This is a genomic window from Streptomyces sp. NPDC046122 (assembly GCF_056429965.1).
In genome coordinates this window covers 898,146-955,816 of record NZ_JBWKLQ010000002.1, presented here as the reverse complement: position 1 = coordinate 955,816, position 57,671 = coordinate 898,146, and the positions used below count along the sequence as shown (strand labels likewise).

Sequence of the window (57,671 nt, the reverse complement as noted above, 5' to 3'; positions counted from 1 at the left end):
GAGGAAGAGCTCGGGTGCTTCGACCGACGACGAGAGATCAGCCTGGTCGAGGAGTGTCGCAACGCGCATCAGGGGCCTCCTGAAGGTGAGTTGAGCAGGACGGAAGTCGAGCTGTGGCACGAGAGGCTTGGTGGAGCGAGGCAAAACAATACTAGCTAGTTGGTTTTTTACGAGAGGTGTGAGCAAAATTGGTGAGCGAGCGGTCGCGGTGCCCCACAAGGGGGGCGAGGCGGTGGGGCGCCGGCGGTCGCCGCACAGGATCAGGAGGTTGTTCATGGCCAGGCAGGAACGGGCAGAGGTGACACGGAGCGCCATCATCGACGGCGCGGCGCGGGCCTTCGACCACGCGGGCTTCTCCGGTACGAGTCTCAGTGACATCGTCAAGGAGGCCGGCGTCACGAAGGGCGCCCTGTACTTCCACTTCGCCTCGAAGGAAGAACTCGCCCAGGCCGTGATCGACGAGCAGTTCTCCATCTGGGAGACGATGCGGGACATCGACCGCCCCGGGGTCCAGACGGTGATCGACCTGGTCCACGGGATGGCGCGGCAGCTTCAGGAGAGCGTCCGGGTCCGGGCCGGCATCCGGCTGGTGATCGAGCAGAGCAACGTGTCGGGCGTCAGCGCCGAGCCGTACGTGAAGTGGATCGAACTCATCCGCAACTGCCTGTCCCAGGCGCAGGGCCGGGGCGACGTCAGGCCGGAGGTCGACGTCGACCACGCCGCGAACCTGATCGTCGGCTGCTGGACGGGACTCCAGCTCAGTTCCCAAGTGCTCGCCGGGCGCCGCGACCTGACCGAGCGCACGACCCAGATGTGGCAGATGCTGCTGCCCGGTCTCGTGCCGGTGCGCCGTCTGGGCCGCTTCGACGTGGCGGGCGGCGCGGACCCCGTGATGGACGAGCGCGCCGTCCCGATGAGCGCGTAACCCCACCCGGCCGGACCCCGCTTCCCGGTCCCCGGAAGCCAGGTCCGGCCGCGCGCGTGGGCACGTGCCAGCGGTGACGCCGCGCCGGGAGGGCGGCGCCGGGCCCGCGAAAAAGCCCTCCACAGGGGAGGGCTGGGTGGTGGCGCCCCCGGCAGGACTCGAACCTGCGGCCAAGCGCTTAGAAGGCGCCTGCTCTATCCACTGAGCTACGGGGGCCGGATCATGGCCTCGGCCGGCCTGGGCCCGGGGCTGGGCGGGTCCCGGACCTTGCCGGGGACAAGGATAGGGCTCCGATCGCCTAGGGCCGGTTGCTTCACCTGCGTGGCACGATGTGGAGGTTCGGTGAAGCGAACCCGATAATCGCAGGCGAGTGCGAATCGCGCACCGCTTTTGGCGTCTCCCGCCCCGGGCGTTGTGCACTCGTTATGCCTGCGCCCCGCTCGTACCGCCCGCCTGCCCGCCGCCAATCGGCGCGCAGATGCGCGCAGAGGTGCCTTTAGGCTTCTAAAAGACTCCAAAATTGGGCATTCTTCGCATGTGGTGACCTTGGACGCACGGCCTCAGCTGATCGACGCACTCTCCGCCCTGCGCGACCGTGTCGCCGCCGTGCGCCTCCCGCTCCCCCTACCAGGGGCTCCGCGCGCCCGGCAGACACGGATCGAGTTGCTGGCGCAGCTCGACGACTACCTGCTGCCCCGGCTGAAACAGCCCGAAGCGCCCGTGCTCGCCGTCATCGGCGGCTCCACCGGAGCCGGCAAGTCGACCCTCGTCAACTCACTCGTCGGCCGGCGGGTGAGCGAGTCCGGCGTCCTGCGGCCCACGACGCGCACGCCCGTGCTGGTCTGCCACCCGGACGATCACCACTGGTTCGCGAACCTCCGCGTACTGCCGCAGCTCACACGCGTATGGCTGCCCCGCCAGGAGGGCGAGGAGGACGCCGGGCCGCCGGACGGCGAGAAGGGCGGCGGGGACACGCTCAGGGTCGAGACCGTGGGGACGCTGCCGCGTGGCCTCGCCCTGCTCGACGCGCCCGACATCGACTCGCTCGTCGCCCGGAACCGGGTGCTCGCCGCCGAGCTGATCTGCGCCGCCGACGTCTGGGTGATGGTGACGACCGCCTCCCGGTACGCCGACGCCGTGCCCTGGCACCTGCTGCGTACCGCGAAGGAGTACGACGCCACCCTTGTCACCGTCCTCGACCGGGTTCCCCACCAGGTCATCGGCGAGGTGTCGCGGCAGTACGCCGCACTGCTCACCAAGGCCGGGCTCGGCGACGTGCCCCGGTTCACCATCCCCGAGCTCCCCGAATCGGCCGGCGGCGGAAACGGACTGCTGCCGTCCACCGCTGTCGAGCCGCTGCGGGCCTGGCTGGCACACCGGGTGCACGACCCGGCGGCCCGCCAGCAGGCCGTCGGCCGCACGGCCACCGGCGTCATCGAGTCGCTGAACGCCCGGATGCCCGAGCTCGCCGGGGCCGTCGCCGCGCAGTACGCCGCCTCCGTGCGGCTGACGGCGGACGTCGAGGAGGCGTACGAGAAGGAGGGCGCGCGGGTGCGCCGCCGGCTCCAGCGCGGCGCGGTCCTGTCCGGCGACGCGCTCACCCGCTGGCGCGGATATCCGCTGGACAGTTCGGCGGGTGAGCTTCTCGACTCGCTCGTCGCGAGCCTGACGGCGCTGCTCCAGTGCGCCGTCGCCGCCGCCGACGAGCACGTGCACGAGGCGTGGCGGCGCGAGCCCGCCGCCGACGCGGTGGTCTTCGGGATCCCCGACCGGGAGGCGGGCGAGCGCATCGGGATGGCCGCGCGGCGGTGGCGCAGGGTTCTCGAGGAACTCGCCGAGGAAGAGGTACGGGACCTCGAACGCCCGCCCGCGCCCGACGCCGAGACCGTCGCCGCCCTGCTGGCCGCCGCGCTGCTGGGCGGCCGCCGGGCCAGAACCGCCGGGGAGCGGCTGGCCGAGCGGATCGGCGCGATCGCCGCGACCCGGCTGCGCGACAAGGGCGGGGAACTGCTCACCACGTACATCGACCGCGTACTCAGCACCGAACGGGACCAGCGGCTCGCGCCGCTCGACGCCCTAGGGGTGACCCCGGAGCCGCAGGCAGAGCTCATCGCCGCGCTCTCCCTGCTGCAGAAGGAGAAGTGATCGCAAACGTGACTGCTGTGACGGACGACACGGAGGGCGTCGACGGTGTGAAGAGCGTCAGCGGACCGCAGGACCTCGGGGGACCGGACGACCCCGGCGTACGGGAGGAACTCGGCAGTACGGGGAGCGAGGCCGGCGGTGTGGCGGCGGGCGCCCCCGGCGCGGCGGCCGTCGGCGGCGCCCGGACCGGGAACGGCGCCGAGGCCGTCGGCGGCGCCCGGACCGGGAACGGCGCCGAGGCCGTCGGCGGCGCCCGGATCGCCCAGGACGCCGAGACCGTGAGCAGCGCGGGGACCGCACCGGGCACGGAGGCCGTCAACGGCGCGGGCGCGCCGGAAAGCGGGGTCGAGGGCCGGTGGGACGACGGGCTGATCGCCCGGCGCGCCGCCGAGCGCGCGGCGGTCCGGGGTGAGCGCGCCACCCGGACCCCCCGGCCCGTGCCGCCGTCGTCCGACGGCCCGCGGAACTCCGGCGACGACGCGTACGACGGCCTGTCGCCCGGCGGCGCCTACAGCGGCCGGTTGCGCGGCCGCCTCGACGCCCTGCGCGAGCTGGTCGGCCTCTCCCGCACCCGCCTCGACGGCGCCACCCTCGCCGAGGCCGGCCGCGTACTCGACGAGGCCGCCGCCCGCCAGCGGCTCTCCGCCCGCCACACGGTCGTCGCCGTCGCGGGCGCCACCGGCAGCGGCAAGTCGACGCTGTTCAACACACTCGCCGGCGTCCAGATCTCCGACACGGGACTGCGCAGGCCGACCACCTCGGCGCCGATCGCGTGCAGCTGGACCGACGGCGCCGCCGGGCTGCTGGACCGGCTCGGCATCCCCGGACGGCTGCGCCGCAGGCCGGCGCCGCTCGGCTTCCGCGACGAGGCGCTGAACGGACTGGTGCTCATCGACCTGCCCGACCACGACTCGGCCGCCACCGCCCACCGCGACCAGGTGGACCGGGTCCTCACGCTGGTGGACGCGGTGATCTGGGTCGTCGACCCGGAGAAGTACGCCGACGCCGTGCTGCACGAGCGCTACCTGCGGCCGCTCGCCGGCCACGCGGAGGTGACCTTCGTGGTGCTCAACCAGGTGGACCGGCTGCCGGGCGACGCCGCCGACCTGGTCCTCGACGATCTGCGCAGGCTGCTCGACGAGGACGGCATGGCGCTCGGCGAGCACGGCGAACCCGGCGCGACGGTCCTGGCCCTGTCCGCGCTCACCGGCGAGGGCGTGGGCGAACTGCGCGAGATGCTGGGCCAGTTCGTACAGGAGAGGGGAGCCCCCGCCCGCCGCCTGTCCGCCGACGTGGACGCCGCCGCGGCCCGGCTGCGTCCCGTCTACGTCGCCGACGGGCGGCGGCCGCCGGAACTGGGCGAACGGGCCCGCGCCCAGTTCACCGACCGGCTCGCGGAGGCGGTGGGCGCGGCGGCCGTGGGCGAGGCGGCCGAGCGGGAATGGCGCAGGAACGCGGGCAAGTCGTGCGGGACGCCGTGGCTGAGGCTGTGGCGCTGGTACGAGCAGAGCCGCGCGCTGGGGGCCGGCATCGACCCGATCTCCGGGCGGACGCCGACCGAGGGCGAGGAGGAGGAGATCACCGCCCGCCAGCGCGTGGAGCAGGCCGTGCGCACGGTCGCCGACGAGGCCGCCGCCGGCCTGCCCGCCCCCTGGGCGCAGGCGGTGCGGGAGTCGGCGGTGCGCGGCGCGGCCGGGCTGCCCGAGGAACTGGACGTACTGGCGGTACGGGCCGGCCTGCCCCGGGGAAGGCCGCCCAGGCCCGCGTGGTGGCCGGCGGCGGTGCTGACCCAGGCCGCCATGACGCTGCTCCAGATCTTCGGCGGGCTGTGGCTGGTGGGCCAGATCGTGGGCGTCCTGGAGCCGCGGTTGCTGCCGCCCGTCCTGGTGATGCTCGCCGGCATCCTCGGCGGCCCGCTGGTCGAGTGGGCGTGCGCGGTGGCGGCCAGGGGACCGGCGCGGCGTTACGGGCAGGACGCCGAGCGGCGCCTGCGGGAGGCGGCCGCCGGCTGCGGCCGGGCACGGGTGCTGGACCCGGTGTCGGCCGAGCTGATGCGGTACTGGGAGGTGCGGGAGCAGTACGTGGCGGTGACGGGCCTGTCCACAACCGGCCGGTAGTCCACAGGCCCCGGTGGGCCCGCCGCGACCGGTCCAGCATGGAACCGGGTCGCGCAGGGCGGACCGGAACGGTGAGGGCAGCGGGGGAGCCGGAATGAGCGAGACATGGGTGACGCTGGTGGGCAACGCCGCCACGGGGGTGGACTACCGGGACTCGGCGACGGGCGCGGTGGCGCGCTTCCGGCTGGCGGTGACGGTCCGGTACTGGGACCGGCAGAACGAGAGCTGGGCGGACGGGCACTCCAGTTTCTACACGGTGTGGGCGCGGCGGTCGCTGGCGGCGAATCTGGCCGGTTCGGTGTCCGTCGGGGAGCCGCTGCTGGTGCACGGGCGGTTGCGGGTGCGGGACGAGGAGAAGGACGGCCGGCGGAGATTCTCCGCCGACATCGAGGCGCTGGCGGTCGGACACGACATGACGCGCGGCACGTCCGCCTTCAGGCGGGTGGTGAAGGGAGATCCGCTGCTGACCCGGCGTCCGGCGGCCGACGTACGCAACTCGGCCGAACCGCACGGCGATTTGTCGACAGAGCAGGTGCGTCCAGGTGCTGGGCGATAACGATTCCGATTCGGAATGGCTATCTGACGGTATGACAGGGGGCTGTCGTTGCCCGCCTCTCTAGGATTTCCGGATACTCACGGGGCACTTGAGGCCGGCGAGGCGCTCCCCCACTGTCGCACCCGAGCGAAAGGGCCTCGCCCGAAGGGGAATTCTGTGTTGTCTGCTTTCTCTGCGTTGTTCGTACGGGGGCGGAGCTCCGCCCGCCCGGCCGCCGTGACCCTGGCGGCGGGACTGGTGGCCGCGGGGGCGCTGGCCGTGGCGGGACCGGCCGCCGCCGATGAGGCGCCGCAGCACCAGGGCGGTGCGGCGGCCACGCTCGACGGGCTGAAGACGTACGACAGGGCCGTCCTGCGCACGGAGGCCGGCGACCAGCAGATGCCCGCCGGGCTGTTCGAGATGACCGTCGAAGGCGGCGGCACCCTCAAGACGTACTGCGTCGACGTCCACCGCCCGACGCAGGAGCAGGCCAAGTACCTGGAGACCTCCTGGGACCAGACCTCGCTCGGCGCCAACCGGGACGCCGGCAAGATCCGCTGGATCCTGGAGCACTCGTACCCGCAGGTCAACAACCTGAGCGCGCTGGCCAAGCGGGCCGGGGTCGACTCGCTGACCGAGCAGACGGCGGCCGCCGGCACCCAGGTCGCGATCTGGCGGTACTCCGACCACGTCAGGGTCGACGCGCTCGACCCGAAGGCGGAGAAGCTCGCGGACTTCCTGGAGAAGAACGCGCGCGCCGCCGCCGAACCGAGGGCCTCCCTGACGCTGGAGCCGAACGCCGTCTCCGGCAGGGCGGGCGGAAGGCTCGGCCCCGTCACCGTCCGCACCAACGCCGACCGCGTCACCGTGGCCCCGCCCGCCGACGCCGCCAACGGCGTCCGGATCGTCGGCAAGGACGGCAAGCCCGTCACCACCGCCGTCGACGGCGGCCGGCTGTACTTCGACGTGCCCGCCGACGCGGCCGACGGCTCGTCCTCCCTGACCGTCCAGGCCACCACCTCGGTGCCGGTCGGCCGGGCCTTCACCGGGACCACGCAGAGCCAGACCCAGATCCTGGCCGGCTCCAGCGAGTCGACCGTCTCCGCCGACGCGACCGCCACCTGGGCGAAGAAGGGCCCCGCCCCGGCGCTGTGGGCCCGGAAGAACTGCGCGAAGGGCGGCGTGGACATCACCGCCGCCAACCGGGGCGACGAGCCGTTCACCTTCGAGCTCATGGGCTCCGAGCACACCGTCGCCCCCGGCCGGTCGCTGACCGTCACGGTCCCGGTACGGGAGGACCAGGCGTACGACTTCACCATCGAGGGCCCCGGCGGTCTGGAGAAGAACTTCACGGGCATCCTCGACTGCGAGACCTCCGTCGCCACCGGCGCGGGCACCGGCACCATGGACCAGCCGGGCAGCGGGCCCAGCCCCGCGACGGCCGGTGAGGCCCCGCTCGCCGAGGACGGCCTGGACCTGGCGGAGACGGGCAGCTCCAACGCCACTCCCATGATCCTCGGCATCGCGGTCGTCTTCGTCGTCCTGGGCATCGCCGCGGTCCTGTTCGTCCGCAAGAAGCAGCCCGCCTCCGACGACGAGTAGAGGCCGCGCACCTGCGGCCGGAAACGGCGACACCCGGTCACCGACCGGTCACAACGGCCCCTTCGCGCCTTGCCGCGAAGGGGCCGTCGCCGCACGAGTCGCCCTACCCGTTTCCGTCCCGGGGTGGACGTCAGGCAAGATGGGGTGTATCTGCCCACACATCGATTGCCGGACGGTTTCTCTTGGCTGAGTACATCTACACGATGCGCAAGACGCGCAAGGCGCACGGCGACAAGGTGATCCTTGACGACGTCACGCTGAGCTTCCTGCCGGGAGCGAAGATCGGTGTGGTGGGTCCCAACGGTGCCGGTAAGTCCACGGTGCTGAAGATCATGGCCGGACTGGAGCAGCCGTCCAACGGTGACGCGTTCCTGTCGCCCGGCTTCAGCGTCGGCATCCTCATGCAGGAGCCGAAGCTCGACGAGTCCAAGACCGTGCTGGAGAACGTCCAGGACGGCGCCGCCGAGATCATGGGCAAGCTCACGCGCTTCAACGAGGTCGCCGAGCTCATGGCGACCGACTACTCCGACGCGCTGCTCGAAGAGATGGGCAAGCTCCAGGAGGACCTCGACCACGCCAACGCCTGGGACCTCGACGCCCAGCTCGAGCAGGCCATGGACGCGCTCGGCTGCCCGCCCGGCGACTGGCCCGTCACCAACCTCTCCGGTGGCGAGAAGCGCCGCGTCGCGCTGTGCAAGCTGCTGATCGAGGCGCCCGACCTGCTCCTCCTCGACGAGCCCACCAACCACCTCGACGCCGAGTCGGTGAACTGGCTGGAGCAGCACCTCTCGAAGTACGCGGGCGCCGTCGTCGCCGTCACTCACGACCGGTACTTCCTGAACAACGTCGCCGAGTGGATCCTCGAGCTCGACCGCGGCCGCGCGATCCCCTACGAGGGCAACTACTCGACGTACCTCGACAAGAAGGCCGCCCGCCTCAAGGTCGAGGGCCGCAAGGACGAGAAGCGCGCCAAGCGGCTCAAGGAAGAGCTCGAGTGGGTCCGCTCCAACGCCAAGGGCCGCCAGACCAAGTCGAAGGCGCGTCTCGCCCGGTACGAGGAGATGGCCGCCGAGGCGGACAAGATGCGGAAGCTGGACTTCGAGGAGATCCAGATCCCGCCGGGCCCGCGTCTGGGTTCCATCGTGGTCGAGGTCAACAACCTCTCCAAGGCGTTCGGTGACAAGGTCCTGATCGACGACCTGTCGTTCACGCTGCCGCGCAACGGCATCGTCGGCGTCATCGGCCCGAACGGCGCCGGCAAGACCACGCTGTTCAAGATGCTCCAGGGTCTGGAGACCCCGGACTCCGGCGCGATCAAGGTCGGCGAGACCGTCAAGATCTCGTACGTCGACCAGAGCCGCGCCAACATCGACCCCAAGAAGACCCTCTGGGCGGTCGTGTCGGACGAGCTCGACTACATCAACGTCGGCCAGGTCGAGATGCCTTCGCGGGCGTACGTCTCCGCGTTCGGCTTCAAGGGCCCGGACCAGCAGAAGCCGGCCGGCGTCCTGTCCGGCGGTGAGCGCAACCGCCTCAACCTGGCCCTGACGCTCAAGGAGGGCGGCAACCTGCTGCTCCTCGACGAGCCGACGAACGACCTGGACGTCGAGACCCTGTCGTCGCTGGAGAACGCGCTGCTCGAGTTCCCGGGCGCGGCCGTGGTCATCTCCCACGACCGCTGGTTCCTGGACCGGGTCGCGACGCACATCCTCGCGTACGAGGGCGAGTCGAAGTGGTACTGGTTCGAGGGCAACTTCGAGTCGTACGAGAAGAACAAGGTCGAGCGGCTCGGCGCGGACGCGACGCGTCCGCACCGCGCCACGTACAAGAAGCTGACGCGGGGCTGATCTTGTCGCGTCACATTTACCGCTGTCCTCTGCGCTGGTCGGACATGGACGCCTTCGGGCACGTCAACAACGTCGTCTTCCTCCGGTATCTGGAGGAAGCGCGCATCGACTTCATGTTCCGGCTGGCGCCGGGGGACGGCTCGCCGTCGTTCGCGGGCGGGTCCGTCGTGGCCCGGCACGAGATCGACTACAAGCTGCCGCTGGTCCACCGGCACGAGCCGGTGACCATCGAGTCGTGGGTCACGAAGATAGGCGCGGCGTCGCTGACGATCGCGTACGAGGTCAAGGACACGGACCCCGACGGCTCCGAGCGCGTGTACGTGCGCGCCTCGACGGTCGTCGTGCCGTACGACCTCGAAGCGGCGCGGCCGCGCCGGATCTCGGCGGAGGAGAAGTCGTTCCTCCTGGAGTACCTGGACGACGGCGACGGCGGCCGGGCCGGCCGGCGTTCCCCGCAGGGGGCTGTCGCAGCATGACGGCGCACGGGCGGCGGCTGGTGCTCGCCGACGCGGGGGAGGCGGCCGATCTCGCCGCCTTCCTCGGCCGGCTGATCCACTACGACCGGGCCGCGGCGGTGCGCCTCCAGGCGGGCGGCGGGGCGGTGGCCGTTTTCGGGCGGCCGCCGTCGTTCGAGGTGCTGGCCGTCCGCACGTCCCGCCTCGCGGTCGCCGTCGCGGCCGGCGGTGGCGCGGGCCCCGGCGTCGGCCCGGACGACCCGGCCGGGCTGGACGTCACCGTCTCGGCCGGTGAACTGCTCGAAGGCATCGACGAGGGCGCCGGGGTGGTCGTGGTGCCGAAAGCCGTGACCGGGCCGCCGTGGGCCGGTGTGCTGCCGCCCCGCGGCGGGTGGCGGCAGGTTCCCGGGCTGCCGGGACCCGACGCCATGCGCGCGGTGGTCGCCGCCGCGATCGCGGAGTTCCGGGCCCGGGACGAGTCGCTGGCGCCGGACGACCGGACCCGGGCCGCCCGGGACCGTATCGGCCGGGAGATCTGGTCCCGCACGCTGGGCGAGACGGAGCTGCCGCTGCGGGCCGTGCACGCCGCCCACTCGCTCGGCTTCCTGCGTCCCGGCGCGGACCCGGCCGCGGTGGCGCTGCTGTCCGCCGCGGGCTGGCTGCGGCTGCGCACCCCGTACGGCTCGGTGGCGGTACGCCGCGCGGGGCTCGGGGTGCTCTCGGTGGCCCCGGTGTAGGTACGGCCGGCCGGGTCCCGGGCGACTCTGCCGCCCGGAAGGCCGGAGTCCCGAATTCCCGCAATGTTCGGCCGCCCGGAAGCGGGCGGCTGCCTCATGACGGCTCAACCGCCCGGCGGCCCGACGAGGCAACCGCCCGCGCGTCCGCGGCCGGTGCGCGGCGAGTGGCGCAGCCCCGCGTCGCCGACCGGGGCGGAGAAGGCGTCGAGGGTCGCGGGCACCGGTCCGGCGCCGGGCGTGTCAGCCGTCGGTGTTGAGCATCGACGCGGCGGCGTACGTGAGGTAGTTCCACAACTGCCGCTCGTGCTCCTCGGACAGCCCGATGTCGTCGACGGCGACGCGCATGTGCTTGAGCCAGGCGTCGTGCGCGGCCTTGTCGACGGTGAAGGGCGCGTGCCGCATCCGCAGGCGCGGATGGCCGCGGTTGTCGCTGTACGTACGGGGTCCGCCCCAGTACTGCATCAGGAAGAGGGCCAGCCGCTCCTCGGCGGGGCCCAGATCCTCCTCCGGGTACATGGGTTTGAGCAGCGGGTCCTCCGCGACTCCCTGGTAGAACCGGTGCACCAGGCGCCGAAAGGTCTCCTCGCCGCCGACCTGCTCGTAGAAGGTCTGCTCCTGAAGCGTGCCGCGCGGAATCTCGTTCACGCGTCCATCGTCTCAGACGGACCGGCCGACGACCTAAGGACCAGGACCGGCCCCGGCCGTTCCCGGCCACGACGGCCGCCGCCCCGCCCCCAGCCACTCGCCTCACGGCCCCCGCCGCGCGACAGTGGGCCTATGGGCGCACCTCACACGGACACGTACGCCGAGGCACGCGCGGCGCTGGTACGGGAGATGGCGGCGGCCGGCGTCCTCGGCGACCCCGCCTGGCGCGCGGCCTTCGCCGAGGTCCCGCGCCACCTGTTCGTGCCGTACTACTACGTCGCCGGCCCGGGGGGTCACCAGCGGCTGTGGGGTGAGGACCCCGACCCCGAGCGCCGGGAGCGGTGGCTGCGCGGGGTGTACTCGGACACCCCGCTGGCCACACGCGTGCGCGGGAGCGAACTCGTCTCCTCCAGCAGCCAGCCGTCGCTGATGGCGGAGATGCTGGACGAACTCGACGTACGGGACGGGCACGCCGTGCTGGAGATCGGCGCGGGCACCGGGTACAACGCGGCGCTGCTCGCGCACCGCCTCGGCGACCGGCTGGTCACCACGGTGGACCTCGAACCGGAGATCACCGAGTCGGCGCGCAGGCACCTGGAGGCGGCCGGCCACCGCCCGGCGGTGGTCACCGGCGACGGCGCGCTCGGCTGTCCCGCCCGGGCCCCCTTCGACCGGATCATCGCGACCTGCGCCCTGCCGTCGGTGCCGCGCGCCTGGCTCTCGCAGTGCCGGCCGGGGGCGCGGATCCTGGCGCCGCTGATGACCGGCCTGATCGCGCTGGACGTACGGGACGCCACGCACGCCGAGGGGCGCTTCCTGCACACGCCCGCGTACTTCGTCCCGCTGCGCGGAGCGGTGGACGGGGCGGCGCCGGGGCACACGGGCGGGCTGCCCCGGCGCGCGGTGGAGAACGACTTGTTCCGCTTCATGCTCGCCCTGACCGCGGGCAGCATGGACCCGCACGAGGTACTCACGCTGTGGCACCGCGAGCACCGGCCGCCGAGGGAGCGCTTCGGCGTCACGATCACCGAGACCGGGGAATGGGCGTGGCTGGACGACCCGAGAGGCCCCTACGCGTGGCCCCTGGGCCGGCCGGCCGGGACTTCCTAACCCCTGCGGACCGTGATCGTCGTCCAGGCGCCCACGTGGACGCGGTCGCCGTCCTGGAGCGGGACCGGCACGTACGGCTGGATCGGGTCCTCGGCGCCGTTCACCGTGGTGCCGTTCGTCGAGTTCTGGTCGACGACCGCCCAGGAGCCGTCGGGCTGCTGGACCAGGACCGCGTGCTGGTGCGAGACGCCCGGGTCCTCCGGCGGCACGGACAGGTCGATGTCCGGCGCCTCGCCCGTGCTGTGGCGGCGGCGGCCGATGGTGACCTGGTTGCCCGTGAGCGGGCGCTGCTGCGCGGGCGAGTACGCGGGCAGGTTGAGGCCCGCCGCGTCGGGGCCGCTGCGCTGCATCATCGCCATGAAGTACTCGCGGTCGGGGCCCACGGTCGCGGTCCAGCCGGCCGGAGCGGGCGGCTGCCCCTGGAACTGCTGCTGCGGGGGCTGAGCCTGCTGGGGCGCCTGCTGCTGGTGAGGCTGCTGCTGGTGCTGCGGCTGCTGCTGAAGGTGGTGCTGCTGGTGCTGCGGACGCTGCTGCTGCGACGGCGGGGGCAGCATCCAGTCGTCCTCGCCGTTGCGCTCCCGCTGCGGGGGAGCCGGCGGCTGCTGGTGCTGCGGCGGCGCGTGCGGTGCCTGCTGCTGGAACGACGGCGGCGGACCCGGCTGCTGCTGCTGGAACGGCGGCTGCTGGAAGCCGGGCGGCGGCCCCTGGCGGCCCGACGGCTCGGGCGCGAGCGGCTCGGCCGGCCGGTTCACCTGTGACGGGCGCGAGCCCTGGTACTCGTACGCGGGCGGCGGGCCCTGCGGCGGCCGGCCCTGCGGCCGGGCCTGGAAGCCGGGCGGCAGGTTGAGGTCGGAAGCGGGGCCGGAGTTCTGCGGGGCCACGGGTGTGTAGGAGGTCGCCGTGTTGGTGAGGTAGTTCCAGCGGCACTCCTCACAGAACGGGGCCATCGCCTCGCGCGGCGTGCGGCACTGCGGGCAGATCTCCGCCTGCGCGGTCGCGTCCGGCCCGGGGGGCGGGAAGCCGTAACCCGATCCGGGACCGGGAGCGGACCCGGATCCCGGGCCCTGCGGGTAGCCGTAACCGGGGGCGGGCGGCGGCGGGGGAGGCGGCGGCACGGCGCCGGCCATGCGATGGCCGCAGACCTCGCACCAGTCGTCGGAACCCGACTGGTGTCCGTTCGGGCAGGTCGGCATGTCGGCGCTTCCCCCTCTCTCGTCCGGCCCGAAGGCCGCAAATCGGTACTTCTTGCAGCTTTATGGTTACTTCTTGACGCGAACTGTCTTGGTCGAGCGCGTTTCGAGGGTCATCTCGTCCGCTTCCGCGACCTTCGCTTTCAGTCGCACAGTACCTGTCGTCGCGTCGACGACGTCCACCACCTTCGAAAGCAGTTTCGCGGTGTCCGCGTTCCCCGAAGCGGCCGCCAACTGCACCGCGCGCCCCAGTTTCGCCGTCGCTCCGTCGAAATCGCCCGACTTGCGTGCATCCAGCCCCTGTTGGACGACCTGCGCCAGTTCGGCCTGGCCCGTGTAGTGCGCCACCTGGGGGTTGATGGAGGTGGACGCGGCCATGTCGTCCGTCCACACCGCCCGTACGAGCCCCTGGGACAGGGTCTGCGGCGTACCGCCCGCAGGGTCCGGGAGGACGAGGGAGACCCGGGCCGCGAGCATCTCCTGGCCGATGCCGGCCTCCGGGACCCGCACGCACACGTGGTAGTCGCGGGACTCGTCGCCCCAGGAGCCCGTCGGGTAGTCACCGGCGCGCGGCCCCGCCTCCGTGCGCCGCCCGGTCAGGTCCTCGACGGCGGGCGCGACCTGCTTCACGAACCGGATCTCCACGCCGACGGGCGTCCACAGCCGCAGGGCCACGTCCGCGACCTCCTTGCCCATCGCCTTCTCCGTCATCTGCGTGAAGTCCGCCGCCAGGCCCCTGGGGTCGGCGACGATCTCGGCCGTGCCGAGCAGCGCCGAGGCGATGCCGGTGACCTCCTTGACGTCCCAGTCCGTGCCGACGCCGCGCGCGTCACAGGTGAAGCGGCCCGTGCAGGCTTCCAGCGCGTTCTGCAGGTGCCTGGGCGACTCGTGCTCGTTGCGCCCGTCGGTCAGCAGGACGCCGTGCCGGATGGTCACGTCCGCCCCGGCGAGCAACTGGTCGGCCAGGCGCAGCCAGGTGCTGATCGCCGTGCCGCCGCCCGCGGTCAGGCCGTGCACGGCCTCCTTGGCCTGCGCCCTGGTCACCTGGCTCGCGGTCGCGAGGCGCCCGTTGCCCGGGTAGACCTCCGCGGCCTGGTGCGTACCGCTGACGACCGCGAAGGCGACACCGTCGCGCAAGGTGTCGACGGCGGCCGCCGTGGCCTCCCGCGCGTTGCGCATCTTGGTCGGCGGGTACTCCATCGACCCCGAGCAGTCGATCATGATCACCACCGCGGCGCCCGGCCCGCCCGGCGCCAGCCCCGCCGGTATGCACCCGGGCGAGGCCCCGGAGACCAGCCCGGAGGCTCCGCTCGTGCCGCCCCCGGTGGAGGTCACCGTCACGATCGCGTTGACCTCACGGCCGCCCTCCGGCAGGTACTCGTTCTGGTAGACGTCGACGGAGAACTGCGGCACACGCGACTTGGAGAAGTTCGCCATGGTCAATCGGCTCCTCGGGGCGGACGGAATCGCTCCACGCCCCTCCACGCGAGAGGCGGTGCGGGCGGTCGAGGCGGTGGGTGAGTGACGTGCGGTCGGAGTTCCGGGGGCCTTACGCCGTGCCGTAGGCCGATCCTGCCCCTTGCTCCGCCGTGGCGAACGGCAGCACCGCCACTGTTACGTTGTCGTGGCCCCCGGCGTCGAGCGCGTGCCCCACCAGCACCTGGGCGCAGTGCAGCGGCCGGGCGGCGGCGTCGGCCGGCGCGGCCCGCGCCATCTCGTGCGCCGCCTCCGCGTAGTTCCACAGGCCGTCGGTGCACACCACGACCACGCCCGGCCGGTCCGGCTTGAAGGAAGCGGTGTGGGGCTCCAGTTCGTACGCGTCGGCGCCCAGCCAGCCCGTGATCGCGTGGGCCCGCTCGTCGGCGTACGCCTCCGCCTCGCCCATCAGGCCGGCGGCCACCATCTGGGCCGCCCACGAGTCGTCCTCGGTGAGACGGGCGGGCGGCGCGGTGCGGTCGTCGGGCACCCAGTAGACGCGGCTGTCGCCGACCCAGCCGACCACGAGCAGACCGCTCGCCACGATCGCGCCGACCAGGGTGCAGGCGGGCGCGTTCGTGTGCCGGTGCGGATCGTGCTCCGGGCCGTCGTCCGTCTCCCCGGCCAGCAGGTTGACCGACTCGGCCGCCGCGACGATCGCGTCGTGCATCGCCTGCTGCGGATGCGTGCCGCGCGGCAGGGCGTCCAGCAGGGACTCGTTCGCGGCGGTCGCGGCGGCCGCCGACGCCTCGTCCGGCCGGGTCGCCGACGACACGCCGTCGCAGACGATCGCGACGACGGCGGGCGACCCGTCGGGCAGGGCGGCCGCCGAGACCGCGAACGCGTCCTCATTGCGGTGGTGGCGCAGGCCCCGGTCGCTGACGGCGGCCACCGCGTCCAGTTCCTGCTCCATGTGGTCGCGCTCGCGGGGCTGCGCGTGCCCGCAGTTCTCGCAGTAGCCGTCCTCGTCGATCCGGCCGGTGCGGCACGCGACGCACACCTTCACGCCCGTGCCGGACGCGGGCGCCGGCTCCGGCACGACGGAACGCGGGTCGACCGGCTGCGGCTCGGCCTCCGGCGGCGGGGGCACGGAACCGGGCGCCGCCAGGACGAAGTCGCCGGACCCGGCCGCCGCCCCGGGGGGATCGTCGTGCCGTACGGCCGCGGGCCGCTCCGCGCCCGCCGCGGGCGGCACCGTGATGGCCACCGTGGGCTGGTCCACCGGAGCCTGCGCCAGGGCGGACAGGTCGTACCCGCACGCCCCGCAGAACAGGTCCCCGGGCCCCAGCGGCTCTTCACAGCCGGGGCAGTTCGGCTCAGCAGGCAGCCGGCGCATCTGCGACATCTTTCACACCCAGGTCCGGGGGCGGAAACGGTTGGCCCGTTCCACCAGGTCGATCCTTTCCTCGCCGCGCTGCGCGAGCCGGGCGAGCACCCGGTACGAGCGTTCCAGACCGAAGCGCAGGCCGCGCTCGTCCAGTTGGCTGCCGAGCAGCGCGGTCTGCGCGGGGCGAGCCCCGTGCCCCCCGGAGAGTACCCAGTCCAGCGCGGCGCCCAGCACCTCGGTGGACAGCTGCTCCCGGCGTACGGCGTCGAGTCCGAACTGCTCCAGTGCCTCCACCTGGGCGGCCGCCGCCGTCAGGTCGTCGAGGAGCGCCTCCCGCGCGGCGCACCGGCGAAGGCGCGCGCGTACGGCGGCGACCCGGGCCGCCGTGTAGTGGATCGACGACTCGGGCACGGACTCCAGCGTGCGCACGGCGCCCTGCCTGTCGCCCGCCGCGAGCAGCACACGGGCGAGACCGAAGGCGGCGCTCACGTAACTCGGGTCGGTCGCCCATACGAGGCGGTAGTACTCGGCGGCGTTGTCGAGCTGTCCGAGGACTTCGGCGCAGACGGCCAGGGCGAGCTTGGGCGCGGCCTCGCCGGGGAACGCGTCGTAGACCGCGTCGAAGGACAGGGCGGCGTTCTCGTCGTCCCCCGAGGCGAGGGACGCGACGCCCCGGTACCAGACGACCCGCCAGTCGTCCGGGTGCTCGTGCTCCAGAGCGCGCAACGCCTGGGCGGCGGCCGCCTGTTCGTCCATCTCCAGCCGCGCCCGCAGCTCGCGCAGCCGGCGCTCGACGGAGTCCGCCGGGGCGGACCGGAGCGCGGCCACGAGCTCCGCCGGCGCGGACGCCAGCAGGCCCGCGAGGAAACCGGCGTTGGGGTCGTCCGGGTCGACCCGCGGCACCGGCAGCGCCAGCGCGGTCGCCGCCGTCCTCAGCGGCGCGAGGAACGATGTGAGCACCGGTACGCCGCCCGGCCCGACCCCGGGGGCGGCCCCCGGCGGCGCGACGGCCCCGGGCACGGTGACGGGTGCGGGCACGGCGGCCTGCGTGGCGGGGTGGGGCGCCGTGCCGGCCGCCGCCGCGCGCCGCGCCCGGCGGCCCGCCGGGACCACCCGGCCGCCCAGCAGCGACACGTCCCCCGTCAGCTCGGCGAACAACTGGGTGTCGGGAACCCGCAGTTCCGGACCGAACAGCGTGGAGAGCGCCGGGCGCGGACGGCCCGTCTGGAGCGCCACGACCTCCCGCAGCACGCCCGTCAGCTGCTCCGCCATCTCCGCCGCCGAGGCGAACCGCCGCGCCGGGTCGGGGTCCGTCGCCCGTACCAGGAGCCGGTAGAAGGACTCGTACCGCCGGAAGACCTCGATGTGGCCGGGGTCGGGCAGGCTGTCCGCGAAGACGTTCGTGTAGCCCTGGAAGTCGAAGGTCAGCACGGCCAGGGTGCGCGCCACCGTGTAGAGGTCGGAGGCGACGGACGGGCCGACCCCGGCGACCTCGGGCGCCTGGTAGCCCACCGTGCCGTAGATCGCGCTCTCGTCGTCGTCCATGCGGCGGACCGCGCCCATGTCGATGAGCTTCAGCTGGTCCTGCTGCTGGATGGCGTTGTCGACCTTGAAGTCGCAGTACAGCAGGTTGCGGCTGTGCAGGTGCCCCAGCGCCTCCAGCGCCTCGATGCCGTACGCGCACGCCTGCTCGACCGGGAGCGGGTCCCGCCTGCCCGTCGGGCCGCGCCGCTCGTTGGCGATCTCCTTGAGCGACTTGCCGCCGACGTACTCCATGACGATGTACCCGTCCAGGGAGCCGGTGCGCTGGTCGAGGTGCTCGACGAAGTTGTAGATGCGGACGATGTTGGAGTGCTCGATCTCGGCGAGGAAGCGCCGCTCGGAGATCGCCGCCGCCATCGCGTCCTGGTCGCCCGTGTCCAGCAGGCCCTTGAGCACGACCCACCGGTCCGACACCGCGCGGTCCACCGCCAGGTAGACCCAGCCCAGGCCCCCGTGCGCCAGGCAGCCCAGCACCTCGTACTGGCCGTGGACGATGTCGCCCGCGCCCAGCTTCGGCACGAAGGAGTACGGATGCCCGCACTTCGTGCAGAAGCCCTCGGTACGCCCCTTCCGGTCCCCGCGCGAACGCCCCACCGGCGCCCCGCAGTCGGAGCGCGAACAGAACCGCTTGCGCTCGGGCACCTCCGGGTTCGTCATCACGGCGGACTGCGGATCCGGGCGCGGCACGTCCGGCACGGACACCAGGCCCGCGCCCAGCCGGTTGCGCCCGGACGCGCTCGACGACGCGCCGGAGCTGCGGACCGAGACCGACCGGGAAGCGGACGCGCCCGACAGGGAGCGGGAGAGGCGGCCCGAGACCGAGCGGCGCGACGTGGACGACCGCGACGAGCGGGAGGAGGACCGCGACGAGGCCGCCGAACCGCTGCGCGCGGACGAGCTGTCGCCGCCCCCGCCGCCGTGGCCGCCGGCCGCGATCCCGGTCGGCGGGGACGACAGCATGCCTTCGCCGGGTTCCCGGCCGTGCTCGGACGGGGGAGACCCCACGGAGGCGGCGACCGGCGCGAGACCGCAGGTGCCGCAGTAGAACTCGCCGCCGCCCATGTCCTCGTACGCACCCCCGCAACCGGGGCGCAGGCACTGGCTCATGAAGGGCTCCCCGTGTGGTCGCCGGGCCCGGCCGCCCGTGGAACCAGGACTTCCGCAGCGGCCTGCTGGTACCGCAGCACCGCCTGCTCGGCGACCCGCAGGTCGCACGGCGCGCTCCACAGCATGCGGCGGGCCGCGTCGTACCGCTCGATCAGCAGCGGGTCCTCGGCCATGCCGTGCCGGGCGACCTTCGCCTTGTACGCGTCCAGCCGGCCCCGCAGCTCGGCCCGCACCGCCAGCGGCGCGGTGACGGCCGTCAACGACTCGCGGGCGCGCAGCAGTTCGTCCTCCGCCTCGCGCTCCAGGGACTCCAGGAGCGGCGAGAGCCGGTGCCACTGGGCGTGCCTGCGGTAGTCGGCCGCCAGCACCAGCCGCTCCTGGAGCGCGGTGGGCGGACCCCCGACGGCCGGGACCTCCGACGCGGCGATCTTCGCCAGCACCTCGCCGCGCGCCGATCTGGCCTCGGTCAGCGTGCGGTCCGCGCGCGAGAGCACGTCCCGCAGCCGGACCAGCCGCTGCTCGGCGTCCTGCCGTACGGTCAGGACCGCGTCGATCTCGCGCCGCACGTCCTCCAGGGCGCGGGCCGCCCGGTCGTAGCGCTCGGTGTCGGGGCGGCCGCCGCCCGGAGCCGAACTGCCCAGCCCCGGACGCCAGAACGCGAGCGGGTCGGTCACCACCTGGGCCCGCAGTGCCTTCAGCTCGTGCGTGATGTCCTCCAGGTCGTCGCCGGACGGGTGCTCACCCGGGCGTACGCCGACGGAGTGCGCCAGCGAGCGGGTGCGCTGGAGCTCCGCCGCGAGGAGGTCGATCCGGGCGGGCAGCGCGGACCACACCGCGTCCGCCGTCACGACCATGTCGAGCGACCTCGCGTACAGGTCGTTCATCCGGGACACCAGGGCCGCCAGCGTGATGTGCTCGGAGAGCCTGGCCGGTCCGGTGATCGACGGCTGGACGTGGGCGGAGGGGCTGCCCGCCACGGTCACGCTCTCGCCACGCAGGATGTCGGTCAGCTCGGCCAGGTCCGTACGGCTGGGAAGGCGCCGCCGGGCCCGCAGTTCACGGGCGGCGCGCAGGGCGGCGCTGTACGTGTCGAAGTACGACCACAGCAGGGTGATGGCTGGCTCGGTGGCGTTCCAGCGTTCCAGCGTGACGCCCGTCAGCTCGGCGCCCTCCAGCAGCCTGCGGCCCGCGTGGTCCTGGAGCGCGAGGAGCGAGGTCTCGATGGCCTCGTACTCCGCGCCGAGCCGTGCCAGCGCACGGTCCACCTCGTCCCGGTCCATCACCGGCCCGGTGGCACCCGCCGCCACGCTCATCGATCACCTCTCCGCTTCATGTGTTGCGATGTGCTCCGATGTACTGCCTCGTGTCGTTCTGCCCAGCATCCAACCGGCTCAATTGTCCCGGTACTTCGGCTCCGGCGGCTTCTTGATGCCCGGCAGGTCCTCCTTCAGCCATTTGGCGTACGCCCGCATCCAGCGGCCGTCCTCCCCGCCCTCGCGGTAGCCGTCCAGGACGTGGTTCAGCCGCCGGACCAGGTCGTCGTTGCCGAGCTTCGTCGCGATGCCGTAGTACTCGCGAGTGAACGGTTCGCCTTTGAGCTCGACCGCCGGGTCCTGCGCCGCCTGGCCGGCCGCCAGGGCGTTGTCCGTCACCACGGCGTCGACCTCGCCGAGCTGGAGCCGCACCAGGCAGTCCAGCTGGTTGGACACGGTGAGCCCCTCGAACTTCGCGCCGAACGACTTCGCGGCCAGGGCGTCGTACGCCGTGGAGCCCTTCGCCGTGCAGACCCTCTTGCCGGCGAGCGACGAGTCGTAGCCGGTGACCGCCGACTTCTCGGGGGCGAGCACCTGCTGCCCCGCCTGGAAGTACGCGGTGGAGAACGCGACGTCCTTGATGCGGGCGCAGTTGACCGTCATCGTCCTGACGACGACGTCGACCCTGCCCTCCTGGAGGGCGAGGATCCGCTGGTTGGTCGGTATGGCACGGTAGACGACCTTGTCGGGGTCGCCGAGGATGTCCTCCGCGACGGCGCGCACCAGGTCGATGTCGAAGCCTTCGAGGTCGCCGTCGGCCGGGTTGCGGTAGCCCCAGCGGAAGCTGTTCTGGTCGACGCCGGCGATCAGCCTGCCCCGCGCCTTGATCTTCTCGACGGCGGGCCCGTCCGCGGCCGACGGCCGCAGACTGGCCTCGGGGTCCTCGCAGGCGTCGGCCCGCGCGGTGACCGCCCGCGCCACACCCTGTCCCGCCGCGTCCGAGCCGTGCCCGTCCCCGGCGCCGTGGGAGAGCGGCAGCAGCGTCGCGGCGGCCGTCAGCGCGCAGGCAGCGGCCATCCCGGCCACTCCGCCCCAGCCGCGCAGCCTGCCGCCCGTGCCGCCGTTCCGGCTGCCCGTCCTGGTCACCGCGCCTCCTCCCACCCGTATCACCTGTACTCCGAAAGCCTGCGCCCGATGCCGACGACGGCGGCCGCCGCGCCCAGCACCGCCAGGATCGCGGCGCCGAGCGGCAGCCCGGTGAGCGCGCCCCGGCTGCTTTCGGCCGCCCGCGTGAACTCCGCCTGCTCGTGCGCGAGGGCCTTCTCCAGCGCCGCGTCGACCCCGTTGAAGCACTCGCCGGTGGAGCCCTTGGCGCCGATGACCTTGGCCAGGGCGCCCTCGTAGTCGCCGTCGTCGTCGGTGGCGCGGGCGACGGTGTGCCGCTTCAGCCACTCGTCGGCCTTGGCGGTCGCGTCCTCGACCGGTGCGGCGCCCTGCGGGTCGTCGGCGAGCGCTCCGGCCTGGGTGAGGCGCTGCCCCAGTTCCTTCATGCCGTCGGCGTACTGTGATTCGTACAGGTCCTGCTTGCCGTCGGCGGCCAGTACGGCGCCGCGTGCTACCAGGGTGAGGTTCTCGTTGGCGCGGGCGTTGAGCGAGGTGATGCGCGCGTCGTTGAGGACTTCCAGCGACTTCTGGCCGTGGGCCATGGCGTCCTCCAGCTCGGACCGCGCCATGACGTGGCCGATGCCGAGCCACAGCAGGACGACGGCCGAGGTGACGCCGGCGGCCAGCAGGCCGTGGTTGAACACCCGGTTCGTGCGCCGGTAGTTGCGCCGCTGGGCCCAGGTCAGACCGCCCAGTGCCAGCACCCCGAGCCCGAGTCCGACGAACGGCCAGGCGCGGGCGTCCTCGTAGTCCTCGCCGAGCGTGCTCGTCTCCGCCGTGTAGAGCCGCTCGGCGGCCGGCAGCAGCTTGGTGGTCATGCGCTCGTTCGCGTACCGCAGGTAGGCGCCGCCGAGCGGAAGGCCGAGCCGGTTGTTGGCGCGGGCCCGCTCCACCAGGCCCGTGTACTGCGGAAGCTGGGTGTTGAGGGCGGCGATCTCGCGTCCGGAGGCGCTGGTGCTGTCCGTGTGGGACGCGGCCTTCGCCAGCAGGGCGGACGCGGTCGCGATGTCGTCCTCGTACCGCTCGCGCAGGTCCTTCGGCTCCTGCGCGCCGGCGAGGAACCCGCTCGCGGCGGCGGAGTCGGCGTCGGCGAGGGAGCGGTAGATGCTGGCGGCGTCGGCGCTCAGGGGCTGGCTGCGGGTCACCACGTTCCCGGCGGCGGTCGCGCGCTGGGAGACCTCCCAGGCGGTCACCGCGCCGAACGCGACGACGAGGGCGGCCACGAACGCGCCGATGACGCGCAGCCGGCCGGGCTCGGTCGTGGCGCCGGCGCGCAGCCGGTCCACGCCCTCCGCCCACGCGGTGCGCGCGGGCGGTTGCGCCTCGCGCACATGCGGCGGGTGTGCCACGTGACCTCCCCCTCGGTCATTGACGGTTCGCCGTGCCCGGCAAGCAGTATGGCCGCAGGGACCGGTATCCACACCAGGGTTGGCGCGATCTTGTGCCCGATCACGGCTTCACGCGTACTGAACTCCCCTCCCCGTACACGCGGAACGCGCCGCCGCGGTTCCCCCCCCGCGGGCCCCCTGTAGCCGGATCCCGCCCCGGTCTCCCGCCGCGGCGTCCGGCCCGCGCCCCCTACGCGTACCGTGCCCGCAGCCGTGCGTACGCGCCGGGCGGAGCGCCCGTGCGGTCCAGGCCCAGGAGGGCCGCGCCCAGCACCGGAGGGGCCGTCACTACGCGGAGCACCGCCTTCGGAGCCCGGTCCGCCATCAGCTGCGTGACGCGGGCGTCGAGCGCCGGATGGCGGGCCGCCAGGACGCTGCCGCCCAGCACCACCGGCGCCTCCTCTCCGAGCAGGTCCAGGCGGGCCAGCGCCACGGCGGCCATCGCGACGACCTCCTGTGCCTGCCGGTCGACGATCGACCGGGCGACCGGGTCCCCCGCCGCGCCGACCGCGAACAGCACGGGCGCCAGTTCGTGCCGCCGCCCCGGCGCGATGTGCCCCAGGTGCAGCGCCTCGATCAGCGCGTACATCGACCCCAGCCCGAAGTGCGCAGGCAGCGCCCGCGCCAGCTCCGTGGGCTCCCCCCGGCCGTCCTCCGCCCGCGCCGCGAACCACAGGGCCTCGTCCGCAAGCCCGCCGCCGCCGCCCCAGTCGCCGGAGAGCCGGCCGATCGCGGGAAACCGGGCGGTGCGCCCGTCCGGCAGCATGCCGACGCAGTTGATGCCGGCCCCGCAGACCACCGCCACCCCGCGCGGTTCGTCGACCCCCGCCCGCAGGATGGCGAACGTGTCGTTGCGGACCTCCGTCGTGCGCCCCCAGCCGCGCGCGTGCACGGCCGTCTGCAACTCCGCTTCCTCGACCGGCAGATCGGCGTTGGCGAGGCAGGCGGAGACGTGCCCGGCCGGGCCGTCCACGCCCGCCTCCGCCAGCGCCCGGCCCACCGTCTCCGCCAGCGCGTCGACGGCCGCCCGCACCCCGACCACCGGCGGCTGGAAGCCATCGCCGCGCGCGGTGGACAGGACCGCGCCGTCCGCCCCGACGACCGCCACGTCCGTCTTGCTGTTGCCCGCGTCGATGGCGACGACCGCCGCGCTCACGCCCACGCCAGGTGCTCCCGGTTGTGCGCGATCAGCCGGTCGGTGAGCCCGTCGGCGTACTCGAACTGCCCGATCAGGGGGTGCGCGAGCAGCGCCCGGAAGACGCGGTCGCGTCCGCCGCGCAGCGCCGCCTCCAGCGCCAGGTCCTCGTACGCCGTCACGTTGGCGACGAGTCCCGCGTAGAGCGGGTCCAGCTCGGGCACAGCCAGCGGGGTGGCGCCTGTCCGGTCCACCCGCGCCTGTACCTCGATCACCGCGTCGTCCGCGAGGAACGGCAGGGTGCCGTTGTTGTACGTGTTGACGACCTGCACCGGGCTGCCGCCGTCGCCCAGCAGGGAGGCCGCCAGGTCCACCGCCGCCTCCGAGTAGAACGCGCCTCCGCGCCGCGCGAGCAGCGCGGGCTTCTCGGCCAGCGCCGGATCGCCGTACAGGGCCAGCAGCTCCGCCTCCATCCGCGCCACCTCGGCGGCCCGCGACGGCTTCGTCCTCAGCTCCCGCACGACCTCGTCGTGCGCGTAGAAGTAGCGCAGGTAGTAGGAGGGGACGACGCCGAGGCGGTCGAGCACCGCGCGCGGCAGCCGCAGGTCGCCGGCGATCGCGTCACCGTGCTCGGCGAGCAGCCCCGGCAGCACGTCCTCGCCGTCCGGGCCGCCGAGGCGCACCCCCAGCTCCCAGCTGAGGTGGTTGAGGCCCACGTGGTTCAGGTGGACGTCGGCGGGCGCCACGTCCAGCAGCTTCGCGAACTTCCGCTGGAAGCCGATCGCGACGTTGCACAGCCCGACCGCCTTGTGGCCGGCCTGGAGCAGCGCGCGCGTCACGATGCCCACCGGGTTGGTGAAGTCGATGATCCACGCGTCCGGGTTCGCGCGGCGTACCCGCTCAGCGATGTCCAGGACGACCGGGACCGTACGCAGCGCCTTCGCGAGACCGCCCGCGCCCGTCGTCTCCTGCCCGACGCAGCCGCACTCCAGCGGCCACGTCTCGTCCCGCTCGCGCGCCGCCTGGCCGCCGACCCGGAGCTGGAGCAGCACCGCGTCGGCGTCCGCGACGCCCGCGTCCAGGTCGGAGGTGGTGGTGACGCGGCCAGGGTGGCCCTGCTTGGCGAAGATGCGGCGGGCGAGCCCGCCCACCAGGTCGAGGCGGTCGGCGGCCGGGTCGACGAGCACGAGCTCCTCGATCGGCAGGGTGTCCCGCAGACGCGCGAAGCCGTCGATCAGTTCCGGGGTGTACGTGGAACCGCCACCCACTACAGCGAGCTTCATGCCGGTCATCAGCCCTTCACTCCGGTCAGTGTGACGCCTTCGACGAACGCCTTCTGGGCGAAGAAGAAGACGACGATCACAGGGGCCATGACCAGTACGGTCGCGGCCATGGTCAGGTTCCAGTCGGTGTGGTGCGCGCCCTTGAAGGATTCGAGTCCGTACGAGAGCGTCCAGGCGGCCGGGTTCTCGGAGGCGTAGATCTGCGGTCCGAAGTAGTCGTTCCAGGCGTAGAAGAACTGGAACAGGGCGACCGCCGCGATGCCCGGCCTGGCCATCGGCAGCACGACCCGGATCAGCGTCCGCAGCTCGCCGCAGCCGTCGACCCTCGCCGCGTCCAGGTACTCGGCGGGGATGGTCAGCAGGAACTGCCGCAGCAGGAAGATCGAGAAGGCGTCACCGAACGCCATCGGGATGATCAGCGGCCACAGCGTGCCCGACAGGTCGAGCTGCTTCGCCCAGAACAGGTACATCGGGATGACGACGACCTGCGGCGGCAGCATCATCATCGAGACGACGAGCATCAGCGACAGGCGGCGGCCCCGGAAGCGGAACGTGGCGAGCGCGTACGCCACCGGTAGGGAGGACGCCACCGTCAGCACGGTGCCGAGCCCGGCGTACAGCAGGGTGTTCCGCCACCAGGTCAGAAACCCCGGCGTCTCGAACACCCGGACGTAGTTGCCCCATTCCCAGGTGTCGGGCGTCAGGTCGCGGGTCAGCGCCTGCTGGTCGTTCATCAGCGACGTGAGGACGACGAAGACGAACGGCAGCACGAAGAAGAGCGCGGCCGCGACGCCCAGCGCGTGGACGGCGATCCAGTGCAGCAGCGCCCTGCGGCGGGCGGCGCGCCCGGAAGGGGTCGCGGCGGCGCTCACCGGCGTCTTCACCGGCCGGTCGAGAAGGTGCGTCATGCGTCACTCACCTGCCTGGAGGATGCCGCCGCGCCGCCGCATCAGCAGCGCGGTGAAGGCCATGGCCAGGGCGAACAGCACGAGCGCGACCACGCACGCCGCCCCGTAGTCGAAGCGCTGGAAGCCCAGGTTGTAGACGAGCTGGGGGAGGGTCAGCGTCGACTGGTCGGGGTAGCCGGGCTCGAACTGCTGGCCCGAGCCGCCGATCACGCCGGACGCGACCTTCCCCGCCACCAGGGGCTGCGTGTAGTACTGCATGGTCTGGATCACGCCGGTGACGACCGCGAACAGCACGATCGGCGAGATGTTCGGCAGCGTGACGAAGCGGAAGCGCTGCAGCGCGGACGCGCCGTCGAGCTCCGCCGCCTCGTACTGCTCCTTCGGCACGTCGAGCAGCGCGGCCATGAAGATGACCATCAGGTCGCCGATGCCCCACACCGCCAGCGCGGTGAGCGCCGGCTTCGACCAGGACGCGTCGTTGAACCAGCCCGGGGCGGGCAGTCCGAGGTCCCCGAGGACGGCGTTGACCGGGCCCGTCCCCGGGTTCAGGAGGAAGACGAAGGCGAGGGTCGCGGCGACGGGCGGCGCCAGGAACGGCAGGTAGAAGAGGGTGCGGAAGAGGCCCGTACCCGTCTTGATCCTGGTGATCAGCAGGCCGACGCCCAGTCCGAAGACGACCCGGCAGGTGACCATGACCAGGACGAGCCACAGGGTGTTGCGCAGCGACGGCCAGAACATCGGGTAGTCGCCGAAGACCCACGTCCAGTTGTCGAGCCCGTTGAACCGGGGGACGCCGAAACCGTCGTACTGGGTGAAGGAGAAATAGACGGTCGACAGCAGCGGGTAGGCGAAGAAGACGCTGAACCCGACCAGCCACGGTGACATGAACGCCGCCGTCCGCAGCGCCGATCTGCGGCGCTTCGAGCGCAGGGTGTGCGTGCTCGTCCTCATGGGCGGACTACTTCGCCTTCGCGATGTCGGTGTCGATCTGCGCGGCGGTCTTCTCCAGGCCCGCCTTGAGGTCCTTCACCGCGCCCTTCTCGTACTGGTAGCCGAAGTCCTGGATCGTCAGGAGGTACGTCGCCCCGTTCACCGCGCCCTCCGGAGTGCTGGACTTCGGGTGCCGCGCGATGTCCATGAACGTCTTGAAGCGCGGGTCGAGTTTGAGACCCGGCGACTTCAGCGCGTCGAAGGTGGACGGCACGTTGCGGATCGCGTTGGCGAACTCCACGACGGCGTCGGTGTCCGTCGTCATGAACCTGACCAGTTCCCAGGCGGCGTTCTGCTTCCTGCTCGCCGGGGCTATGCCCATGATCGTGCCGGACAGGAAGCCCTTGCCGTAGCTGTCGGCCTCGTCGTCGGCGACGGGCATCGGGGCGACACCGACCTCGAACGGCACCTTGGCGTCCTCGGTCATGCCCAGCCGCCACTCGCCGTCCATCTGCATCGCGACCTGCCCGGTGTGGAACGGGTGCCTGGCGCCCCACTCGTCTCCGAACGTACCGCGGTACTTCTCCAGCTTCCGGTAGCCGCCGAGCTCGTCGACCAGCTTCTTCTGCTGCCGGAACATGGCGGCGAAGGCCGGGTCCTTGGCGATGTTCGACTTGCCGTCGGCGTCGAAGTACCGCTGGTCCCAACTGCCCATGTAGTGCTCGGTGGTCGTCTCGTAGCCGTGGTAGTTCGGCATGAAGCCGAGCTGCTCGTAACTGTCGCCCCTGGTCTTCGTCAGCTTCTTCGCGACCGCCGTCAGCTCCGACATGGTCTTCGGCGGCGCCTCGATGCCGGCCTTCTTGAAGGCGTCCTTGTTGTAGTAGAGGCCGTACGCGTCGGCGAGCAGCGGCATCGCGCACCGCTTGCCCTCGAACTGCGTGTACTCCAGCGTCACCTTCGGGAAGGTCTTCTCGAGGTCGAGCCCCGACTGCTCGATGAAGGGTCCGAGGTCGGCGAAGGCGCCCGACGAGCAGAACTTCCCGACGTTGGACGTGGTGAAGGACGAGACGACGTCCGGGCCCTTGGAACCGCCCGCGCGCAGCGCCTGGTTGAGCTTGTCGTCGTTGATGTTGCCGACGACGTTCACCTTGATGTTCTTGTGCCGCGCCTCGAACCGGTCGACGTTCGCCCGGATCGCCTTCACCTCGCTCGGGGCGCTCCAGCCGTGCCAGAAGGTGATCGTGGTGTTCGCCTCCGGGTCGTCGTTCGCCCCGGACGACGGCTGGCCCGTACACGCCGTGGCGAGCACGGACAGCGCGGCGACGGCGGCGGCTGAGCTGACGAGACGGCGGTTTCCGCTGATTCTGCGCATGGCGAGGCTCCCAGGGGGCGGGGGACGGGGTGGTGGGGACAGCAGGAGAACAGCGCTAGCGGGAGGTGGTGTCGAAGACCTCGTCGCGCGTGGTGGCGAGGGCGCTCTCCAGCGCCCCGCGCAGTACGGGCTCGTCCTGTACGCAGCCGATGACGAGCCGGGGCCGGGGGGCGGCGAGCTCGGCCAGCTCCGCCTGGACCAGCGCGCGCAGCGGCTCGCCGCCGGCGACGAGCACCCCGCCGGACAGCACCACCAGCTCCGGGTCGAGGACGGCGACCATGGCGGCGAGGCCGGTCGCGAGGCCGGTCGCGAACGCCTGGAGGAGCTCCCGGTACGGCCCGTCGGCGGCCCGGGACGCCTCGCCGAGCAGCGCGACCGCCTCGTCGATGTACGTCTCGCCCGGCGGCACCGCGATGCCGAGCTCACGGGCCAGCCGGGGCACCGCCTGCCCGCCCGCCAGTTCCTGGAAGCCGCCGGAGTTGGCCTTGGTCACCCGGCGCACGAGCGGCGTGCCGGGCACCGGCATGAACCCGACCTCACCGGCGCCACCGGTCCAGCCGCGGTGCAGCCGGCCGCCGATGACCAGCGCGGCCCCGAGGCCGCCGTGGTTCCACAGCAGCACGAAGTCCCGGTGGCCGCGCGCCACGCCCAGCCGCTGCTCGGCGACGGCGGCGAGGTTCACGTCGTTCTCGTACTCGACGGGCATGGGCAGAGCTGCCGCCAGGTCGTCGAGGAGGGTGGGGGAGTGCCAGCCGGGGAGGTGGGAGGCGTACCGCAGGCGTCCGGTGCCGGGGTCGAAGGCGCCCGGGGTGCCGATGACGACCCGGCGTACGTCGGCCCGTACGAGTCCGGCGGCCTTCACCGCGCCGTCGAGCGCGTCGGTCACCTGGTGCACCACGGACTCGGCGCGGCGGCCGGGGGTCGCCAGGTCGAACTCACCGGCGGTCGCGCCGGTGATGTCGGCCACGGCGGCCCGGATGCGCCGGGGCGTCACGTCGAGACCGGCGACGTACGCCGCCCGCGCGTTGACGGCGTACAGCTGGGCGTTGGGCCCCGGGCGGCCCTCGGTCGTGCCGGTGGCGACGACGAGGCCGGCGCTCTCCAGGCGGACGAGCAACTGGGACGCGGTGGGTTTGGAGAGGCCGGTGAGCTTGCCGATCCTCGTGCGGGAGAGCGGGCCGTGCTCCAGGAGGAGGTCGAGGGCGGCGCGGTCGTTCATCGCGCGCAGAACGCTCGGCGTGCCAGGCGTGCCAGGTGTCCCCGGCGTGCTCGGCGTTCCGGCCACGGCAATGCACCCACCCTTCGGCTACCCGGCCCTCAGTATCCCCGCAGACGAGGAAAGACACTGTTAGGAAAGTTTCCTGTCCAGTGAGTCGAACGTAGGACGCCCACAGGCGCCCGTCAAGGGCTCTTCCACGCACCGCGCCCCCGCGGCAACAAGCAAAGCGTTACCTGCGGGGGCGCGGGAAGGACGCGCGGACGTACCGGCCTACTTGTTGAGGTTTGTGGCGGGCGCCGGTATCGGCGACGCGGCGAGCGACTGCGGAGACGTCGGGCTGGCCAGGGCGGACGGCGCCGACATGCCCGCCGCCGGGTCGGCCGGGGCGTCCTCGTCGCCGACCGCCGCGGGGCCGCCGACGATCCGGATGCCCGCCCGGTCGAAGGCCCGCTTGATGCGCCAGCGCAGTTCCCGCTCGACCCCGAGCGCCTTGCCCGGCATCGTCTTCGCGGAGACCCGCACCACCATCGAGTCGAGCAGCACCGAGTCCAGGCCGAGCACCTCGACCGGGCCCCACAGCAGCTCGTTCCACGGCTCGTCCTTGGCGAGCTCGGCGGCGGCCTCCAGGATCACCTCGCGCACCCGGTCCAGGTCCTCCGTGGGACGCACCTGTACGTCGACTCCGGCCGTGGCCCAGCCCTGGCTGAGGTTGCCGATCCGCTTGATCTCACCGTTGCGGACGTACCAGATCTCGCCGTTGTCGCCGCGCAGCTTCGTCACGCGCAGGCCGACCTCGATGACCTCGCCGGACGCCACACCCGCGTCGATGCTGTCCCCGACGCCGTACTGGTCCTCCAGGATCATGAAGACGCCGGAGAGGAAGTCGGTGACGAGGTTGCGGGCGCCGAAACCGAGCGCGACACCGGCGACGCCCGCCGAGGCCAGGAGCGGCGCGAGGTTGATGTTGAGCGCGCCGAGCACCATCAGGGCGGCCGTGCCGAGGATCAGGAACGACGCGACGGAGCGCAGGACGGAACCGATCGCCTCCGAGCGCTGGCGCCGCCGCTCGGCGTTCACCAGCAGACCGCCGAGCGCGGTGCCCTCGACCGCCTGGGCGCTGCGGTTCATGCGGGCTATCAGCTTGGTGAGCGACCGGCGGACGACCGTGCGCAGCACGGCGGCTATCACGACGATCAGCAGGATCCGCAGGCCCACGCTCAGCCAGGTGGACCAGTTCTGCTCGACCCAGCTCGCGGCGTTGTTCGCCTGCTGCGCCGCATCGTCGAGAGTGACGGGCTCGGGCGACGGATCAACGGCCGACAGGACGGACCAGAGCACGGCGGGACCTCCAGGCGGGGCGGACGACAACAGACCAACCACACTAACGGGGCATCCCGCGTGCTCCGGCTCGCTGTGCGAGGGAGAGACAAGACTCACCAGGGCATGAAGGTGGTGTGGTCGAAAACACTTCGAGCCCGTTACCGGGACGTGGTGGCGTTTCGCCCAGGCATGAGGGGAGACTGAGAGCAGATCGTCCCGGCGCGAGCCACGCGCCGCCGGCGTAATAGGAGGCATCCGTGCCGCATGTCCTGGTCCTCAACGCGTCGTACGAGCCGCTCGGCGTCGTACCGCTCCGCCGCGCGCTCGTCCTCGTCCTGGAGAACAAGGCTCTCTGCCTCGAGGAGTCCGGCGCCTACATGCACAGCGCGACCCGCGCTGTCCCCGCACCCAGCGTCGTGCGGCTGAAACGGTTCGTACGGGTCCCCTACCGGGGGCCCGTTCCTCTCACCCGCCGTGCGCTCTTCGCCAGGGACGGCGGGCGCTGCATGTACTGCGGTGGCGTCGCAACCAGCGTCGACCACGTGGTTCCGCGCAGCCGGGGCGGGCAGCACGCGTGGGAGAACGTGGTGGCCGCCTGCCGCCGCTGCAACCACGTCAAGGCCGACCGGCACCTCATGGAGCTCGGCTGGCGGCTGCGCCATCAGCCGGCGCCGCCGTCCGGACTGGCCTGGCGGATCATCGGCACCGGCCACCGGGACCCGCGCTGGCTCCCGTACCTGCAGCCGTTCGGCGCGGACGACGCACTGGCCCGGATCGACGGCATCTCCGCCTGAATGCCCGGCGGGCTTCGCCGGCGCCGCGCCCGGAGTCCAGCCGTCCGGCGCTTGAGGTCCACGTCCGGAGCCCACCTCTGCGGCGCTGGGTGCCGTGCCCGGAAGCCGCTCCTCCGGCCGCTACTCCCGGTCTCCGGCGTCTCCCGTGGTGTCGGCTCCCGTGTCCCGCGCGTCATCCGCATCCGCCGCGTCCACCGCGTACGCCTCCACCGCGAACAGCGAGTAGCCGAACGGCAGCGCCCGCTCGTCGCACTGCACCCGCACGAAGCGCGCGTTCCCGGCGTCCATCCGGACCGCCTCGCGGCCGCCCCGCCCGTCCCTGACCGTCGCCGCCGTGCGCCACGTGCGGCCGTCCTCGGAGACCTGGACGCGGTACCTCTTCGCGTACGCCTCCTGCCAGTGCAGTACGACCTGCCCGAGCCGCACCGGTTCCGCGAGCTCCGCCTGCCACCACGCCGAGGGGCCGATCGGTGACGTCCACCGGGTCGCCGGGTCGCCGTCGCTCGCGTTCGGCGCCGTGAAGTCGGCGGTCTCGTCACCGGACGACGACACCCGCACACCCGCGGCCCGGACCAGGTCGGGCCCGCCCGTACGCGGGAAGGCGCGCACCGTGAGGACGCTGTCCTGCCCGTCGAAGGACACCGGCACCTTGTACTCGCCCGCCGGCACCGCCTCGTCCACCCGGACGTCGAGCGGCACGGCGGTGGACGCGCCGCGCGGCACCGTGGTCGCCCGGGGCGTGCGGACCTCGATGCCCTTCGGGGCCCGCGCCGTCAGCCGGCCGCGGACCTCACCGGGCCGCTGCCCGGTCAGCCGTACCGTGACGCGCTCCGGCAGGCTGCCGCCGATCACCGCGTCCGTCTCGCTCCGCTCCAGCCGCAGCCCCGCCCGCGGCTCGTCCGCGAACCAGGGCACCACCCGGTGCACGACGGGCGCACTCCCGTCACCGGCCTCGTCCCAGGTCAGGCGCACGGCGTCGACCCGCGCCCGCCGGGTGTCCGTCTGCGTCCAGCCGCTGTCCGACAGCGTGCCCACGCGCCGCCAGCCCTCGCGCGGAACATGGGCCTCCAGCGCCGCGCCCTCGCCCGTACCCGGCTCCGTCATGGCGGTCAGCGCCTCGACGGGCCGCGCCCGGTCGAACCGGACCGTGTACGCACCGGCTTCCTCCGCGACGTCGCCCGCCGCACGGTCCGCGCCGGTCCAGGCGTCCGCCGCCCTGACGACCCGCACCAGGAAGGGGTCGAGCACCCCCGCGCCGACGGTGACCCGGCTCGCCTTCAGGGAGCCGCGCAGCGCGTCCAGGCCGAGCGAGGCGCGCCAGGCGGCCGGACCGTCGCCGCGCGCCTGCGCCTGGAGCAGGTCGACGGACAGTTCGCCCGCCCTGCCGTACCGCGCCAGCTGCTCGGTCCACGGCCGTACTTCGTCGTCGAAGGCGCCGCCCGCGGAGTCCCGGAGCCGCAGCGGGGCGTCGCGCATCACCGTGAACGCGTCGCGCAGCTTCCGCGCCGCCGCGTCCCGCTCGCCCGCGTCGGCGGACGCCCGGGTCCGCCAGAAGCCCTCGATGAGCGGCCGCAGGTACGCCGACTCCTCCCCGCCCAGCACGGACGAGGCGTGGTTGCCCGCCAGCGCCCGCATCGCCGCGCGGGCCGGGGCGCCGTCGCCCGCGAGGTCGTCCATCGCGGCCTCCCAGGACTCCTGCGGCCGGTAGCCGCGGGGGTTCCAGGCGTAGTCGGCGGCGGTGAACAGCGGGATGCGGGAGGCCGAAGCCTGCTCCATGGCGTTGGCGAGGAGGGCGGCGGAGCCGGACGCCACGGCGGGGTCCCGGCCGGTGTACGGGCCGAGGAAGATACGGTCCTGCGCGTAGTCGTTGACCGGGTAGTTGTCCATGGTGACCAGCGGATGGCCGAACGCGGCGCGCGCACCGGCGAGTTCACGTCCGGTGATCGTCTTCGGGACGACGCCGACACCCGTCCACGCCACGTGCACCCCGCCGTCCAGCTCGGCGGCGAGCGCCCGCCGGTAGTCGGTGTCGCCCTCCTGGTAGAACTCCGTCGGCATCACGGACAGCGGCTCGGACCCCGGATGCCGCTCCGCGAGGTGCCGCGCCACCGCGTTGGCCACCCGAGCGTGCGCCTTCGCCGCCGCCTCCGGTCCCGACCCGAACGTGTCGGCGTCCGCGCCGCAGTGCCACTCGCTGTAGCTGACGTCCTGGAACTGGAGCTGGAAGGACCGCACGCCCAGCGCCCACATGGCGTCGAACTTGCGGTTCATCGCCCTGACGTCGTCGTCGGACGACATGCACATGGCCTGCCCGGGAGCCACGGCCCAGCCGAGCGTCACGTGGTGGGCGCGGGCCTGCTCCGCGAGCGCCCGGAAGTCCGCGCGCTGCTCCGCCGGGTACGGGTCGCGCCATCGGGCCTGCCGGTACGGGTCGTCGCCGGGGGCGTAGAGGTACCGGTTCTGCTTCGTACGGGCCATGAAGTCGATCTGCGCGGCCCGCTCTTCGCGGGTCCACGGCTGCCCGTAGAAGCCCTCGGTCATGCCGCGCACGGCCGTCCCCGGCCAGTCCCGGACGGCGACTCCCGCGATCCGCTTCCCCCGGCCGTCCGGACCGGCGGTCACCAGTTGACGCAGGGTCTGGGCCGCGTGGAACAGGCCGTCGTCCCCGACGCCGTCGAGCGCCACCGTGTCGCGCCCGCCGACGTCGCCGACGGCTATCCGGTAGCCCCCGGGCGGCAGATCGGCGCGTTCGGGTGAGCGCAGGGCGCGCAGCGCGTCGTTCGCGCCGGTGCCGCCCGCCCGTACGACCAGGCCGCGCGCGGGCAGCGCCTCGTCGGGCCGCACGGTGTAGAGCGTCTTCACACCCGCGTCGCGCAGGACGTCGCCGAGCGCTTTCAGCGCGTACGGATCCGTATCCGCCTCCGCGACGAGCACCGCTTCCCCGCCCACCGGCACCGGCTGTCCGGCGGCCCGCATCGACTGCGGCCGGGGCCAGACGGACGGCGGTGCGGCGGCGTCGTTCCCGCGGTCCGGCTTCGCGGCGGCGGGGGAGCCGGGGCCCGGGTCGGAGGGGACGGCGAACGCTCCGTGCGAACCGCCGAGCAGTCCACCGATCACAGCGACCGCGACGGCGGTCGCGCCCCTCGCGCCTCTCCTGCGCCCGAACTGCACGGCCGTCTCCTCAGTCGCGTCAGCTTCCTGTGGGCCCCGAGCCCACCACCCGTCCGGCCGACTGTCAATTTTCGTACGGCGAACCAGGTGTGACGCGGGCCACGTTGATGGAACGTATACGTCTGCGGCCGTGTCCTCTGGGTAGGGCTGCTGTGACCACTTAGCCCACCGTAGGGAGGCCCCCCTGTGGCCGCTGCACAGCTCCTTCTCTCCGCCCTGTCCAAACCCGTGCCCGCTCCCCGTACCCAGCTCGACGACGCGTTCCCCTTCGACGACGCGGCATTCGCGGAGCCGCTGCTCACCTGCGAGCCGCCGCTGACCAGCGAACCGCCCATGGCCGACGCCGCCCCGCTCACCAGCGAGCCCCCGATGGCCGACGCCGCCCCCCTGACCAGCGAACCGACAGCCCACGGCACGGCATCGGGCGTGGAGCCCCTGGGGGTCTAGATGGGCCTTGCCCGGCTGGCGGCCCTGCACGGCGTCGCCACGTCCTACCAGCCTTCGGCACACCGCACGCTCCAGGTCCCCGACGACACGGTGGTGGCCGTTCTCGCGGCCCTCGGCGTCGACGCGCGCACGCCCGAGGCGGTGCGTACGGCCCTCGAGGCGCACGAGGCCGCCGCCGCCCGCCGCCTGCTGCCCGCCACGCTGGTGTCCTGGGCGGGCCCGGCCGGCCCCCAGCCGCCGCCCGCCCTCGCCGGCCTGCCGCCGGGCACCCGCCTGCGCGTCGAGACGGAGCAGGGCCCGGCCGTGGAATGGGACGTCCCGGCCCCCGACGTGCCCGAACCCGTCGCCGACTCCGCCCCGCCGCCCGCCGCCCCGGCCGCGACGAGCGACGGCGGCCCGGCGGGCGGCGAGGGCTGGGGACAGGTGCCCCTCGGCGTGCACCGGCTGACCGTCCGCACGCCGGAGGGCCGGGAGGACGCCGCCGCACTCGTCGTCGCGCCCGCCCGCGTGCCGCAGCCCCCCGGCCGCACCTACGGGTTCATGGTGCAGCTCTACTCCCTCCTCTCCCGGCGCTCCTGGGGCATGGGGGACCTCGGCGACCTGGCCGAGCTCGCCGCCTGGTCCGGCCGTTCCCTCGGCGTCGGCTTCGTCCAGATCAACCCGCTGCACGCGGCCGTCCCGGGCACGCCCACCGACCCGTCGCCGTACCGCCCGTCCTCCCGGCGCTTCCCCGACCCCGTCCACCTGCGGGTCGAGGACGTCCCGGAGTACGCCCACGTCCCGCCGGCGGACCGCGTCCGTATCGACGAACTGCTCGACCGGGCCGCCACCCTGCGCGACGGCGTCCTCAACAAGGGCGAGCTGATCGACCGCGACGCCGTGTGGCAGCTGAAGAAGCGGGCCCTCGAAATCCTCCGCGCGGTCCCGCTCGGCCCCGGCCGCCGCGCCGCCTACTGCGACTTCCTGGCCGAACAGGGCACGGCGCTGGAGGACCACGCCACCTGGTGCGCGCTGGCCGAGGTGCACGGGCCCGACTGGCACGCCTGGCCGGCCGAGCTGCGGGACGACCCGCACTCCGCCGCCGTCGAGCGCGCCCGCTGCGAGCTGCACGACCGCGTCGACCTGCACGGCTGGCTGGCATGGCTCACCGACTGCCAGCTCGCCGCCGCGCAGGGCGCCGCCCGCGATGCGGGCATGCCCGTCGGCATCGTCCACGACCTGGCCGTCGGCGTGCACCCGGGCGGCGCCGACGCCTGGGCACAGCAGCACGCGTACGCCCGAGGCATGTCCGTCGGCGCGCCCCCCGACGCCTTCAACGCGCTCGGCCAGGACTGGGGCCTGCCCCCGTGGCGCCCCGACGTCCTGGCCGCCGCCGCGTACGCCCCCTTCCGCGGCCTGCTGCGCGGCCTCCTGCGCCACGCCGGCGCCCTGCGCATCGACCACGTGATGGGGCTGTTCCGGCTCTGGTGGATCCCGCAGGGCCGCCGCCCGACCGACGGCACGTACGTCCGCTACGACGCCCAGGCGATGCTCGCCGTACTCGCCCTGGAGGCCCACCTGGCGGGAGCGAGCGTCATAGGGGAGGACCTGGGGACGGTCGAGCCGGGGGTGCGGGACGCGCTCGCCGAGCGCGGCGTGTCCGGCACGTCGGTGATGTGGTTCGAGCGCGACTGGGCCGGCACGGGCGAACCGCTCCCCCCGGAACACTGGCGCGAGCACTGCCTCGCCACCGCCACCACCCACGACCTGCCCTCCACGGCCGCCCGCCTGACGGGCGAGCACGTCGCACTGCGCCACCGGCTCGGACTGCTCACGCGCCCGCTGGAGGAAGAACGGGCCGAGGCGGCCGTAGAGGTGGCCGACTGGCTGTCGTACCTGGCCCGGCTCGGTCTGTTGCCGGAGGGCGCGGGCGACGAGGAGGGCGAGATCCGCGCCGTCTACCGCTTCCTGCTGCGCACCCCGGCCCGCATGGTCGGCATCTGGCTGCCGGACGCGGTGGGCGATCGCCGGCCGCAGAACCTGCCGGGCACCTGGGACCAGTACCCGAACTGGCGCCTGCCGGTCGCCGACGCCGAAGGACGTCCCACAACCCTGGAGGAACTGGCCGCCTCACCCCGCCTGCACGACCTGATCGCCGCTTTCCGGACCCGTACGGCACCCCCGGGCGCGCGGCCCTCGTAGCCGTTCGCTAGGTTGGCACCGTGGACAAGAAGAACGCCCTGCGCGCCGGTGCTGTAGCGGCCGGTACGACGCTGATGATGCTGCTCATGTCGTCCCCCGCGCTCGCGCTCACGCCGGACGACGGTGACGACCCGGGATCCGGCCTGAGTGTGGCCGAGACGCTCGGCCTGTATGTCGTGGCTCCGATCGCCCTGTTCGTGGTGATCGCGGGACTCGTCATGGTGCTGGACAAGTCCAAGAAGCAGAGCTGACCCACAGGCGGAGCCGACGGGCCCGCCCCGCACACGCCTGACCTTTCGTCGAGGGCGCCTCCACCGGAGGCGCCCTCGACGCGTTCGCACGGCGGCCCGGCCCGGGCACCACGGCAGCCGGACCTCGGGGCCGCCGTCCTTCCCCCGCCTCGACCGGAGCTGGACCGGACGGGGGCGGGACTTCGACCGGACGTGGACCGGACCTCGGGTCAGACCTTGTGGACGCCGGCCAGTAGCTGGCGCAGCAGCTCCTGAAGCTGCTCCACCTGTTCCTCGCCGAACCCTTCGAGCGCCTGGTGCTGCAGTGCCAGCCCCGCCGCCACGGCTTCGTCGACGGTCGCGAGGCCGCGCTCCGACAGCGTCACCCGCAGCCCGCGCCGGTCGTGCGGGTCGGGGCTCCGGCTGAGCAGCCCGGCCCGCTCCAGCTTGTCGAGCCGGCCCGTCATCCCGCCGGTCGTGAGCATCAGCGTCGCGGAGAGCTGGCGCGGCGAGAGCGTGTACGGCTCGCCGGAGCGGCGGAGCGTCGCCAGGACGTCGAACTCGCCGCGCGAGATCCCGAACCTGTCGTACGCCTTCTCCATGCGGTCGCCCATGGCGCGCGCGACGCGGTAGACACGGCCGAAGACAGCCATCGGCGCGGTGTCGAGATCCGGGCGCACCTCGGCCCACTGGGCGGTGATGGCGTCGACGGGGTCCTTGTCGGCCTGTGTGGTCATGACGGCAGTATCCGAAGGCTCCAGCTCGGCCGCAAGAAAGGTGCTTGCAAGGAAGTTAATTCCCCTCAAGTAGCTTGCCAATAAGTAGCTTAGGTCTAAGCTATATCCCCAACCACCTACCACCCACCACCGACTCCGCCACAACGTTTCCTCGGGGGCTGAAACCCATGAACCGTGCCGGGACCATCGCGCTCACCGCGCTCGCGCCCATCTCCTGGGGCTCGACGTACGCCGTCACCACCGAATTCCTGCCGCCCGACCGCCCGCTCTTCACCGGTCTGATGCGGGCCCTGCCCGCGGGGCTCGTACTGCTGGCGGTCGCCCGGACCCTTCCGCGCGGCGCCTGGTGGGCCAAGGCGGCGACGCTCGGGGCGCTGAACATCGGGGCGTTCTTCCCGCTGCTCTTCCTCTCCGCGTACCGCCTGCCCGGCGGTATGGCCGCGGTCTTCGGCTCGCTGGGGCCGCTGTGGGTGGCCGGACTCGCGGTGCTGCTCCTGAGCGAGAAACCGACCGTACGCACCCTGCTCACCGGCATCGCCGCGGCGCTCGGCGTAAGCCTGGTGGTGCTGCGCGCCACCGCCTCGCTGGACGCGATCGGCGTGGTGGCGGCACTGGCCTCGTCCGCCTCCATGGCAGCCGGCACCGTGCTCACCAAGCGGTGGGGACGGCCCGACGGAGTGGGCCCGCTGGTCATGACCGGCTGGCAGCTGACCGCCGGCGGCCTGCTGATCGCGCCCGTCGCCTTCCTGGTGGAGGGCGCGCCCCCGGCGCTCGACGGGCGGGCCGCCGCCGGTTACCTCTACCTCGCGCTGGTGAACACGGCGGTCGCGTACTGGCTCTGGTTCCGGGGCATCGGCCGGCTCACCGCGACCTCGGTGACCTTCCTCGGCCCCCTGTCGCCGCTCACCGCGGCAGTGATCGGCTGGGCGGCGCTCGGCGAGACGCTGACGCCGGTGCAACTCCTGGGGATGGCGATCGCGCTCGGCGCGACACTGTTCGGCCAGATGACCTTCTCAAGGCCGTCGAAGCCGCCGAAGTCGCCGAAACGGCGGAAGTCGTCCGAGTCGCCGGAGTCGTCGGGGTCGTCGAAGCCGCCGAAGCTGTCGAATTCGCCGAACCCACATCCTTTCAGCTCACCTAAAAGATACGATCGAAAAGATTCGATGGACCTGATGATTGGCGTGGTGCGACGGTAGGCCGAAACCAAGGGCGGACTCGCCCACGGGACGAGAGCCGTCGGAGGGAACACCAGTGGCAGTAGGCCGGGACCGCGCCCGCATCGGCACTGAGCCGCAGGCCGTGACGGTGACGGGGGCGAGGACCGAAACGGCGGCGGCGGTGGCGGGGCTCGTGCTCGCGGCCGTCGCCACGGTCGTCTGGTCCGGCAGCTTCGTCACCTCCCGCGCCCTCCACGATTCCGTCCCTCCCGTACAGGCGGCCTTCTGGCGCTGGATCGTGGCGATCGCTGCCGTGACCCCCTTCGCGGCCCGCCAGTCATGGCGCCAACGGGCCTTACTACGAGCCCACTTGGGCTTCGTCGTCCTGGCCTCGCTCCTCGGCGTCACGGTCTACAACACCTTGGTGAACCAGGCGGGCCTCTCGACGTCGGCCGGCAACATGGGCATGATCATGGCCGCTTCGCCCGTCCTGATGGCCGTGTACGAACGCCTGGGAGGCGCCCGCATCGGCGCCCGCCGCACGTGCGGGATGCTGGTGGCCTGCGCCGGGGTGCTGCTCCTGGTCAGCAAGGGCTCGCTCGACGTGGACTTCGCCGCAGGGGACCTGTGGATGCTGGCGGCGGCGGTCTGTTTCGGCTCGTACAGTGCGTTGCTGCGCCGCAAGCCGGCGGAGATCGGAGGACTGGCGTTCCTCTTCAGCACGTTCGTGCTGGGCGCGTTGATGCTGTCGCCGGCGTACGCCGTCAGCCTGTCGCTCCAAGGCGGCTTCGAGGCGACGGCGGGAACGGTCGGCCCGCTGGTCTACGTGGGTGTCTTCTCCTCCGCCGTCGCGTTCTTCGCCTGGAACAAGGCGATCGCGCTGGTCGGCGCGGCGAGGGCGGGCGTCGTCTACTACCTCCAGCCGGTGTGCGTCGCCCTGCTGTCCTTCGCCGTGCTGGGCGAGGCGACGGGCCCGGCGCAGATCGTGTGCATGGCGCTGATCCTGGGCGGAGTGATGCTGGGCGCGGGGCGGGGGCGAGCCGGGAAGGTGACAGCTGGGGGGACGAACCGGGAAGGTGACGGCTGGGGGGACGAGCGGGAAGGTGACGGCTCGGGGACGAGGGTGACAGGTGGGGGACGAAGGTGACGGGTGGGGCTTTCGCCGTCGACCTGCACGGACGTCGGGATACATTCCGTCCCATGATCGAGTGGGACATCAAGAAGCTGCGGATTCTGCGGACCCTGCGCGACCGGGGAACCGTCACCGCGACGGCCGAGGCGCTGATGATGACGCCGTCGGCCGTCTCGCAGCAACTCTCCAACCTCGGCAAGCAGCTCGGCGTACCCCTGCTGGAGGCGCACGGACGGCGGGTGCGTCTGACGGACGCCGCCCACCTGGTGCTGCGGCACGCGGAGGCGGTCTTCGCCCAACTCGAGCAGGCGGACGCCGAGTTGACGGGCTACGTACGCGGGGAGGCGGGGGAGGTGCGGGTGGGGGCGTTCTCGACGGCCGTGCCCGCGCTGGTGGTGCCGGCGGTGCAGCGACTCCGTACGACGCATCCTGCGCTGGAGGTGCGGGTGCGGGAGGCGGAGGCGGCGGAGGCGTACGAGCTGCTGGCGAGCGGGGCGGTGGACCTGGCGCTGTCGCTGGCGGCGCACGCGCCGACCGCCCGCGACCAGCAACTGGCCCGCGTGCCGCTGCTGGCGGACCCGCTCGACGTGGCGCTCCCGGCGGGACACCCGAAGGCGGCGGCGCCGGGTCTGAGGCTCGCGGACCTCTCGGGCGAGCCGTGGATCTTCGGTGGGAGCGGGCCGTGGTCGGAGATCACGCGCCACGCGTGCGAGGCGGCGGGCTTCGTACCGGATCAGGCTCACAGTGCGGCCGGGTGGACGGCGATCCTGGCGATGGTGGAGGCGGGAATGGGCGTCGCGCTGGTGCCGCGGATGGCGGCGGCGGAGCGGCGAACGGGCGTGGTGATGCGGGTCCTGAGCGCGGATCAGCCCCAGCGCCACGTGGTGGCGGCGGTGCGCCGAGGAGCGGAAGCGGGCCCTGCGGTGGCCCGCGTCCTGTCGGCCCTCCGCGAGGTCGCCACGGCACGGCGGGGGTGAGGGGTGGGGGGCCACTCGTTCCTTCGGAGGGCTTCGTGGGTGGGGCGGGGGTACTCGGATTGTGGTGCGGGTCGGTTTGGTGGCTTGCGGGTGATGTGGGTGGGGGTGCGGACGGTTTGTGGGTGGTGCGGCCCCAGTCTCGGCGGGTGCGGCGACGGTTGTTGGTGCGACACCGCGATTCCGGACCGGCGTGAGCGCCCGGGTTGGTGGGTGGTTGGTGGGTCGGGTCGACCTGCGGGCCTTATCCGGTCCATGCGCGGGGCGTGGGGTGAACCGAACTCCACAGTGCCCTCACCGGCCGATGCGCGAGAGTGCCCACGCATCACGCATCGCGACCGTTCAGTTGCACTTAAAAGCTTGTCCAGAAACTTTCGATGGACCTGACCGTTCGGCCAATGTGACAGTCATTCCATGACGACGGCGAAGACGGCGAAGACGACGAAGAAGACGACCGAGACGACGCAGACGACGGCGGCGAACGCGACGGCGCAGGCCGCTGACCCGCACGCCAACGACGCCGCCCCCTACGGGGGAGGCGACCCGTACGCCGACTACCGGGGTGGGGACTTCGCCTTCACCGAACTCGTCGACCTGGCCGACCGGCGTCTCGGGGCCGGGGTCATCGCCGCCAACGACGAGTTCTTCGCCGAGCGCGAGAATCTCCTCGTACGCGAGCGAGCCGTCTTCGACCCGGAGCACTTCGGGCACAAGGGCAAGATCATGGACGGCTGGGAGACCCGCCGCCGACGCGGCGTCGACGCCGCGCACCCCTTCCCGGCGCCCGACGACCACGACTGGGCCATCGTCCGCCTCGGTGCCCCCGGCGTCATTCGCGGCATCGTCGTCGACACCGCGCACTTCCGTGGCAACTACCCGCAGCGGGTGAGCGTCCAGGCGGCCTCCGTGGAGGGTTCGCCGAGCCCCGAGCAGCTGCTCGCCGCCGATGTGAAGTGGGAGGAGATCGTCCCCATGACGCCCGTGCGCGGTCACGCCGCCAACGGGTTCGAGATCACCAGCGAGCGCCGCTACACGCACGTGCGGCTCTGCCAGCACCCCGACGGCGGCGTCGCCCGCCTCCGCGTGCACGGTGAGGTCGTGCCCGACCCCGAGTGGCTCGACCTGCTCGGGACCGTCGACCTGGTCTCCGTACTCAACGGGGGCGTGTACGAGGACGCTTCCGACAAGTTCTACTCCTCGCCGACGCAGATCATCCTGCCGGGGACCTCGCGCAAGATGGACGACGGGTGGGAGAACCGCCGCCGTCGCGTGCGCGACACCAACGACTGGGTGCGCTTCCGGCTCGTCGCGCAGGGCGCCATTCGCGCCGTCGAGATCGACACGGCGTACCTCAAGGGGAACTCCGCCGGCTGGATCGCCCTGAGCGGGCGCAACGGCGAGACCGGTGAGTGGTTCGAGATCATTCCGCGCACCAAGCTCCAGCCCGACACGCTGCACCGCTTCAAGCTCGCCGCCCAGGCTGTCGCCACCCACGTACGCCTCGACGCCTTCCCCGACGGCGGCGTGGCCCGGATGCGCCTGCACGGGGCGCTCACCGAGCAGGGCGCGGACGAGCTGCGGGCGCGGTACGAGGCCGTCGCCGGCCAGTAGCCCCGGCCAGTGGCCCAGTGGGTGGTCCAGGCCGGTACCCACACGGTTCGGTTTCCGGGCTGCCTCGGCCGGCAGTCCGGCTCCAAGGCCCCGCCCGGCGGACGGCAGCGGCACAGCGCCCGGCCGTCGGGCGGTTTCAACGTGAGCGGAGGGCGCCCCTGCCGGTAGGCGGGGGCGCCCTCTCGATGTGCCTGCGGGTTCGTGAGCGGGTGCACGAGCACGCGCACGGACGGGGCACGAGCACGTGCGCGAACGAGGCGCACAAACGGGGTGCACGAGCGGGTTCGTCAACGGTATCAAGGGCGGGCGGGTGAGCGGCTCGGGTGCGGTTCCCCGCCGCCCGATGTCCGCTACCCACTACCCGCTACCCGTCCCCCCTACGCCTCCTACGCCGCCTACCCCCTACGCCGCTCCCGCGTCCGCCGTCTGGGCCTTCAGGGCCCGTTCGATGCCGGCGCGGGATTCCAGGACCAGGCGGCGCAGTGCCGGGCTCGGGTCGGTCGCGGCCAGCCAGGCGTCCGTCGCGTCCAGGGTCTCCTGCGAGACCTGGACCGCCGGGTACAGGCCGACTGCGATCTGCTGGGCCATCTCGTGGCTGCGCGAGTCCCAGATGCCCTTGACCGACGCGAAGTACTTCTGCGTGTACGGCGCGAGCAGCTCACGCTGGGCCGGGTCGGTCTGGATGAAGCCGCCGATCACGGCCTCCTGCGCCGAGTTCGGCAGCGTGTCGGAGTCGATGACCGACGCCCACGCCTCCGCCTTCGCCTCGGCGGTCGGCCGCGCGGCCCGCGCCGACATCGCGTGCAGTTCGCCCGCCGACGTCTTGTCGCGCTCCAGCTCCGCCGCGATCGCCTTCTCGTCCGCGCGGCCGGTTGCCGCGAGCCGGCCGAGGAACGCCCAGCGCATCTCGGTGTCGACGGCCAGGCCGTCCAGCGTCCAGGTGCCGTCCAGCAGGCCCTGGAGAAGGTCGAGCTGTTCGTCGGTACGGGCCGTGGCGGCGAAGGCGCGCGCCCACGCCACCTGGTGGTCGCTGCCCGGCTCGGCCGCGCGCAGGTGCTCCAGCGTCGCCGCCGTCCACCGCGCCAGGCCCGTCTCGCGCCACTGCGGCGCCGCGTACAGCTCCAGTGCGAGCTTCGCCTGGCGGTGCAGGGACTGGACCACGCCGATGTCCGACTCCTTGCCGATGCCCGACAGGACCAGCGCCAGGTAGTCGCGGGTGGCGAGCTCGCCGTCGCGGGTCATGTCCCAGGCGGCCGACCAGCACAGCGCGCGCGGCAGGGACTCGGCGAAGTCACCGATGTGCGCCGTGACCATGGCCAGCGAGTCGGCGTCCAGGCGGACCTTCGCGTACGACAGGTCGTCGTCGTTGAGGAGGACCACGGCCGGGCGGGGGGTGTTCGCGGGGAAGGGGACCTCGGTCAGCTCGGCCGCGTCCACGTCCATCTCGATGCGGTTCGTACGGACCAGGCGGCCCGCGCCGTCCAGGTCGTAGCAGCCCACCGCGATGCGGTGCGGGCGGAGGATGGAGGCGCCCTTCGCGCCGGCCGGGAGCGCCGGGGCCTCCTGGCGGACGGCGAAGGAGGTGATGGTGCCGTCCGCGGCCGTCTCGATCTCCGGGCGCAGGATGTTGATGCCGGCCGTCTCGAGCCACGCCTTCGACCAGGTCTTCAGGTCGCGGCCGGAGGTCTTCTCCAGGGCGCCGAGCAGGTCGGGCAGGCGCGTGTTGCCGAAGGCGTGCGCCTTGAAGTACGCCTGCACGCCCTTGAAGAACTCGTCCTGGCCGACGTACGCGACGAGCTGCTTCAGTACGGAAGCGCCCTTCGCGTACGTGATGCCGTCGAAGTTGACCAGTACGTCGTCCAGGTCACGGATGTCCGCCATGATCGGGTGCGTGGAGGGGAGCTGGTCCTGGCGGTAGGCCCAGGTCTTCTCCGAGTTCGCGAACGTCGTCCACGCGTGCGGCCACTTCGAGCCCTCCGCGTGCGCCTGGCAGGCGACCGACGTGTACGTGGCGAACGACTCGTTCAGCCACAGGTCGTTCCACCACTCCATGGTGACCAGGTCGCCGAACCACATGTGCGCCAGCTCGTGCAGGATGGTCTCGGCGCGCCGCTCGTATGCCGCGTCCGTCGTCCGGGAGCGGAAGATGTACTGGTCGCGGATGGTCACCGCGCCCGCGTTCTCCATCGCGCCCGCGTTGAACTCCGGCACGAAGAGCTGGTCGTACTTCGCGAAGGGGTACGGGTAGTCGAACTTCTCCTGGAACCAGTCGAAGCCCTGCCGCGTGACGTCGAAGATGTCGTCCGCGTCCAGGAACTCGGCGAGCGACGGGCGGCAGTAGATGCCCAGCGGCACGCTCTGGCCGTTCGCGTTCTCGTACGAGCTGTGGACGGAGTGGTACGGGCCGGCGATCAGCGCGGTGATGTAGGTCGAGATGCGCGGCGTCGGCTCGAAGACCCAGAGGTCGTCCTTCGGCTCCGGGGTGGGGGAGTTCGAGATCACCGTCCAGCCGGACGGGGCCTTCACGGTGAACTGGAACGTCGCCTTGAGGTCCGGCTGCTCGAAGGACGCGAAGACGCGGCGGGCGTCCGGCACCTCGAACTGGGTGTAGAGGTACGCCTGCTGGTCGACCGGGTCGACGAAGCGGTGGAGGCCCTCGCCCGTGTTGGTGTACGCGCAGTCGGCGACGACCTTCAGCTCGTTCGGGCCGGCCACGAGGTGCTTCAGGGCGATCCGCGAATCGCGGAAGACCGCGGCGACGTCGAGCGACTTCCCGTTCAGCACGACCTCGTGCACCGCCGGCGCCACCAGGTCGATGAAGGTCTCGGCCCCGGCCTCGGCGGACTCGAAGCGCACGGTCGTCACGGACCTGTACGAGCCGCCCTCCTGGGCGCCGCTCAGGTCGAGCTCGATCTCGTACGCGTCAACAGTGAGCAGGCTCGCCCGCTGCTGGGCCTCTTCACGGGTCAGATTCGTGCCAGGCACCCGGTCATCTCCTCGGTATGTGTCGTTTTTCGCCATCCTTCCACGCCGCCTGCGTCATGGCTGCTGAGTTAGCTCGCAGCTGACAGGGTGCGGTGTCCGAAGACCGCCGGTGCGGGGGCGGAGCGGTGCGCAGGCTGGTCGTATGACGAGGACAGTCCACACGCCCCGCCCCATCGCGGCCGGCGCGCTGCAGCAGCTGCGGGAGACCGACGACGCCGGGCGCCCCTGCGCCCCTCACACCGACGAGGAGGGCGGCGCGCCGCTGCGCTGCTGCCTGCGCCCGAGCGGGCGCGGCGAGCGCGTCGCGCTCGTGTCGTACGCGCCGCTGCGCCGCTGGGCGGCCGAGACGTGGGCCAGGCCCGGGGCGTACGACGAGCAGGGGCCCGTCTTCATCCACGCGCAGGAGTGCGGGGGCCCGCGGCCCGCCGACGGCTACCCCTTCGCGCGCCCGGGTGCGCTGCGCACGGTCCGCCGGTACGACGCCGAGGGGCGCATCGTCGGCGGCCGACTCCTGGAGATCCCACAGGACGCCACGGCGGGTTTCGACGCCGCGTTCGCGGAGGCGTTCGCCGACGAACGGGTGGCGCTGGTGCACGTGCGAGCCGTGGAGTACGGGTGCTTCCACTTCGAGGTCCGCAGGCTGTGACCCGGTGGCGGACCGCACGCGTACGCCCGGTGGGGCGGGGCTCCGGGGAACCCCGCCCCACCGGGCGTGGCGAACGTGACGAAGAGGTCAGCCCTTGAGCTCGGCGGCGACCAGCTCCGCGAGCTGCACGGCGTTGAGCGCCGCGCCCTTGCGCAGGTTGTCGCCGGAGAGGAACAGCGCCAAGCCGTTCTCGGCGGTCTCGTCGCGGCGGATGCGGCCGACGTACGAGACGTCCTTGCCCGCGGCCTGGAGCGGCGTCGGGATCTCGGAGAGCGCGACGCCCGGGGCGCCGGCAAGCAGCTCGGTGGCGCGCTCCACGCTCAGCGGGCGCTCGAAACGCACATTGACCTGGAGGGAGTGGCCGGAGAAGACCGGGACGCGTACGCAGGTGCCGGAGACCTTCAGCTCGGGGATCTCCAGGATCTTGCGGGACTCGTTGCGGAGCTTCTGCTCCTCGTCGGTCTCGAAGGAGCCGTCGTCGACGACGGAGCCGGCCAGCGGCAGCACGTTGAAGGCGATGGGGCGCTTGTAGACGCCGGGCTCGGGGAAGTCGACGGCCTCGCCGCTGTGGGTGAGCTCGGCGGCGTGGTCCACGACCTTCTTGACCTGGCCGTCGAGCTCGGCGACACCGGCCACACCCGAGCCGGACACGGCCTGGTAGGTGGTGGCCACCATGGCGGTCAGCCCGGCCTCGACGTGCAGCGGCTTGAGGACCGGCATCGCGGCCATCGTGGTGCAGTTCGGGTTGGCGATGATGCCCTTGGGGCGGTTCGCCACGGCGTGCGGGTTGACCTCGGAGACCACCAGCGGCACATCGGGGTCGCGGCGCCAGGCGGAGGAGTTGTCGATCACGACGGCGCCCTGCGAGGCGACCTTCTCGGCCAGCGCCTTGGAGGTCGCGCCACCGGCGGAGAAGAGCACGATGTCCAGGCCGGAGTAGTCGGCCGTCGACGCGTCCTCGACGGTGACGTCCTTGCCCTGCCACTCGATCGTGGAGCCCGCGGAACGGGCGGAGGCGAAGAGGCGGAGCTCGTCCACCGGGAACTCGCGCTCGGCCAGAATCCCGCGCATGACTGTGCCGACCTGACCGGTGGCTCCGACGATTCCGACCCTCACGACGACTCCTTCGTACGTACGAACGTGTAGCAGGCGGCTGACCTGGTGCTGCCACCCATCATGCGTCTCTCCAGGGCGGCCTTGTCCAATCCATTGTCCGGCCCCTGGACGCCGTGACCGCCGTCACCTCACTTCGAAACCCCAGCGCCCGCCGGTCCTGATCTGGAGGAAGCCGCTGGGGAAGGTGTGCAGGCCGGAACCGGTGGTGATACGTCGCACAGGCTCCAGGCGAGCGTCGAGCGCCCACACCACGGGGAGGTCAAGGTCGCCGAGCGCCTCGTGCGTGAGCATCATCTCGGCCTCGGGCCCGGTGTTGCGCACGACGGCGTAGCCCTGGCCGGACACCGCGTGGCCGACCACCGGGGCGCTCTCGGCGGCCATCGGCTCGATCTGCCAGCCGGTCGACGCGACGGCGGCCACCAGGACGTAGCAGTGGCCCGCGCCCGCCACCCAGAGCGGTCCCACGACCGGACGGCGCCTACCGCGGGTGTCGCCGGAGATCACCGCCTTGCCCGTCGCCTGGACGGTGCTGGTGGTGAGCGGGGCGTCGTCGGACGTGGTGCGGCGCAGGCCCAGGAGCGCGGGCGGCCCGTCGTAGCGGAAGACCGCGCTGCCGCTGCCCTCCAGCGGGCCGGTGAGCGCCGGAGCCGCGGCCGCCGGGTGCAGGTTCAGGTTCCAGTCGACGGCGTTGTCGACCCGCAGCCGGACCTCGGGCTCTCCGTTGCGGAACAGCAGGGTGCGGCCGTGCGGGCCGTGGTCGGTGCCGCGCAGGAAGCGCTCCTCGTCGTCGTACTCGTCGAGGATCACGACGTCGTACCCGAAGAGGGAGCCGTCACTCCGGATCGCGTACTCCAGGATCGCGGGGTGGCCCGGGTTCGGGTTGGTGAGGGTGACGGTGCTGGCGCCGCGCCCGGCGCCGGTGGCCCGGGCGGTGTCCGGGTCCATGACCGGCACCGGGCGGGGCGTGAGCGACCAGGGGCCGTCCGCCTCGACCTTGATCACGAGCGGGCCCTCGGTGAGGGGAACGGTCTGCCGCAGGGGGCCGGTCTCGTTGACGAGCAGGTCGTAGTCGTCGTCGAACTTCTCGGGCCTGCGGGAGCTGGACACGCCGAAGTAGCCGCCCTCGTCCTCGTCGCCGTCGAACGTCACGCCGAGGTCGGCCACGGGGCCGTCGTAGACCAGGATCTCGGGACCGAAGCCCCGGATGCCCTGGCCGACGGCGCGCGCGACGGAGAGCGGCTGCACCATCACGGTCCACTCGTTGTCCGCCTCGATCTTCAGCCGCAGGGGGCGGTCGGTGCGGTTCTGTACGAGCGCCCGGCCGCGGAAGGCGGTGAGGGTGGTGTTGAAGAGCAGCTCGTCGTCACGGTTGCGGCGGTCGAGGGTCTCGACGCAGAAGTAGCCCTCGCCCTCGTGCCAGCCCTCGACGATCACCGGACCCGGGGGGACGGGCGCGTCGACGGTGAGGACGTCGTTGCCGTGACCGCGGCGTACGAACGGGTGGAACCCGGGGCCGAAGGAGACGGGCACGGCGTCGCGCGGCTGCACGGCGTCCTGGACGACCGGCGCGGTGTTCTGGGCCGGAGCAGGGGCGTGCGCGGGTACGCCCGCCGGTGCGGGAGGAGGGGCGTACGCGGGTGCCGGAGCAGAGGCGTACGCCGGTGCGGGCGCGGGGGCCGGTGGTGCGGGCTGCGGCGCCTCGCCCCCGTCGACCGCGATGCCGAAGTCCGTCGCGAGCCCCGCGAGCCCGGAGGCGTAACCCTGCCCGACCGCACGGAACTTCCACCCGCTGCCGCGCCGGTAGAACTCGCCGATGACGAAGGCGGTCTCGGTCGTCGCGTCGTCCACGGCGTAGAGCGCGACCGGCGCTCCGCCGCCGGTGAGGACCTGGACGTACAGGCCGGGTACGGAGCCGAAGACCCCGCCGTCGCAGGAGCCGGCTATCAGCACCCGCTGCACGGCGGGCTCGACGCGCGGCAGGTCGACCTCCAGCCACTCGGCGAGCTGCCCGTTGCCCTCGTTGGTGCCCAGGTGCCGCACGGTGCCCGACGGGTGGTGCGGCTGGTTGTAGAAGACCAGGTCGGCGTCGCCGCGCACCTTGCCGTTCGCGTCCAGCAGGAGGGCCGAGGCGTCCACGGTCGGCGCCCCGGCGACGATCCGGCGGCAGACGGCCACCCGCAGAAGGTCAGTGGGCACTGGGGTGTTGGCCCCCTTGATGAGGTGCGTCATGGGAACCATGGTGACAGTGAAGATGATGTGAAGTCGATGGGCAGTTCGATCTCCTGCGGGCGGTCCCGCGGGAACGGCCGCCGGGGAAGACGGAGGGGCGGGGGGGGGGGGGGGGGGGGCCCCCCCCCCCCCCCCCCCGCCCCTCCTCAGCAACTCACCGCTGTGCGGGTGCGGTTACGGCGTGACCTTGTCGATCTGCGCGCTGCCGGAGCCGGCGACCGTGCCGCGCGCGTTGACCAGCTGCACCTCGCCGAAGAACTTGCGTCCTTCGGGAGCCGCACCGGCCACCACGACCTCGGCCTTGACCTGCGCCGAGGCGCCGTTGGCCAGCTTCACGGTCTGTGCGTCGTCGATCTTGACCTGGCCGAGCGACGGGGAGAAGTACACGTCGCGGTAGTCGTACTCGGTGGTCCCGGCCGGGACCGAGTAACCGTCGACGACGATCCGGTAGGTGCCCGCTGCGGGCTTGACCAGGCTGACGGCCTCCTCGGAGTCGCCGTCGGCGGCCTGGCCGACCAGCGTGGTGCCGAGGTAGACCGACAGGTCCAGGTCCGCGGCGGCGTCGGAGACCTTGCCGATCGCGATGTCGAGACGCTCCACGCCCTCACCGACGGTGAGGGTGGACTCCTGCTTCTCGCCGTTCTTGATCGACGGACGGGTGTCCTTCGACGAGCCGAGCGAGCCGGCCTTCAGCTTGCCCTCCAGCGCGGCGAAACCGTTGGTGACCTTCCACTCGACCGGGGCCGGCGTGCCGACCTTGGCCTCGGGGATGGTCTGCACGGCCGGGTCGAAGGCGGCGCCGAGCACCGACACGTCCAGCTTGTACGGGTTGTCGAGCACCGGCGAGGTACGGCGCGACTCGACCTCGATCTCCCAGACGCCGGCCTGCGGGTTCGGGTACGACCGCAGGTCCGGGCGGCAGGTGTTGGCCGGGTTCGTGTAGTTCGGGTAGCAGTTGACCGTCGACGTCGGGTCCGAAGGCACACCGTACGGGTGGATGGCGACGAAGCGCGTCTGACTGCCGTCGGTGAGCCCGCCCAGGGCCACCTCCAGCGACTTCGCGCCCTCGGGGACGTTCACGAAGTACGACTTCGGCGCGTTGCGCTGCACCGAGCCGGTGGCGGAGAACGCGTAGGACGGCTTGTCCAGCGCCTCCGCGGCGACCACGGTGGTGAGGATCTGCTTGTCGATGCCCTCGGTGGCCTTGTCGGACACCTCAAGGATCGCGCTGTGGATGCCCTTGGCGCGCGGCTGGGCGGAGACCTTCACGGTGACCGGCTGGTTCAGCGGAAGCCGGACCACGTCGTCGCCGACGATCTTGAAGGTGCCGTCGTTGTTCTCGAAGTGCAGCTCGTGGCGGACGGGGCCGGCGGGGCCGGTGGTCCGGGTGAGCGTGATGTCGTAGACCTTCTTCTGGCCGGCCTTCAGGCCGCCCTCACGGTCGTACAGGCCGGTGCCGAAGCCCGGCGTCTTGAGGAACTGGTCGATCGCGGTGTCGACCGGGGCCTTCACCGTGTACTCGTGCGCCGACGCGTTGTCCTTGATCGACTCCCACGCGTCCACGATGTTGATCAGGCCGGCGCCCTCTTCGTGGGGCTGGAAGCCCTTGATGTGGTCGGCCTGGCTGACGAGCGCGGTGCGCAGCTTCGCCGGGGTCAGGTCGATCTTCTTCTGCTTCGCGGCCGACAGCAGCAGCGCGCTCGCGCCCGCCGCCTGCGGCGATGCCATCGAGGTGCCCTGGAGCATCGAGTAGCCGGCCGGGAGCTGGTAGCCGGCCTCGGCGACCGGGCCGCCGGGCGACCACGTCTGGGTGGTGTTGATGGCGGCGCCGGGCGCGGAGATGGTCGGCGCGAAGCCGCCGTCCTCACGCGGGCCGCGCGAGGAGAAGGGCATCATGGCGTACTTCTTCGACACGACCGAGCCGTAGTTGGCGGCCCAGGTCTCCTTGGAGATGGACGCGCCGACCGAGATGACCTTGTCCGCCAGCGACGGGTCGCCGATGGTGTTGGTGCCCGGGCCGCTGTTGCCGGCCGAGATGACCAGCTGCACGCCGTAGGTGTCGATGAGGCGCGTGTAGAGCTCGGCGCGCGCGTTGTTGCCGTCGTTCAGCGCGGGCAGGCCGCCGATCGACATGTTGACGATGTCGACACCGCGCTTGGTGACGAGGTCGATCATGCCCTCGGTGAGCGCGACGTTGGTGCAGCCGCCGCTCCAGGTGCAGGCGCGCGAGGAGACCAGCTTGGCGCCGGGGGCGGCGCCGTTCATCCGGCCGCCGAAGAGGCTGTTGGCGGCGGTGATGCCGGCGACGTGCGTGCCGTGCGAGCCCTCGATGATGCCGATGTTGACGTAGTCGGCCTTCGCGCCGGCCGCGTTGTAGACGACGTCCTTGCGGATCTCGGCGACGAACGGGATCTGCTCGACGACGTCGGTCGCCGGGTCGTCCTTGCCGAAGTACCGGACCTGGTGCCCGTCCTTGTACGGCTTCATCGCCTCTTCGTCGCCGAAGTCGGCGTCGTTGTCGAGGTCGACGCGGACCGTGCCGGCCGCGGCGTCGTACAGCACGCCCCAGACGTCCGTGGTGTCACCGTCGCGGTTCAGGTCTCCCGCCATGTCGCCACCCGTGGTGGCGTCCTCGCGGAAGAGGTTGAACTTGTAGCTGCCGGCGGGGGCCGACCACGTGCGGTCCGCGATCGCGAACGTCGGGCCGTCGACCGCCGCCGTCATCCGGCGCCACGTGCCGTCGCCGTCCGCGACCGGGTCGGTGGCCGTCACCCAGTCGACGATCTTGCGCTCGCCGGTGGTGGTCTTCTGGAGCGCCGGGTGGCCGAGGTCGACACCCGAGTCGAGGATGCCGATGGTGACCCCGCGGCCGTCGGCCTTCGGGTGGTCCTCCACGAAGTCCACGGCGCCCGTCTCGAAGGACGGGTTGTACGGGTTCTCCGCGGGCGTCCGCTTCCCGGGGCCGGCGTACGTGCCCTCGGCGGCGGTCTTCGCGCCCTTGCCGCGGTCCGCGGCCGGCGTCGGGTCGTCCAGCGCGATCTCCTGCTTGAGGTCGATCCCGTGGACGGAGGAGAGCTTCGCGGCGGCCTTGATGGCCTTGTCCGCCTCGCCGGTGGGCAGGGTGGCCCGTACGTAACCGAGCTTGTCGTCCGTACGGCCGACCAGGCCGCCCTGGACGGCGTCCAGCTGCCGCGCGACCTGCTCGGTCGCGCCGGGCGCGGTGGCGACCATCAGCGTGACGCTCTTCGCGCCGTCGGCCTCCGCCTCGGCGAGCAGCTGCGCGTCGGCGGAACCGAGTTTCGCCGCAGCCGACTTGGGCGCGGGCGCGGTGGAACGGGGGTCGTCGGCGCCGGCCGCCATGGCGGGCAGCGGCGCGGCCGCACACAGCGCGGCGACCAGACCGGCGGCGAGCGCGATGCGGGCCGCGGGTCTGGCGCCGGGTATGGAGCCGGATGATTCGAGGGTCATGGGCTTCCCTGTGAGTGAAAGAAGGAGTCGTCCGGGCTGTCGTCCGGAATACGGTGCCGGATGACCGCTCAGCCTTGCCTAAGTGATGGTCGTTTGGGGAGAGTTGCCAAGGGCGTAATACGGTCGTGGCGTACATCCGCCACCGCGCGGTATGCGCCACCGGGCCCGAACCGTCAGATTCCGGGCGCCGTCGCGCCGCCTGCCCGTAACCTCGGTCAATGAACCGAGAGCTCAGGGTGGCGGCCTACGCCGTGTGCGTGCGGGACGGGCAGGTGCTGCTGGCCCGCTGGGTGGCGCCCGACGGGGCGAGGCGGTGGACGCTGCCGGGCGGCGGCATGGACCACGGCGAGGATCCGTACGACACGGTGATCCGCGAGGTGGAGGAGGAGACGGGGTACGCCGTCGAACCGGTACGGCTGCTCGGCGTCGACTCCGTCACCCGCCGCTACCCGCGCCGGCTCGGCGCGTTCGCCGACTTCCAGGGCCTGCGGATCGTGTACGAGGGGGAGATCACCGGCGGCGAACTGCGCCACGAGACCGGCGGTTCCACCGACCTGGCGGCCTGGCACCCCCTGGACGAGGTGCACCGCCTCGACCACGTCGAACTGGTCGACACCGGCATGGAGATGTGGCGCACGAGGCCGCCGGCGGGACGGGTGGCGCTGCCGGGGAGGTGAGCGGAGGGACCGGACGGTGACCCCTTCGCCCCCTGCGGCGTTCCCGGGGCGGAGTTCCCGTCCGGCATGGGGCGGGCGGCGGTCAGGGCCGCACCGCGCGGACGGCCCGCGGCAGGCCGCGGACCCGCGACCGTCCCCCCGGGTGATCCCTGTTCGGTGATCGGTGTGACGCGTTGCGGAGCCGTTCACGCGCAGGCCACCCCCGGTGTCGACGATCCCGGTGGGGCAAGGGGTTCCACCGGCTCCCGCCGGCGGTCCGCCCCTGCCCGGCCGATGCGACCGCACCCCGGGGAGACCGCGCCATGTCACGCCTACGCTCCGCAGCCGAAGCCGCTTCCGACCGCCGTTCCTTCCTCGCCGCGACCACGGCGGCCGGCCTCTCCGCCGGTATCGGTCTCGCCCTGCGCCCGGACCGCGCCGCGGGGGCCGGTGCGCCGGCGGCCGCCCCCGCCGCCGTACCGCCCTGGACCGGCACGACGCTCCGCAAGGTTGCCACCCCGCGCGGCGGCGCCGCGGGCTACCGGCGCCTCGGCACCGGCCCCGGCTGGAAGCGCGTCGTGCGGACGCAGCTCGCCGCCGCCCGGGCCGGCCGCGCGGAACGGCGTACCGCCCTCGCGTCGTTCGTACAGCTCACCGACCTGCACCTCACCGACGTGCAGCACCCCGTCCGCACCGAGTACCTGCGCGCCCAGGCGGCGGGAGCCTGGCGTCCGCAGGAGGCGCTCACCGTGCACGGCGCGATCGCGCTGGTCGAGCGTGTCAACGCGCTGCGCGGCGGGCCGGTCACCGGAGCGGACCTCGGCTTCGTGATGACGACCGGCGACAACACGGACAACAACTGCAAGGCCGAACTCGACTGGTTCCTGCGGACGATGAGCGGCGGCCGCATCACCCCCAGCACCGGCGACCCCGCCCGCTACGAGGGCGTCCAGGACTGCGGGGAGCCCCTGTACTGGCACCCGGACGCCGCGCTGCGCGACGCCGACAAGCAGCGCGGCTTCCCGCGCCTGCCGGGCTACCTCGCAGCCGCCCTGCGCCCCGTGAACAGCCCCGGGCTGCGCCTGCCCTGGTACTCCACCGTCGGCAACCACGACGACCTGCACAGCGGCTGCTTCGCCTCCGGCCGGCTCGCCGACTTCGCGGTGGGTGGCCGGAAGTTGTTCTCCCTGCCGGTGTACGAGGCGCGCGCGCTCGAAGCCGTACTCCGCAAGGGCGACGACCCGCGCGGCGTCTACTTCACCGATCTGCTGCGCCGCCAGACCCGCCGCATGCGCTCCGTCACGCCCGACCCGGCGCGCGCGCCCTTCACACCGCGCGAGTACGCCGAGGCCCACCTGGACCCGGCCCGCACGGGCGCGGGCCCGGCCGGCCACGGCTACACCCGGGAGAACGCCGACACCGGGAACCTGTACTACTCCTTCCGCGTCGCCGACGGCGTACGCGGCATCAGCCTCGACACCACCGACCGGGGCGGCCACTTCGCGGGCTCGATCGGCGCGGCGCAACTGGCCTGGCTGGGGCGCACACTGCGCGCCCACCGGGACGAGCACCTCATCGTTTTCAGCCACCACAACAGCTGGACGTTCGACGACGGCGGCGGCGACGAGCTCGTCAGCCTCTTCCGGCGGAACCCCCACGTCATCGCCTGGATCAACGGACACAGCCACCGCAACGAGATCCGCGCCCACGGCAGCTTCTGGGAGATCTCCACCGCCTCGCACGTCGAGTACCCGCAACTCGCCCGGATCGTCGAGCTGACCGACAACCACGACGGCACGCTGTCCCTCTTCACCACGCTGATCGAGTCGGCCGCCCCGCACCGCACCGACTTCACGGACCTGTCGCAGACGGGGCTCGCGGCCCTCTACCGCGAGCTGTCGCTCAACGCGGCGGGCGCCCGGCAGACCCTGGCGGGTCCGCTGGACGCCCGGAACACGGAGCTGCTGCTGAAGAGGCGCTGAGGCGTCAGCGCGGCAGCACCACCACACAGGCGGGTGGCTCCCGGTCGCCCGACGCCATCAGGGCGGTCCGTACGACGGTCGCCTGCTGCTCCGCCGCCTCCCGCAGCTTCTTCGGCGTGATGTGCACGACGGTGATGCCGAGCCGCTCCAGGTGCTCACGCTTGCGGGCGTACCGCGACCATTCCCCGAGCTCCCGGCTCCGCCCGTGCGGGGGAGACCCCATGGCGTCCTCGTCCTGCCGGGGCGCGCGGGTGTCGAGCTCCACGGCCACGGCGTGCTCGGGCCAGTAGACGTCGACACCGCCGAGGTGCGGACCGCCGGGCAGCCGCAGGTCGACGTTCCACAGCGGGTCGGGCAGCCCGTGGTCGCGGACCATCCGGTAGAGCCGGTCCTCGGCGATGGCCCGCCCCTCGGCGAGCAGGGAGTCGACGGCGTCGACGACGTGCGGCCGTGAGAGCAGCCGCGCGAGGGTTAGTTCCTTCACCACGGCGGCCGGTTCGCAGTGGCCGCCGCGTACCGCCTCGGTGAGCAGGCGGCGTACGACGTCGGCGTCCCCGAGCTGCGCGACCGCGTCGGCGAGGGCGCGGGCGGCCGGCGCGACCGGCAGGCCGCCGATCTCATGGACGTGCGGCATGGCGTGCGCCCGGACCAGCCGGGCGCACCCGGTGGAACGCAGCCGCCGGGTGCGGGGCACCAGTACGTCGATCCGCTCCAGGGAGAGCAGCGGGGGAGCGGCGGAGAAGCCGTGCAGGGCGAGGGCGGCCAGCCCGGTGACCATGGCATCGCCGTACGAGCCGGCCTCGCCCTCGGTCCTGGCCTGCGCCGGGACCACCGCGCCGCCCGGGGACCCGGTGGACCGCCCCGCGTACAGCAGGGCGGCGTGCAGCCGCTCCTCGCTCGTGGGCGGGCCCGGGTGCAGGACGAAGACGCCGGGCAGGAGTTGCTGCCAGGGTCCGCCGGGCCGGCACCGCGCGGACGCCTGGGCGGCGGACACGCCGTGCGCGCGCAGCTGGGCGGCGGACAGCACGCGCCGCTGGGCGTCGGTGAGGTGGCTGAGGGGGCGGGGGGAGACCGGGGTGTTGTGGTTCATGTCCGGGGGTTTCCCGCTCACCCCCGGCTCCCTAACCGCTGTTACACAGTCGTCGACAATTCAGGACATCACCGCACTAAAGTACGGAAGTTCGAATGCCGAAACCCCGCCCCGCGTCAGCCGTTCACCCCGCAGCGCCCCGATCGCACGCCTGACCGCGCAGGGCCCGCGCCAGGTCGTCCCGGGCCTCCAGGACCAGCCGGCGCAGCGCCGGTGCCGCGTCCGCGTGGCCGTCGAGCCACGCGTCCGTCGCGTCCAGGGTGGCCGGGTCGTCCTGGAGCCCCGGGAACAGCCCCGACACCACGTCCATCCCGATCTGGATGGAACGCTCGT

At 72.8% G+C, this 57,671-nt stretch carries 44 protein-coding genes and 1 tRNA gene (2 of these 45 cut by a window edge); 20 read left to right on the top strand and 25 right to left on the bottom strand.

Features of this window, described 5'->3' with window-relative positions; translation table 11 throughout:
- Positions 1-69 carry the 5' end (the start) of a ScbA/BarX family gamma-butyrolactone biosynthesis protein gene (locus AC07FK_RS09160; RefSeq protein ID WP_479103864.1) on the bottom strand. Its footprint begins 876 nt before the window's first position, so 69 of the gene's 945 nt are visible here — the first part of the coding sequence; it begins with the start codon at positions 67-69; its stop codon lies off the left edge, out of view.
- Positions 70-274: 205 nt separating this feature from the next.
- Between AC07FK_RS09160 and AC07FK_RS09155 the strand changes: the two genes are divergently transcribed.
- The gene (locus AC07FK_RS09155) at positions 275-925 is read left to right on the top strand and encodes a ScbR family autoregulator-binding transcription factor (RefSeq protein ID WP_479103862.1); all 651 of its coding nucleotides are present in this window, start codon (positions 275-277) and stop codon (positions 923-925) included.
- Between the two features lie 140 nt (positions 926-1,065).
- Here AC07FK_RS09155 and AC07FK_RS09150 read toward each other — a convergent pair.
- Positions 1,066-1,141 (bottom strand) — tRNA-Arg (locus AC07FK_RS09150).
- 330 nt (positions 1,142-1,471) lie between these two features.
- Here AC07FK_RS09150 and AC07FK_RS09145 point away from each other — a divergent pair.
- The 7 genes from AC07FK_RS09145 to AC07FK_RS09115 all read left to right on the top strand — a co-directional run bounded on the left by AC07FK_RS09145 (position 1,472) and on the right by AC07FK_RS09115 (position 10,363).
- Positions 1,472-3,070, top strand: a complete 1,599-nt coding sequence (locus AC07FK_RS09145) for a dynamin family protein (RefSeq protein WP_479103861.1) — start codon at positions 1,472-1,474, stop codon at positions 3,068-3,070.
- Positions 3,071-3,438: 368 nt separating this feature from the next.
- Entirely contained in the window at positions 3,439-5,187 is a 1,749-nt protein-coding gene (locus tag AC07FK_RS09140; RefSeq protein ID WP_479103958.1) for a YfjP family GTPase, read from the top strand.
- A gap of 94 nt (positions 5,188-5,281) precedes the next feature.
- On the top strand, positions 5,282-5,743 hold the full coding sequence (locus tag AC07FK_RS09135) for a single-stranded DNA-binding protein (protein WP_479103860.1): 462 nt from the start codon (positions 5,282-5,284) through the stop codon (positions 5,741-5,743).
- 156 nt (positions 5,744-5,899) lie between these two features.
- On the top strand, positions 5,900-7,324 hold the full coding sequence (locus tag AC07FK_RS09130) for a Cys-Gln thioester bond-forming surface protein (RefSeq protein WP_479103859.1): 1,425 nt from the start codon (positions 5,900-5,902) through the stop codon (positions 7,322-7,324).
- 182 nt (positions 7,325-7,506) lie between these two features.
- Complete coding sequence (gene ettA, locus AC07FK_RS09125; RefSeq protein ID WP_479103858.1) at positions 7,507-9,171, top strand: energy-dependent translational throttle protein EttA; 1,665 nt, start codon at positions 7,507-7,509, stop codon at positions 9,169-9,171.
- A 2-nt stretch (positions 9,172-9,173) separates the two neighbouring features.
- Entirely contained in the window at positions 9,174-9,647 is a 474-nt protein-coding gene (locus AC07FK_RS09120) for an acyl-CoA thioesterase (protein WP_479103856.1), read from the top strand.
- A complete protein-coding gene (locus tag AC07FK_RS09115) occupies positions 9,644-10,363 on the top strand; it encodes a DUF8185 domain-containing protein (protein WP_479103855.1) in 720 nt (239 codons plus the stop codon). Before AC07FK_RS09120 ends, AC07FK_RS09115 begins: the two co-directional genes overlap by 4 nt.
- A 240-nt stretch (positions 10,364-10,603) precedes the next feature.
- Here AC07FK_RS09115 and AC07FK_RS09110 read toward each other — a convergent pair whose 3' ends face one another.
- Positions 10,604-11,008: a globin gene (locus AC07FK_RS09110; protein WP_479103853.1), complete on the bottom strand. Its 405-nt coding sequence runs from the start codon at positions 11,006-11,008 to the stop codon at positions 10,604-10,606.
- A 132-nt stretch (positions 11,009-11,140) separates the two neighbouring features.
- Here AC07FK_RS09110 and AC07FK_RS09105 point away from each other — a divergent pair, with 132 nt between their 5' ends.
- Entirely contained in the window at positions 11,141-12,118 is a 978-nt protein-coding gene (locus tag AC07FK_RS09105; protein WP_479103851.1) for a methyltransferase domain-containing protein, read from the top strand.
- On the opposite strand, the gene AC07FK_RS09100 is transcribed toward AC07FK_RS09105, so the two are convergent.
- The 14 genes from AC07FK_RS09100 to AC07FK_RS09035 all read right to left on the bottom strand — a co-directional run bounded on the left by AC07FK_RS09100 (position 12,115) and on the right by AC07FK_RS09035 (position 30,750).
- On the bottom strand, positions 12,115-13,311 hold the full coding sequence (locus tag AC07FK_RS09100) for an FHA domain-containing protein (RefSeq protein ID WP_479103850.1): 1,197 nt from the start codon (positions 13,309-13,311) through the stop codon (positions 12,115-12,117). The two genes, AC07FK_RS09105 and AC07FK_RS09100, sit on opposite strands and share 4 nt — an antisense overlap.
- Before the next feature lie 66 nt (positions 13,312-13,377).
- On the bottom strand, positions 13,378-14,745 hold the full coding sequence (locus AC07FK_RS09095; protein ID WP_479103848.1) for a vWA domain-containing protein: 1,368 nt from the start codon (positions 14,743-14,745) through the stop codon (positions 13,378-13,380).
- 112 nt (positions 14,746-14,857) lie between these two features.
- A complete protein-coding gene (locus tag AC07FK_RS09090) occupies positions 14,858-16,129 on the bottom strand; it encodes a PP2C family protein-serine/threonine phosphatase (protein WP_479103846.1) in 1,272 nt (423 codons plus the stop codon).
- 3 nt (positions 16,130-16,132) lie between these two features.
- Complete coding sequence (locus tag AC07FK_RS09085) at positions 16,133-18,760, bottom strand: serine/threonine-protein kinase (RefSeq protein WP_479103845.1); 2,628 nt, start codon at positions 18,758-18,760, stop codon at positions 16,133-16,135.
- Positions 18,757-20,040, bottom strand: a complete 1,284-nt coding sequence (locus AC07FK_RS09080) for a hypothetical protein (protein WP_479103957.1) — start codon at positions 20,038-20,040, stop codon at positions 18,757-18,759. Before AC07FK_RS09080 ends, AC07FK_RS09085 begins: the two co-directional genes overlap by 4 nt.
- 111 nt (positions 20,041-20,151) lie before the next feature.
- Positions 20,152-21,159, bottom strand: a complete 1,008-nt coding sequence (locus AC07FK_RS09075) for a glutamate ABC transporter substrate-binding protein (protein ID WP_479103844.1) — start codon at positions 21,157-21,159, stop codon at positions 20,152-20,154.
- A 20-nt stretch (positions 21,160-21,179) separates the two neighbouring features.
- The gene (locus AC07FK_RS09070; protein ID WP_479103843.1) at positions 21,180-22,526 is read right to left on the bottom strand and encodes a hypothetical protein; all 1,347 of its coding nucleotides are present in this window, start codon (positions 22,524-22,526) and stop codon (positions 21,180-21,182) included.
- Between the two features lie 229 nt (positions 22,527-22,755).
- Positions 22,756-23,727 (bottom strand): N-acetylglucosamine kinase, encoded by a 972-nt coding sequence (locus tag AC07FK_RS09065; protein ID WP_479103841.1) that lies wholly within the window; start codon positions 23,725-23,727, stop codon positions 22,756-22,758.
- A complete protein-coding gene (locus AC07FK_RS09060; protein ID WP_479103956.1) occupies positions 23,718-24,983 on the bottom strand; it encodes a 6-phospho-beta-glucosidase in 1,266 nt (421 codons plus the stop codon). Before AC07FK_RS09060 ends, AC07FK_RS09065 begins: the two co-directional genes overlap by 10 nt.
- Before the next feature lie 8 nt (positions 24,984-24,991).
- Complete coding sequence (locus tag AC07FK_RS09055; protein ID WP_479103839.1) at positions 24,992-25,891, bottom strand: carbohydrate ABC transporter permease; 900 nt, start codon at positions 25,889-25,891, stop codon at positions 24,992-24,994.
- Between the two features lie 3 nt (positions 25,892-25,894).
- Complete coding sequence (locus AC07FK_RS09050; protein ID WP_479103837.1) at positions 25,895-26,842, bottom strand: carbohydrate ABC transporter permease; 948 nt, start codon at positions 26,840-26,842, stop codon at positions 25,895-25,897.
- A gap of 7 nt (positions 26,843-26,849) precedes the next feature.
- Positions 26,850-28,193: an ABC transporter substrate-binding protein gene (locus AC07FK_RS09045; protein WP_479103836.1), complete on the bottom strand. Its 1,344-nt coding sequence runs from the start codon at positions 28,191-28,193 to the stop codon at positions 26,850-26,852.
- 55 nt (positions 28,194-28,248) lie between these two features.
- Positions 28,249-29,412, bottom strand: a complete 1,164-nt coding sequence (locus AC07FK_RS09040) for an ROK family transcriptional regulator (RefSeq protein WP_479103834.1) — start codon at positions 29,410-29,412, stop codon at positions 28,249-28,251.
- A 270-nt stretch (positions 29,413-29,682) separates the two neighbouring features.
- Entirely contained in the window at positions 29,683-30,750 is a 1,068-nt protein-coding gene (locus AC07FK_RS09035) for a mechanosensitive ion channel family protein (RefSeq protein ID WP_479103832.1), read from the bottom strand.
- A gap of 239 nt (positions 30,751-30,989) precedes the next feature.
- On the opposite strand from AC07FK_RS09035, the gene AC07FK_RS09030 reads away from it, so the two are divergent.
- Complete coding sequence (locus AC07FK_RS09030; RefSeq protein WP_453405535.1) at positions 30,990-31,526, top strand: HNH endonuclease; 537 nt, start codon at positions 30,990-30,992, stop codon at positions 31,524-31,526.
- Positions 31,527-31,646: 120 nt separating this feature from the next.
- Here the strand turns inward: AC07FK_RS09030 and AC07FK_RS09025 are convergent, their stop codons facing one another.
- Entirely contained in the window at positions 31,647-34,697 is a 3,051-nt protein-coding gene (locus AC07FK_RS09025; protein WP_479103830.1) for a beta-N-acetylglucosaminidase domain-containing protein, read from the bottom strand.
- Positions 34,698-34,883: 186 nt separating this feature from the next.
- On the opposite strand from AC07FK_RS09025, the gene AC07FK_RS09020 reads away from it, so the two are divergent.
- Genes AC07FK_RS09020 through AC07FK_RS09010 form a run of 3 tightly spaced genes read left to right on the top strand, consistent with a single transcriptional unit; the run spans position 34,884 to position 37,576 of the window.
- Positions 34,884-35,144 (top strand): hypothetical protein, encoded by a 261-nt coding sequence (locus tag AC07FK_RS09020; RefSeq protein ID WP_479103829.1) that lies wholly within the window; start codon positions 34,884-34,886, stop codon positions 35,142-35,144.
- A complete protein-coding gene (gene malQ, locus AC07FK_RS09015) occupies positions 35,145-37,325 on the top strand; it encodes a 4-alpha-glucanotransferase (RefSeq protein WP_479103827.1) in 2,181 nt (726 codons plus the stop codon).
- 20 nt (positions 37,326-37,345) lie between these two features.
- Entirely contained in the window at positions 37,346-37,576 is a 231-nt protein-coding gene (locus AC07FK_RS09010) for a hypothetical protein (protein WP_138896634.1), read from the top strand.
- Between the two features lie 209 nt (positions 37,577-37,785).
- On the opposite strand, the gene AC07FK_RS09005 is transcribed toward AC07FK_RS09010, so the two are convergent.
- A complete protein-coding gene (locus AC07FK_RS09005) occupies positions 37,786-38,292 on the bottom strand; it encodes a MarR family winged helix-turn-helix transcriptional regulator (RefSeq protein ID WP_479103825.1) in 507 nt (168 codons plus the stop codon).
- Between the two features lie 167 nt (positions 38,293-38,459).
- Between AC07FK_RS09005 and AC07FK_RS09000 the strand changes: the two genes are divergently transcribed.
- From AC07FK_RS09000 to alc, 4 genes are all read left to right on the top strand, one after another.
- On the top strand, positions 38,460-39,488 hold the full coding sequence (locus tag AC07FK_RS09000; protein WP_479103824.1) for an EamA family transporter: 1,029 nt from the start codon (positions 38,460-38,462) through the stop codon (positions 39,486-39,488).
- Between the two features lie 103 nt (positions 39,489-39,591).
- On the top strand, positions 39,592-40,596 hold the full coding sequence (locus AC07FK_RS08995) for a DMT family transporter (protein ID WP_479103954.1): 1,005 nt from the start codon (positions 39,592-39,594) through the stop codon (positions 40,594-40,596).
- Between the two features lie 53 nt (positions 40,597-40,649).
- On the top strand, positions 40,650-41,558 hold the full coding sequence (locus tag AC07FK_RS08990; RefSeq protein WP_479103823.1) for a LysR family transcriptional regulator: 909 nt from the start codon (positions 40,650-40,652) through the stop codon (positions 41,556-41,558).
- A 411-nt stretch (positions 41,559-41,969) separates the two neighbouring features.
- Positions 41,970-43,166: an allantoicase gene (gene alc / locus AC07FK_RS08985; protein ID WP_479103821.1), complete on the top strand. Its 1,197-nt coding sequence runs from the start codon at positions 41,970-41,972 to the stop codon at positions 43,164-43,166.
- Between the two features lie 402 nt (positions 43,167-43,568).
- Here alc and pepN (AC07FK_RS08980) read toward each other — a convergent pair whose 3' ends face one another.
- Entirely contained in the window at positions 43,569-46,151 is a 2,583-nt protein-coding gene (pepN, locus tag AC07FK_RS08980; protein WP_479103820.1) for an aminopeptidase N, read from the bottom strand.
- 142 nt (positions 46,152-46,293) lie between these two features.
- Here pepN (AC07FK_RS08980) and AC07FK_RS08975 point away from each other — a divergent pair, with 142 nt between their 5' ends.
- A complete protein-coding gene (locus AC07FK_RS08975) occupies positions 46,294-46,797 on the top strand; it encodes a DUF1203 domain-containing protein (RefSeq protein WP_479103818.1) in 504 nt (167 codons plus the stop codon).
- Between the two features lie 87 nt (positions 46,798-46,884).
- On the opposite strand, the gene AC07FK_RS08970 is transcribed toward AC07FK_RS08975, so the two are convergent.
- From AC07FK_RS08970 to AC07FK_RS08960, 3 genes are all read right to left on the bottom strand, one after another.
- Positions 46,885-47,913 carry an aspartate-semialdehyde dehydrogenase gene (locus AC07FK_RS08970; protein ID WP_479103816.1) on the bottom strand — a complete coding sequence of 343 codons (1,029 nt, stop codon included), beginning with the start codon at positions 47,911-47,913 and terminating at the stop codon, positions 46,885-46,887.
- A 123-nt stretch (positions 47,914-48,036) separates the two neighbouring features.
- The gene (locus AC07FK_RS08965) at positions 48,037-50,142 is read right to left on the bottom strand and encodes a TerD family protein (protein WP_479103814.1); all 2,106 of its coding nucleotides are present in this window, start codon (positions 50,140-50,142) and stop codon (positions 48,037-48,039) included.
- Between the two features lie 174 nt (positions 50,143-50,316).
- The gene (locus AC07FK_RS08960) at positions 50,317-53,610 is read right to left on the bottom strand and encodes a S8 family serine peptidase (protein ID WP_479103813.1); all 3,294 of its coding nucleotides are present in this window, start codon (positions 53,608-53,610) and stop codon (positions 50,317-50,319) included.
- A 218-nt stretch (positions 53,611-53,828) separates the two neighbouring features.
- Here AC07FK_RS08960 and AC07FK_RS08955 point away from each other — a divergent pair, with 218 nt between their 5' ends.
- Positions 53,829-54,287: an NUDIX hydrolase gene (locus AC07FK_RS08955; protein ID WP_479103812.1), complete on the top strand. Its 459-nt coding sequence runs from the start codon at positions 53,829-53,831 to the stop codon at positions 54,285-54,287.
- Positions 54,288-54,589: 302 nt separating this feature from the next.
- On the top strand, positions 54,590-56,248 hold the full coding sequence (locus AC07FK_RS08950) for a TIGR03767 family metallophosphoesterase (protein WP_479103810.1): 1,659 nt from the start codon (positions 54,590-54,592) through the stop codon (positions 56,246-56,248).
- Positions 56,249-56,252: 4 nt separating this feature from the next.
- Here the strand turns inward: AC07FK_RS08950 and AC07FK_RS08945 are convergent, their stop codons facing one another.
- Together AC07FK_RS08945 and pepN (AC07FK_RS08940) are read right to left on the bottom strand one after the other, a co-directional pair.
- Positions 56,253-57,338 (bottom strand): hypothetical protein, encoded by a 1,086-nt coding sequence (locus AC07FK_RS08945; RefSeq protein ID WP_479103953.1) that lies wholly within the window; start codon positions 57,336-57,338, stop codon positions 56,253-56,255.
- Between the two features lie 124 nt (positions 57,339-57,462).
- Positions 57,463-57,671, bottom strand: partial view of an aminopeptidase N gene (gene pepN, locus AC07FK_RS08940; protein ID WP_479103808.1) — the end only. Its footprint extends 2,386 nt past the window's final position; the window shows 209 of its 2,595 coding nt (coding positions 2,387-2,595); its start codon lies beyond the right edge, outside the window; its stop codon occupies positions 57,463-57,465.

What these genes read in the sequence shown, in the direction of transcription:
- AC07FK_RS08965 (WP_479103814.1), bottom strand. Translation starts at nt 50,142, where the DNA reads ATGACGCACCTCATCAAGGGGGCCAACACCCCAGTGCCCACTGACCTT.
- AC07FK_RS09100 (WP_479103850.1), bottom strand. Translation starts at nt 13,311, where the DNA reads ATGCCGACCTGCCCGAACGGACACCAGTCGGGTTCCGACGACTGGTGC.
- AC07FK_RS09050 (WP_479103837.1), bottom strand. Translation starts at nt 26,842, where the DNA reads ATGAGGACGAGCACGCACACCCTGCGCTCGAAGCGCCGCAGATCGGCG.
- AC07FK_RS09095 (WP_479103848.1), bottom strand. Translation starts at nt 14,745, where the DNA reads ATGGCGAACTTCTCCAAGTCGCGTGTGCCGCAGTTCTCCGTCGACGTC.
- AC07FK_RS08975 (WP_479103818.1), top strand. Translation starts at nt 46,294, where the DNA reads ATGACGAGGACAGTCCACACGCCCCGCCCCATCGCGGCCGGCGCGCTG.
- AC07FK_RS09000 (WP_479103824.1), top strand. Translation starts at nt 38,460, where the DNA reads ATGAACCGTGCCGGGACCATCGCGCTCACCGCGCTCGCGCCCATCTCC.
- AC07FK_RS09090 (WP_479103846.1), bottom strand. Translation starts at nt 16,129, where the DNA reads ATGTCGCAGATGCGCCGGCTGCCTGCTGAGCCGAACTGCCCCGGCTGT.
- AC07FK_RS08950 (WP_479103810.1), top strand. Translation starts at nt 54,590, where the DNA reads ATGTCACGCCTACGCTCCGCAGCCGAAGCCGCTTCCGACCGCCGTTCC.
- AC07FK_RS09135 (WP_479103860.1), top strand. Translation starts at nt 5,282, where the DNA reads ATGAGCGAGACATGGGTGACGCTGGTGGGCAACGCCGCCACGGGGGTG.
- AC07FK_RS09080 (WP_479103957.1), bottom strand. Translation starts at nt 20,040, where the DNA reads ATGGACCGGGACGAGGTGGACCGTGCGCTGGCACGGCTCGGCGCGGAG.
- AC07FK_RS09155 (WP_479103862.1), top strand. Translation starts at nt 275, where the DNA reads ATGGCCAGGCAGGAACGGGCAGAGGTGACACGGAGCGCCATCATCGAC.
- AC07FK_RS08990 (WP_479103823.1), top strand. Translation starts at nt 40,650, where the DNA reads ATGATCGAGTGGGACATCAAGAAGCTGCGGATTCTGCGGACCCTGCGC.
- AC07FK_RS09005 (WP_479103825.1), bottom strand. Translation starts at nt 38,292, where the DNA reads ATGACCACACAGGCCGACAAGGACCCCGTCGACGCCATCACCGCCCAG.
- AC07FK_RS08945 (WP_479103953.1), bottom strand. Translation starts at nt 57,338, where the DNA reads ATGAACCACAACACCCCGGTCTCCCCCCGCCCCCTCAGCCACCTCACC.
- AC07FK_RS09045 (WP_479103836.1), bottom strand. Translation starts at nt 28,193, where the DNA reads ATGCGCAGAATCAGCGGAAACCGCCGTCTCGTCAGCTCAGCCGCCGCC.
- AC07FK_RS09055 (WP_479103839.1), bottom strand. Translation starts at nt 25,891, where the DNA reads ATGACGCACCTTCTCGACCGGCCGGTGAAGACGCCGGTGAGCGCCGCC.
- AC07FK_RS09115 (WP_479103855.1), top strand. Translation starts at nt 9,644, where the DNA reads ATGACGGCGCACGGGCGGCGGCTGGTGCTCGCCGACGCGGGGGAGGCG.
- malQ (WP_479103827.1), top strand. Translation starts at nt 35,145, where the DNA reads ATGGGCCTTGCCCGGCTGGCGGCCCTGCACGGCGTCGCCACGTCCTAC.
- AC07FK_RS09060 (WP_479103956.1), bottom strand. Translation starts at nt 24,983, where the DNA reads ATGAAGCTCGCTGTAGTGGGTGGCGGTTCCACGTACACCCCGGAACTG.
- AC07FK_RS09040 (WP_479103834.1), bottom strand. Translation starts at nt 29,412, where the DNA reads ATGAACGACCGCGCCGCCCTCGACCTCCTCCTGGAGCACGGCCCGCTC.
- alc (WP_479103821.1), top strand. Translation starts at nt 41,970, where the DNA reads ATGACGACGGCGAAGACGGCGAAGACGACGAAGAAGACGACCGAGACG.
- AC07FK_RS09105 (WP_479103851.1), top strand. Translation starts at nt 11,141, where the DNA reads ATGGGCGCACCTCACACGGACACGTACGCCGAGGCACGCGCGGCGCTG.
- AC07FK_RS08955 (WP_479103812.1), top strand. Translation starts at nt 53,829, where the DNA reads ATGAACCGAGAGCTCAGGGTGGCGGCCTACGCCGTGTGCGTGCGGGAC.
- AC07FK_RS08960 (WP_479103813.1), bottom strand. Translation starts at nt 53,610, where the DNA reads ATGACCCTCGAATCATCCGGCTCCATACCCGGCGCCAGACCCGCGGCC.
- AC07FK_RS09085 (WP_479103845.1), bottom strand. Translation starts at nt 18,760, where the DNA reads ATGAGCCAGTGCCTGCGCCCCGGTTGCGGGGGTGCGTACGAGGACATG.